The sequence below is a fragment of the Blautia intestinalis genome (assembly GCF_014297355.1).
Lineage (GTDB): Bacteria > Bacillota > Clostridia > Lachnospirales > Lachnospiraceae > Blautia_A > Blautia_A intestinalis.
Genome location: NZ_JACOQE010000005.1, coordinates 57,672 through 115,342, shown reverse-complemented (window position 1 = coordinate 115,342; position 57,671 = coordinate 57,672). Strand labels below are relative to the sequence as shown.

At 43.2% G+C, this 57,671-nt stretch carries 57 protein-coding genes and 1 pseudogene (2 of these 58 cut by a window edge); 46 read left to right on the top strand and 12 right to left on the bottom strand.

The features are described 5' to 3' along the window. From H8Z79_RS10195 to H8Z79_RS10160, 8 genes are all read left to right on the top strand, one after another. On the top strand, positions 1-476 hold the final stretch of the coding sequence (locus H8Z79_RS10195) for a DUF3794 and LysM peptidoglycan-binding domain-containing protein (protein WP_118039944.1). Its footprint begins 1,081 nt before the window's first position; 476 of the gene's 1,557 nt are visible here — the last part of the coding sequence; its start codon lies off the left edge, out of view; its stop codon occupies positions 474-476. A 97-nt stretch (positions 477-573) separates the two neighbouring features. Continuing rightward, positions 574-1,443 carry a 4-(cytidine 5'-diphospho)-2-C-methyl-D-erythritol kinase gene (gene ispE / locus H8Z79_RS10190; protein WP_118039946.1) on the top strand — a complete coding sequence of 290 codons (870 nt, stop codon included), beginning with the start codon at positions 574-576 and terminating at the stop codon, positions 1,441-1,443. A gap of 33 nt (positions 1,444-1,476) precedes the next feature. Then, complete coding sequence (locus H8Z79_RS10185; protein ID WP_118039948.1) at positions 1,477-2,172, top strand: GntR family transcriptional regulator; 696 nt, start codon at positions 1,477-1,479, stop codon at positions 2,170-2,172. Positions 2,173-2,281: 109 nt separating this feature from the next. Further along, positions 2,282-3,832 (top strand): spore germination protein, encoded by a 1,551-nt coding sequence (locus H8Z79_RS10180; RefSeq protein WP_118039950.1) that lies wholly within the window; start codon positions 2,282-2,284, stop codon positions 3,830-3,832. Beyond that, positions 3,813-5,486 carry a GerAB/ArcD/ProY family transporter gene (locus tag H8Z79_RS10175; RefSeq protein ID WP_118039952.1) on the top strand — a complete coding sequence of 558 codons (1,674 nt, stop codon included), beginning with the start codon at positions 3,813-3,815 and terminating at the stop codon, positions 5,484-5,486. Before H8Z79_RS10180 ends, H8Z79_RS10175 begins: the two co-directional genes overlap by 20 nt. Positions 5,487-5,554: 68 nt before the next feature. Beyond that, on the top strand, positions 5,555-5,830 hold the full coding sequence (locus tag H8Z79_RS10170) for a hypothetical protein (RefSeq protein WP_118039954.1): 276 nt from the start codon (positions 5,555-5,557) through the stop codon (positions 5,828-5,830). Positions 5,831-5,898: 68 nt separating this feature from the next. Further along, positions 5,899-6,717: a glutamate racemase gene (gene murI, locus H8Z79_RS10165; protein ID WP_118039956.1), complete on the top strand. Its 819-nt coding sequence runs from the start codon at positions 5,899-5,901 to the stop codon at positions 6,715-6,717. A gap of 9 nt (positions 6,718-6,726) precedes the next feature. Further along, positions 6,727-7,182 carry a DUF1934 domain-containing protein gene (locus H8Z79_RS10160; RefSeq protein WP_118039958.1) on the top strand — a complete coding sequence of 152 codons (456 nt, stop codon included), beginning with the start codon at positions 6,727-6,729 and terminating at the stop codon, positions 7,180-7,182. A 77-nt stretch (positions 7,183-7,259) separates the two neighbouring features. Here H8Z79_RS10160 and H8Z79_RS10155 read toward each other — a convergent pair whose 3' ends face one another. Continuing rightward, complete coding sequence (locus H8Z79_RS10155; RefSeq protein ID WP_118039960.1) at positions 7,260-7,703, bottom strand: hypothetical protein; 444 nt, start codon at positions 7,701-7,703, stop codon at positions 7,260-7,262. 257 nt (positions 7,704-7,960) lie between these two features. Between H8Z79_RS10155 and H8Z79_RS10150 the strand changes: the two genes are divergently transcribed. From H8Z79_RS10150 to H8Z79_RS10095, 12 genes are all read left to right on the top strand, one after another. Further along, positions 7,961-9,451 (top strand): polysaccharide deacetylase family protein, encoded by a 1,491-nt coding sequence (locus H8Z79_RS10150; protein WP_118039962.1) that lies wholly within the window; start codon positions 7,961-7,963, stop codon positions 9,449-9,451. A gap of 24 nt (positions 9,452-9,475) precedes the next feature. After that, complete coding sequence (locus H8Z79_RS10145) at positions 9,476-10,816, top strand: polysaccharide deacetylase family protein (protein ID WP_118039964.1); 1,341 nt, start codon at positions 9,476-9,478, stop codon at positions 10,814-10,816. Between the two features lie 23 nt (positions 10,817-10,839). Beyond that, positions 10,840-12,141: a trigger factor gene (gene tig / locus H8Z79_RS10140; RefSeq protein WP_118039966.1), complete on the top strand. Its 1,302-nt coding sequence runs from the start codon at positions 10,840-10,842 to the stop codon at positions 12,139-12,141. After that, the gene (gene nagA / locus H8Z79_RS10135) at positions 12,138-13,238 is read left to right on the top strand and encodes an N-acetylglucosamine-6-phosphate deacetylase (RefSeq protein ID WP_118039968.1); all 1,101 of its coding nucleotides are present in this window, start codon (positions 12,138-12,140) and stop codon (positions 13,236-13,238) included. Before tig ends, nagA begins: the two co-directional genes overlap by 4 nt. A 132-nt stretch (positions 13,239-13,370) precedes the next feature. Beyond that, positions 13,371-14,789 (top strand): polysaccharide deacetylase family protein, encoded by a 1,419-nt coding sequence (locus H8Z79_RS10130; protein WP_118039970.1) that lies wholly within the window; start codon positions 13,371-13,373, stop codon positions 14,787-14,789. Positions 14,790-15,044: 255 nt separating this feature from the next. Then, positions 15,045-16,931 carry a 1,4-alpha-glucan branching protein GlgB gene (gene glgB, locus H8Z79_RS10125; RefSeq protein WP_118039972.1) on the top strand — a complete coding sequence of 629 codons (1,887 nt, stop codon included), beginning with the start codon at positions 15,045-15,047 and terminating at the stop codon, positions 16,929-16,931. Between the two features lie 155 nt (positions 16,932-17,086). Further along, positions 17,087-17,320 (top strand): polya polymerase, encoded by a 234-nt coding sequence (locus H8Z79_RS10120; RefSeq protein ID WP_072522356.1) that lies wholly within the window; start codon positions 17,087-17,089, stop codon positions 17,318-17,320. Between the two features lie 169 nt (positions 17,321-17,489). After that, a complete protein-coding gene (locus tag H8Z79_RS10115) occupies positions 17,490-18,653 on the top strand; it encodes a CobW family GTP-binding protein (RefSeq protein WP_118039974.1) in 1,164 nt (387 codons plus the stop codon). A gap of 21 nt (positions 18,654-18,674) precedes the next feature. Further along, positions 18,675-19,628: a TIGR03943 family putative permease subunit gene (locus H8Z79_RS10110; RefSeq protein WP_118039976.1), complete on the top strand. Its 954-nt coding sequence runs from the start codon at positions 18,675-18,677 to the stop codon at positions 19,626-19,628. An 18-nt stretch (positions 19,629-19,646) separates the two neighbouring features. Next, on the top strand, positions 19,647-20,225 hold the full coding sequence (gene pth / locus H8Z79_RS10105; RefSeq protein WP_015541600.1) for an aminoacyl-tRNA hydrolase: 579 nt from the start codon (positions 19,647-19,649) through the stop codon (positions 20,223-20,225). Further along, the gene (mfd, locus tag H8Z79_RS10100; protein ID WP_118039978.1) at positions 20,222-23,548 is read left to right on the top strand and encodes a transcription-repair coupling factor; all 3,327 of its coding nucleotides are present in this window, start codon (positions 20,222-20,224) and stop codon (positions 23,546-23,548) included. The genes pth and mfd overlap by 4 nt, the downstream gene beginning before the upstream one ends. A gap of 132 nt (positions 23,549-23,680) precedes the next feature. Next, positions 23,681-25,177 carry an FKBP-type peptidyl-prolyl cis-trans isomerase gene (locus H8Z79_RS10095; RefSeq protein ID WP_118039980.1) on the top strand — a complete coding sequence of 499 codons (1,497 nt, stop codon included), beginning with the start codon at positions 23,681-23,683 and terminating at the stop codon, positions 25,175-25,177. Between the two features lie 66 nt (positions 25,178-25,243). Here H8Z79_RS10095 and H8Z79_RS10090 read toward each other — a convergent pair whose 3' ends face one another. Together H8Z79_RS10090 and H8Z79_RS10085 are read right to left on the bottom strand one after the other, a co-directional pair. After that, positions 25,244-26,404: a DUF4317 domain-containing protein gene (locus tag H8Z79_RS10090; RefSeq protein WP_015541603.1), complete on the bottom strand. Its 1,161-nt coding sequence runs from the start codon at positions 26,402-26,404 to the stop codon at positions 25,244-25,246. Positions 26,405-26,421: 17 nt separating this feature from the next. Beyond that, positions 26,422-26,808: a DUF6483 family protein gene (locus tag H8Z79_RS10085; protein ID WP_118039982.1), complete on the bottom strand. Its 387-nt coding sequence runs from the start codon at positions 26,806-26,808 to the stop codon at positions 26,422-26,424. 220 nt (positions 26,809-27,028) lie between these two features. Between H8Z79_RS10085 and H8Z79_RS10080 the strand changes: the two genes are divergently transcribed. Then, positions 27,029-28,045, top strand: a complete 1,017-nt coding sequence (locus tag H8Z79_RS10080; protein ID WP_118039984.1) for a LacI family DNA-binding transcriptional regulator — start codon at positions 27,029-27,031, stop codon at positions 28,043-28,045. Here H8Z79_RS10080 and H8Z79_RS10075 read toward each other — a convergent pair. Genes H8Z79_RS10075 through H8Z79_RS10065 form a run of 3 tightly spaced genes read right to left on the bottom strand, consistent with a single transcriptional unit; the run spans position 28,032 to position 30,920 of the window. Beyond that, a complete protein-coding gene (locus tag H8Z79_RS10075; RefSeq protein ID WP_118039986.1) occupies positions 28,032-28,949 on the bottom strand; it encodes an alpha/beta hydrolase fold domain-containing protein in 918 nt (305 codons plus the stop codon). The two genes, H8Z79_RS10080 and H8Z79_RS10075, sit on opposite strands and share 14 nt — an antisense overlap. A gap of 15 nt (positions 28,950-28,964) precedes the next feature. After that, positions 28,965-29,840 carry a polysaccharide deacetylase family protein gene (locus H8Z79_RS10070; protein WP_118039988.1) on the bottom strand — a complete coding sequence of 292 codons (876 nt, stop codon included), beginning with the start codon at positions 29,838-29,840 and terminating at the stop codon, positions 28,965-28,967. A 33-nt stretch (positions 29,841-29,873) separates the two neighbouring features. Beyond that, on the bottom strand, positions 29,874-30,920 hold the full coding sequence (locus H8Z79_RS10065) for a substrate-binding domain-containing protein (RefSeq protein WP_015541607.1): 1,047 nt from the start codon (positions 30,918-30,920) through the stop codon (positions 29,874-29,876). Between the two features lie 392 nt (positions 30,921-31,312). Here H8Z79_RS10065 and H8Z79_RS10060 point away from each other — a divergent pair, with 392 nt between their 5' ends. Together H8Z79_RS10060 and H8Z79_RS10055 are read left to right on the top strand one after the other, a co-directional pair. Then, entirely contained in the window at positions 31,313-33,445 is a 2,133-nt protein-coding gene (locus H8Z79_RS10060; RefSeq protein WP_187002832.1) for a diguanylate cyclase, read from the top strand. A gap of 39 nt (positions 33,446-33,484) precedes the next feature. Then, positions 33,485-33,832, top strand: coding sequence for an Hpt domain-containing protein (locus tag H8Z79_RS10055; RefSeq protein ID WP_015541609.1), 348 nt, complete (start codon positions 33,485-33,487; stop codon positions 33,830-33,832). Positions 33,833-33,917: 85 nt separating this feature from the next. Here H8Z79_RS10055 and H8Z79_RS10050 read toward each other — a convergent pair whose 3' ends face one another. From H8Z79_RS10050 to H8Z79_RS10040, 3 genes are read right to left on the bottom strand one after another with little or no spacing between them, the layout of a single operon-like run. Beyond that, entirely contained in the window at positions 33,918-34,856 is a 939-nt protein-coding gene (locus H8Z79_RS10050; RefSeq protein WP_015541610.1) for a DUF4097 family beta strand repeat-containing protein, read from the bottom strand. Next, positions 34,840-35,451 (bottom strand): DUF1700 domain-containing protein, encoded by a 612-nt coding sequence (locus tag H8Z79_RS10045; RefSeq protein WP_225876959.1) that lies wholly within the window; start codon positions 35,449-35,451, stop codon positions 34,840-34,842. Before H8Z79_RS10045 ends, H8Z79_RS10050 begins: the two co-directional genes overlap by 17 nt. Continuing rightward, positions 35,448-35,765 (bottom strand): PadR family transcriptional regulator, encoded by a 318-nt coding sequence (locus tag H8Z79_RS10040; RefSeq protein WP_015541611.1) that lies wholly within the window; start codon positions 35,763-35,765, stop codon positions 35,448-35,450. The genes H8Z79_RS10045 and H8Z79_RS10040 overlap by 4 nt, the downstream gene beginning before the upstream one ends. 101 nt (positions 35,766-35,866) lie before the next feature. On the opposite strand from H8Z79_RS10040, the gene H8Z79_RS10035 reads away from it, so the two are divergent. The 17 genes and pseudogenes from H8Z79_RS10035 (at position 35,867) to H8Z79_RS09955 (ending at position 48,816) form a co-directional block, all read left to right on the top strand. Next, complete coding sequence (locus H8Z79_RS10035) at positions 35,867-36,568, top strand: AzlC family ABC transporter permease (protein WP_118041107.1); 702 nt, start codon at positions 35,867-35,869, stop codon at positions 36,566-36,568. Between the two features lie 2 nt (positions 36,569-36,570). Next, positions 36,571-36,897: a branched-chain amino acid transporter permease gene (locus H8Z79_RS10030; RefSeq protein WP_118041201.1), complete on the top strand. Its 327-nt coding sequence runs from the start codon at positions 36,571-36,573 to the stop codon at positions 36,895-36,897. 126 nt (positions 36,898-37,023) lie between these two features. After that, positions 37,024-37,194 (top strand): annotated as a pseudogene (locus tag H8Z79_RS10025) (VOC family protein); the annotation flags it as partial. Positions 37,195-37,234: 40 nt separating this feature from the next. Further along, complete coding sequence (locus H8Z79_RS10020) at positions 37,235-38,233, top strand: asparaginase (protein WP_015541629.1); 999 nt, start codon at positions 37,235-37,237, stop codon at positions 38,231-38,233. A gap of 32 nt (positions 38,234-38,265) precedes the next feature. Continuing rightward, positions 38,266-39,132, top strand: a complete 867-nt coding sequence (locus H8Z79_RS10015) for a carbon-nitrogen hydrolase family protein (RefSeq protein WP_118041109.1) — start codon at positions 38,266-38,268, stop codon at positions 39,130-39,132. 818 nt (positions 39,133-39,950) lie between these two features. After that, positions 39,951-40,484 (top strand): TetR/AcrR family transcriptional regulator, encoded by a 534-nt coding sequence (locus tag H8Z79_RS10010; RefSeq protein WP_118041111.1) that lies wholly within the window; start codon positions 39,951-39,953, stop codon positions 40,482-40,484. A 39-nt stretch (positions 40,485-40,523) separates the two neighbouring features. Then, a complete protein-coding gene (locus H8Z79_RS10005) occupies positions 40,524-41,396 on the top strand; it encodes a DegV family protein (protein WP_118041113.1) in 873 nt (290 codons plus the stop codon). Between the two features lie 75 nt (positions 41,397-41,471). Continuing rightward, complete coding sequence (locus tag H8Z79_RS10000; protein WP_118041115.1) at positions 41,472-42,596, top strand: DUF362 domain-containing protein; 1,125 nt, start codon at positions 41,472-41,474, stop codon at positions 42,594-42,596. Between the two features lie 20 nt (positions 42,597-42,616). Continuing rightward, positions 42,617-43,990, top strand: a complete 1,374-nt coding sequence (locus H8Z79_RS09995; RefSeq protein WP_118041117.1) for a sodium-dependent transporter — start codon at positions 42,617-42,619, stop codon at positions 43,988-43,990. Between the two features lie 148 nt (positions 43,991-44,138). Beyond that, positions 44,139-44,696, top strand: a complete 558-nt coding sequence (locus tag H8Z79_RS09990) for a LytR/AlgR family response regulator transcription factor (RefSeq protein ID WP_147349004.1) — start codon at positions 44,139-44,141, stop codon at positions 44,694-44,696. Next, positions 44,693-44,968 (top strand): hypothetical protein, encoded by a 276-nt coding sequence (locus H8Z79_RS09985; protein WP_118041121.1) that lies wholly within the window; start codon positions 44,693-44,695, stop codon positions 44,966-44,968. The genes H8Z79_RS09990 and H8Z79_RS09985 overlap by 4 nt, the downstream gene beginning before the upstream one ends. After that, on the top strand, positions 44,920-45,294 hold the full coding sequence (locus H8Z79_RS09980) for a hypothetical protein (protein WP_147349005.1): 375 nt from the start codon (positions 44,920-44,922) through the stop codon (positions 45,292-45,294). The genes H8Z79_RS09985 and H8Z79_RS09980 overlap by 49 nt, the downstream gene beginning before the upstream one ends. Positions 45,295-45,311: 17 nt before the next feature. Further along, the gene (locus H8Z79_RS09975) at positions 45,312-45,575 is read left to right on the top strand and encodes a hypothetical protein (RefSeq protein WP_118041125.1); all 264 of its coding nucleotides are present in this window, start codon (positions 45,312-45,314) and stop codon (positions 45,573-45,575) included. A 49-nt stretch (positions 45,576-45,624) separates the two neighbouring features. Next, positions 45,625-46,128, top strand: coding sequence for a hypothetical protein (locus tag H8Z79_RS09970; RefSeq protein ID WP_118041127.1), 504 nt, complete (start codon positions 45,625-45,627; stop codon positions 46,126-46,128). Next, positions 46,098-46,229, top strand: coding sequence for an LPXTG cell wall anchor domain-containing protein (locus tag H8Z79_RS17435; RefSeq protein WP_118041203.1), 132 nt, complete (start codon positions 46,098-46,100; stop codon positions 46,227-46,229). Before H8Z79_RS09970 ends, H8Z79_RS17435 begins: the two co-directional genes overlap by 31 nt. Before the next feature lie 283 nt (positions 46,230-46,512). Then, positions 46,513-47,583 carry a PD-(D/E)XK nuclease family transposase gene (locus H8Z79_RS09960; protein ID WP_118041129.1) on the top strand — a complete coding sequence of 357 codons (1,071 nt, stop codon included), beginning with the start codon at positions 46,513-46,515 and terminating at the stop codon, positions 47,581-47,583. A 57-nt stretch (positions 47,584-47,640) separates the two neighbouring features. Then, positions 47,641-48,816 carry a prealbumin-like fold domain-containing protein gene (locus tag H8Z79_RS09955; protein ID WP_187002831.1) on the top strand — a complete coding sequence of 392 codons (1,176 nt, stop codon included), beginning with the start codon at positions 47,641-47,643 and terminating at the stop codon, positions 48,814-48,816. 97 nt (positions 48,817-48,913) lie between these two features. On the opposite strand, the gene H8Z79_RS09950 is transcribed toward H8Z79_RS09955, so the two are convergent. Both H8Z79_RS09950 and H8Z79_RS09945 read right to left on the bottom strand, forming a co-directional pair. Next, positions 48,914-49,768, bottom strand: coding sequence for a YitT family protein (locus H8Z79_RS09950; protein ID WP_118041133.1), 855 nt, complete (start codon positions 49,766-49,768; stop codon positions 48,914-48,916). Beyond that, positions 49,765-50,316 carry a prolyl-tRNA synthetase associated domain-containing protein gene (locus H8Z79_RS09945; protein ID WP_015541646.1) on the bottom strand — a complete coding sequence of 184 codons (552 nt, stop codon included), beginning with the start codon at positions 50,314-50,316 and terminating at the stop codon, positions 49,765-49,767. The genes H8Z79_RS09950 and H8Z79_RS09945 overlap by 4 nt, the downstream gene beginning before the upstream one ends. Before the next feature lie 278 nt (positions 50,317-50,594). Between H8Z79_RS09945 and rhaD the strand changes: the two genes are divergently transcribed. Then, on the top strand, positions 50,595-51,425 hold the full coding sequence (gene rhaD / locus H8Z79_RS09940) for a rhamnulose-1-phosphate aldolase (RefSeq protein WP_015541647.1): 831 nt from the start codon (positions 50,595-50,597) through the stop codon (positions 51,423-51,425). 51 nt (positions 51,426-51,476) lie between these two features. Here the strand turns inward: rhaD and H8Z79_RS09935 are convergent, their stop codons facing one another. Continuing rightward, positions 51,477-52,286, bottom strand: a complete 810-nt coding sequence (locus H8Z79_RS09935; protein WP_118041135.1) for a hypothetical protein — start codon at positions 52,284-52,286, stop codon at positions 51,477-51,479. Between the two features lie 174 nt (positions 52,287-52,460). Between H8Z79_RS09935 and H8Z79_RS09930 the strand changes: the two genes are divergently transcribed. From H8Z79_RS09930 to H8Z79_RS09910, 5 genes are all read left to right on the top strand, one after another. Further along, the gene (locus tag H8Z79_RS09930) at positions 52,461-54,203 is read left to right on the top strand and encodes a helix-turn-helix transcriptional regulator (RefSeq protein ID WP_147349006.1); all 1,743 of its coding nucleotides are present in this window, start codon (positions 52,461-52,463) and stop codon (positions 54,201-54,203) included. Between the two features lie 41 nt (positions 54,204-54,244). Beyond that, entirely contained in the window at positions 54,245-55,255 is a 1,011-nt protein-coding gene (locus H8Z79_RS09925; RefSeq protein WP_118041139.1) for a hypothetical protein, read from the top strand. 263 nt (positions 55,256-55,518) lie between these two features. Beyond that, positions 55,519-56,856: a TrkH family potassium uptake protein gene (locus H8Z79_RS09920; RefSeq protein ID WP_118041141.1), complete on the top strand. Its 1,338-nt coding sequence runs from the start codon at positions 55,519-55,521 to the stop codon at positions 56,854-56,856. Between the two features lie 12 nt (positions 56,857-56,868). Continuing rightward, the gene (locus H8Z79_RS09915; RefSeq protein WP_015541652.1) at positions 56,869-57,519 is read left to right on the top strand and encodes a potassium channel family protein; all 651 of its coding nucleotides are present in this window, start codon (positions 56,869-56,871) and stop codon (positions 57,517-57,519) included. Between the two features lie 12 nt (positions 57,520-57,531). Further along, positions 57,532-57,671: the 5' end (the start) of a DUF4118 domain-containing protein gene (locus H8Z79_RS09910; RefSeq protein WP_118041143.1), read on the top strand. It continues 1,633 nt past the right edge of the window; only the first 140 of its 1,773 coding nucleotides appear in the window; its start codon is at positions 57,532-57,534; the stop codon falls past the right edge of the window.

The following is a 57,671-nucleotide window of genomic DNA, read 5'->3' as shown; positions in this document are numbered from 1 at the left end:
GCGATGGGATTCAGGTGGACGGGATTCTGCGTCTGAAGGTTCTGTATATTGTGGGAAATGATGATATGCCGTTTTATTCTGCCGAAACTGTCATTCCGTTCAGTCATATCGTAGAGGCACGGGGAATCTCGAAAGACAGTGTTTATTATCTGCATAGTGAGCTGGAACAGTTGTCAACGACCATGGCAGACAGCAACGAGCTTGAGATCCGTGCAACGATCGGTGTCAATGTGCTGGTGTTACAGTGCAGTGAAGAATTTATCCTCGACAAGATGGAAGAAGCACCTCTTGATCAGGAAAAAATCCGCAGTTTGCCTGGAATTACCGTGTATATCGTTCAGCCGGAAGACACGCTCTGGGACATTGCAAAACGCTTTTATACGACCACGGAAGAAATCAGAAGTATGAATGAGCTGGAAAACGAAGAAATTTCCTCAGGAATGCCGCTTCTTCTGGTAAAAAAAGTCGAAGAATGATACTTGAAATTATCAAAAAAATCGGATAAAATAAAATACATAGATTGTATACAAAGTACAAAAAGAACGAAAAATACAAAGGACAGAGGGTGTGTTTATGCGTTTACGAGCTATGGCAAAAATCAATCTCGGACTCGATGTACTCCGCAAGCGTGAGGATGGATATCATGAAGTACGGATGATCATGCAGACGATCCAGATGTATGACCTTTTGGATATCCGTAAGAAATCAGAAACGGGAATTGTGTTGTCTACAAATCTTCCTTATGTTCCTTCTGATGAAAGGAATCTGGTATATAAGGCAGCCAAACTTCTTATGGATGAGTTTGATGTTAAAGAGGGCCTTTCTATGAAACTGACGAAATCCATTCCGGTTGCAGCAGGTATGGCGGGTGGCAGTTCAGATGCGGCGGCGGCTTTTGTCGGAGTGAACCGTCTGTTTCGTCTGGGCCTCAGCGAAGAGGAATTGATGAAACGTGCCGTACAGGTAGGCGCGGATGTTCCTTATTGTGTAATGAGAGGGACTGCCCTTGCAGAGGGAATCGGTGAGAAACTTACGAGTCTTCCGGGACTTCCACGCTGTTATGTACTTGTCGGCAAACCGGGAATTAATGTTTCAACGAAGCTGGCATATGACAATCTGAAGCTGGACAGCATTCAGAAGCATCCGGACATTGATGGAATGCTTCGGGATATTGAGAATCAGGATCTTAAAAGCCTGACATCTAAGATGGAAAATGTCTTTGAGCCGGGAATTATTCGTCAGTATCCGGTGATTCAGGAAATCAAAGATCTTATGGAAGCAAATGGCGCATTGAAAGCAATGATGAGTGGAAGCGGACCGACCGTATTTGGCATTTTTGATGACAGAGCGAAGATGCGTGAAGCAGCAGAAGTTCTGAAACAGAGCCATCTGGCCAAAACAGTATTTGCAACACAGATTTACAACCGAAAAGATCATGCATAGATCAGGATGTGTGCAGGAAAGGGGAAGCTACCTATGATGAATGATTTTTCTGTAGATATGAACGAATATCTGCCACTTCGGGATGTTGTGTTTAACACACTCCGTAAGGCAATTTTGAAAGGGGAACTCAAGCCGGGAGAACGACTGATGGAAATCGCGCTTGCAGAGCGTCTCGGTGTCAGCAGAACTCCGGTACGTGAGGCAATGCGTAAGCTGGAATTGGAAGGGCTTGTCGTGATGATTCCCCGGAGAGGTGCACAGGTTGCCAATATCACTGAGAAGGATCTGAACGATGTACTGGAAGTGCGTATTGCACTTGAAAATCTTTCCATTGAGAATGCGTGCATGCGAATGACCGAAGAACAGCTTGAAGAGCTTTGGAATGCAGCAAAGAATTTCGAGGCAACGATGGCAGAGGGAAATCTTGTAAAACTTGCAGAAGCAGATGTGGCTTTTCATGAAGTCATCTACAAATCTTCAGATAACCGCAGACTGAATCAGGTTTTAAACAACCTGCGTGAGCAGATTTACAGATACCGTGTGGAATATCTGAAAGATGAGGAGACAAGAAATCTTCTGGTCAAAGAGCATAAAGAGATTTATGAGGCAATCAAAAACCGTGATGTAAAGAGCGCGCAGGAAATTTCCTATCAGCATATTGAAAATCAGAGAGAGGCGATCATCCGCTCGATCCGTGAGGAGACACAGAATCGTCAGATACGTAAATAAAAAAATAAAATATGGTTATTCTAAGAGAGATGCATGTGATGTGTCTCTCTTTTTGTATGGCACATAGAGGAGGCGTCGGTGGCGCATCCGCCGGTTTGTGGAGGAAACCATGACAGATGTAAAAGAAAATGTGAAAAAAATTTCGGCGGATATTCGTGAGAATGAACGTTATATACAAGAACGCTGTGAAAACTGTGCGGATATTCTGGTTCGTCCGATGCGGCTCGGGGATGAGCGCAAAGTGGACTGCCTTATGGTTTATATAGAAGTGGCAGTTTCCAATATGATGTTGGATGATTCGGCAATCGGCAAGATGATCAATCATTTCTGGGAGATTCCGCCGGAAAAGATTCCGGAGTTTATGCAGAATAACAGCCTTGGAATTGCTGATGTACAGAAACTGAATGATATGAACGAAGTTTTGGGTGCGGTCCTTTCCGGAAACGCTGTTTTTTTTATTGATGGTTATGACAAAGCAATGAAAATCTCGAGCAGGGGATATCCGAATATGGGTGTGTCGGAGGCAGAGTCAGAAAAAGTGCTCCGCGGTTCCAGAGAGGGATTTTCAGATTCGGTAAAAACAAATTCCGCGCTTGTGCGAAAAAGACTTCGTGATACCAGAATGAAAGTGGAAGAATATCAGATGGGTGTGCGTTCCAATACGGTGCTGCAGATTCTGTATATAGATGATCTGGTTCATGAGGAACTTCTGGAGCAGATAAAGGAGCGTATCGAAGAATATGAGATAGATGGTGTCCTTGACAGTGGCATGCTTGAACAGCTTACGGAGGAATCGTGGTATTCTCCGTTTCCACAGTATCAGGTTACGGAGCGACCGGACCGTGCAGCGCTGGAACTTTTGAACGGAAAGGTTGTGCTGCTCTGTGACAATTCTCCGTCTGCGTTGATTTTGCCCGGCTCATTCAGTGGATTTATGGAAAGCAGCGAGGACTGGTATCACCATTTCGAGATGGCATCGTTTTTGAGGATTCTGCGCTATCTGGCACTTCTGACGGCAATGCTTCTGCCGGGACTTTATCTGGCGGTGATCCGTTTTCATACACAGATTCTTCCAGCGAATCTGCTTCTTTCCTTTGCAGAGGCAAGAGAGGGAGTACCATTTACAAGCGTGACGGAGCTGATTTTATTGGAACTGGCATTTGAACTGATTCGTGAGGCCGGGGTACGTGTGCCCGGTGCGCTTGGAAATGCAATCGGAATCGTGGGAGGTCTGATCATCGGAGATGCAGCAGTGAGTGCAAATCTTGTAAGTCCTATTGTTGTGATGATCGTAGCGCTGACCGCATTAGGTTCCATGGTGATTCCGGATGAGGAATTTGCGTCGGCATTTCGGCTTATGAAATATGGATTTCTGTTTCTGGGCGGATATCTCGGGATATACGGTATCGTACTGGGCATTTATCTGTTGATTTCGCATCTGTCCGGACTTTTGAGTTTTGGTGTGCCGTATCTTGTTCCCTTTGTCAGAAAACATTCGGTAAGCCGGGTAGGAGACGGCATCTGGCGGATTCCGTTTAAGAAGCGGCAGTATCGTCCGGTATATGCCAAAAAAGAGCAGAGTTTGCGACTGAAACATAAAGCACAGACGACAGATGCGGAGACAGAAAAGGAGGCGCAAAATGAAGTACGCAGAAAATAATCGGATCTCACACCGGCAGTTATACCGGCAGATTCTGCTGACGTTTCTGGCGCCTTTTCTGCTTTGTCTGAACGGGAAAGGCGGACTGTTGGGGTTGTCCGGTGCGGTGGGGATCATTCTGGCAGTGATTTTTCTTTTGCTGTATTCTTTTTTCTATCTTCGAAGCACGTATGGGTATGCGGATATGCTGCGTTCCTTCGGAAAAGTCAGAGCTGTGATCTTCGGAGACTTTTTTCTTATCTATCTTGTGATGGCGGGAGCATATCTTCTGAATCTGATTGGGCGTATCATTCCTGTATGGCTGATCTTTGGAATCTCTGAAAAATGGCTCCTGTTATTTGCAGTATCTGTCTGTGCCTGTGGAATGGAAAAAGGACTGCAGAAAAGAGGCAGGATGGCAGAAGTCACAGGAGGAAGTTTTCTAGGGGCGATCCTGCTTTTGCTTATACTGTGTGCGGGACAGGGAAAGGCAGAATATATCACGGAACTGTTTCGGGAAGAAGCGTTTTCCGTACAGACAAGTATCCGGTCTGCATACCGTTATCTGTGCTTTTTTTCGGGAATCAGTCTGCTTCCGTTTGTGATGAAAGATGTTGAAAAACGAGGCAGCGCAGGAAAGACTGTGATAGGGGGAATCCTGACAGTCAGTGGAATTATGATCTGTGTACTGGTACTTCTTCCGGCTGTGCTGGGATGGCGGAGAGTGCAGTCTGAAACATGGCCGGTTCTTTCTCTGCTGGCAGGTGCAGATCTGCCGGGGAATGTTCTGGCAAGGTTTGATGTGCTGTGGATGGGCTTTTTGCTTTATGGTCTGTTGTTTACAATCGGCAGTGTTTTTTATTATGGAGAACGGATCCTGACATCGGCACATATCGGCACCGGAAAATACTGGCTTCCGGTGGCGGTATATGCAGCAGCAATTATTGAGATTGATGGTGTGACAGTGGCGGATCTGTTTGAAATTTATCTTGCAAAAATTTTTGTGCCCGGTCTTCTTCTTATATTGATCTATCTGTTTTTACGCAGCCGTCAGAAACAGATAAAAAAAGTAGCAACGCTTGGCTGCATTTTTATGGCACTGGTACTGATATGCAGCGGTTGTGCGGGAATTGAACCGGAAAAGAGAATGTATCCGCTTGCGCTTGGCATTGATGTTTCAGGAGATGATTTCGTCATTTCATACGGAATGCCGGATCTGCCGGAGGCGACCGGACAGGGAAAAGAGGAAGAAAATACTGACCGTTCTGTACTGACACTGAGAGGACGCGATTTTGACGAAATCCAGCAGCTTTATGACAGAAGCCAGAACCGATATCTTGATATCGGTCACCTCGAGGTCATTATCATGGGAAATGAGATGCTTGAAAGCGGCAGATGGGAAATGTTTTTGAACTATCTGAAAGCGGAGCCGCTGGCAGGAGAAGATATTTATCTTTTCAGAACCGGGGATCCGGAGGCTGTCTTGAAATGGGACAGTGGCGGTGCCTCGATTGGAGATTATCTGACAGGGCTTCTTGAAAATCGGGTACCGGCACAGCAAAAAGAAGGAGTGACACTGCGACAGGTCTATCATCAGTGGTATCAGGGCGGAACGCTGCTTTCTCTTCCGAAAATTACGCTTGTTGACGGAGAACTGGAAGTGTTTCTGGAATAAAATACCGAAAATGGTCAATACTTCTGACAGAGTAATCAGAAATTATGTATGTACAGGAGGCATCTGACATGAAAGCGTGGCTGCAGAAGAACGAAAAAATAAATATATGGAAAACAGAGGCAGTAAAAATAAGAGATACTCTCAGAAACAGAAAATACAGGGTACAGGTGGCAATTGTTGCGGGACTGCTTGCAGTTTCGCTTTTCGGAAGTGCTGTTTCGGGACGAACTGCTCCCGGTGTAGTGGCATGGTGGGGAAGTCTGTATCCACAGTTTTGTTTTTCGCAGACAGATCAGAAGCCAAAGATTTCCTTCTGGCTTGCGAAAGCCATTGAGAGGTGGTAATATGATAAATAGTCCGGATGGTCGCAGGGCTTTCCGGGCTATATTATTTAAGAAATGGAGATACATATATGATAGATAAGAATGCGCCTGTCGGTGTGTTTGATTCCGGCGTGGGCGGTCTGACCGTAGCACGTGAGATCATGCGAAATCTTCCTTCAGAAAAAATTGTGTATTTTGGAGATACTGCAAGGGTTCCATATGGAAGCAAATCAAAAGATACCGTCATCCGCTATTCCAGTCAGATCGTTCATTTTCTGAGAGAGCAGAATGTCAAGGCGATCGTGATCGCCTGTAATACTGCGAGTGCGTTTGCGCTTGAGGCTGTACAGGATAAGCTTGATATACCGGTGCTTGGTGTGATTGAAGCAGGTGCCCGTGTGGCAGCAGAAGAGACTAAAAATAAAAGAGTCGGGGTGATCGGTACCGTGGGTACGGTTGGAAGTGGCATCCACGAATCTTACCTGAAAAGGCTGGATCCGGAGATTACGGTGATCGGGAAGGCATGCCCGCTTTTTGTACCGCTGGTAGAAGAAGGATGGCTGCATGATCCGGTTACGGTCGAAGTTGCATCCCGCTACCTGCAGGAGCTGAAGGATGAGCAGGTAGATACCCTGATCCTCGGATGTACACATTATCCGTTGATCCGTTCAACGATTCAGGAAGTGATGGGTGAGAAAGTCCGTCTGGTCAATCCGGCATATGAGACGGCACTGGAATTAAAGAGCCTTCTGACGAAAATGGACATTCTGAGTACCGGAGAGCAGCAGGCAGAGTTTCCATACCGCTTTTATGTCAGCGATCTTGCAGATGAATTCAAGGAATTTGCCAATTCCATTCTGCCTTATGATGTAACCATGACACGCAAAATCGACATTGAGAAGTATTAGGAGAAATAAATGAAAAAAGATGTACTTATTCGTGTACGGGGACTTCAGATGATGGATACGGAGGATGAGCAGGAACCGATTGAAATCGTTGTTCCCGGACAGTATTATTATCGAAACGGAAGTCACTATCTTCGGTATGAAGAAATGATGGATGATACGGCACAGCCGACAGTCAATTATATTAAGCTGTCTCCACAGGGTGTAGAAGTACGCAAACAGGGACAGGTAAATGTACATATGGTGTTTGAGCAGGGAAAGAAAAACATGACTCTTTATTCGACACCATTTGGAACACTTCAGATGGGAATTGCCGCAACAGGCCTTGAAATGATGGAAGATGAAGACTGCATTCAGATGAAAGTGGATTATGCACTGGATATGAATGATGAACATGTGGCAGATTGTTACCTGACGGTTCAGGCACAGTCCAAAGACCTCGGAGATTTTTCTTTTTACGAAAACTGAAGAACAGATATATCATTACAAAAATCAACACCCGGAGGAATGAACCTTCGGGTGTTTGCTTTATGATCCGTATGAAATTATTTATTACGTAATCTGGCGAAGAAGCCTTTTTTCTTAGGAGCCGGAGTTTCAAGGGAACCACGGATTCCTTTTACACCAACGATGTATAAACCGCTGACTTCTGCTTTGACTTCTTTCTTAACCGGAATCAGATCAAAAACTTTTTCGTCTGCGATCAGTATGGAAATCTTCGGTCCGACTTTTGCCTTAACGATCGGAAGCTTGGAACGACGCATAAGCTTCGGAGCCTGATCGATCACCATTTGTGGAAGACCGGATTCTTTTAACGGAAGCCGTTTCTTATCAATAATCAGCATAGATACGGTCTGTTTTGCTGCTTCAATCTGAGCCTGCTGTTCTTCTTGTTTCTTCTGAGCTTTCTTTCCAAAGAAATAAAGAGCAATCAGAGCACCGATCAGGATGATCAGGATTACAAGAAGGACGATGGTAAGTGTACTCATAAATACCCTCCTCAATATGTAGATTTACAAACTAATGTCATGCGAAATATATTCTAACATCATTTATTACAAAAGGCAAACAAATTCAGGAAAATTCCGTGAAGAACAGGAAAAGATATGGAAATACAGCAGATAAACAGGTATAATGGAAACATATTTCTTATATGTGGAACATGTAAAAATCAGCAGGCTGTAATAAAATACACCGATTTACGGGTATACTAGGAATTACAGAATAAACCATACAGGGAGTTAGTATGAAAGAGACAGAGAACAAAAATACAGATACAGACCGGGAGAGCGGATATACGGATATGACTGATGATATAGACCGTGAGCTGAGGGAGAGACGCCGTCAGCGCAGACTGAGACGCCAGAAGAGGGAACGCAGGAAAAAGCTTATGATCCTTGGGGCGACAGGTATTATTACGCTCGTGGTAGTAGCAGGGGCTGTGAATGGCATTGCTGGTTTTATCCGTCACGGCAGTACACAGTCAGCATCTTCCGCGAAAAAAGTACAGAAGAAAGAAGATTCACAGGAAGTCCCGGCAGAACAGCAGGGACCGGGAGCAATGGAGCAGGCGAAGCTTCTGGCCACGCAGTATGATTATCAGGGTGCGATCGATCTTCTTAAGAAACAGTCAGATTATGAAAGCAATACCGACATGCAGAATGCGGTAAAAGAATACGAATCAGACAGAGATTCCTGTACTTCATGGCCGCTGGAAGAAGTGACGCATGTTTTTTACCATACACTGATCAAAGATACGTCTAAAGCCTTTGACGGTGATTATAAAGAAGCGGATTACAATCAGGTCATGACAACGATCGATGAATTCAACAAGATCACGGAGACCATGTATGAAAAGGGTTATGTCATGGTCAGTATCTATGATATGGCTAAGGCGAACGATGACGGTACGATGACACCGGGCGAGATTCTTCTTCCGCCGGGTAAAATCCCGTTTGTATTATCGCAGGATGATGTCTGCTATTACCACTACATGGATGGTGACGGATTTGCAACGAAGCTTGTGGTAGATGATGAAGGCAAGGTCCGTAATGAGTATGTTGAAGATGACGGAAGTATTTCAATCGGGGATTATGATATGGTGCCGCTGATCGATCGTTTTGTTGAGAAACACCCTGATTTTTCCTACAGAGGAGCAAAGGGAATTGTGGCGCTCACCGGATACAATGGCATCCTTGGTTACCGTACAGATCAGAGCTATGAAACAAGACCCGATGACCTTGATCAGAACAAGGTTGACTGGCTTGACAGTCATCCGGATTTCAGTCTTGAGAAAGAACGGGAAGGTGCCAAAAAAGTCGCCGATGCCATGAAAGAAGAAGGCTGGTTGTTTGCAAGTCATACATGGGGACATCAGAATATCGGACAGATCTCACTGGAGACTTTGCAGGCAGATACGCAGAAATTTAAGGATAATGTGGATCCGCTGATCGGTGGAACGGATATCATTATTTTTGCGTTCGGAACGGATCTTACAGATGCAGAAGATTATTCCGGAGATAAGTTTGAATATCTGAAGAGTATGGGATATAACTATTATTGCAACGTAGATTCAAGCAAATATTTTGTACAGATACGAGACCGGTATTTCCGTCAGGGGAGAAGAAATTTAGACGGATACCGTATGTATTACAATCCGGAACTCCTGGAGGATCTCTTTGATGCAAAGAGTGTGTTTGATCCTGCCAGACCGACACCGGTGCCGCCAATGGGCTGATGATAAGTAAAGGGGAACAATGAGATGAAAAAAAGAGCAATGATACTGACGGCTGTTCTGACAGCGGCTGTTCTGGCAGGCGGAGGTCATTTCCCGACAGACATCGGAAACAGACTTACGCAGACTGTTTCAGCAGCCAAAAAGGATTCAGATAAGAAGGATGATACTTCAGAGAGTGAGGGCTCGGTGCTGGATCAGGCAACGCTGATGTACCAGCAGTACAATTATGATGAAGCAATCAAACTTCTGAAACAGCAGGATGATTTTGATACAAATAAAGATTATATGGATCTTGCAGCAAAATGCCAGATTGCCAAATCCACACTGGTGGAATATCCACTGGAGCAGATCACACATGTATTTTTTCACACGCTGATCGATGATACAGGCAGAGCTTTTGACGGTGATTCAAAATCAGGAAATTATAATCAGGTAATGACGACAGTCAGTGAGTTCAATAAAATCATTCAGATCATGTATGACAAGGGATATGTTCTGGTAAGTCCACATGATATGGCGACAGTGAATGATGATGGTACGATGAGCCGTGGCAAGATCATGGTGCCGGAAGGCAAGATTCCATTTGTTCTTTCACAGGATGATGTCAGCTATTATCACTACATGGATGGTGATGGCTGCGCATCGAAACTGGTTCTGGATGAGAACGGAGAAGTAAAGAACGAATACATCGAAGCAGACGGAAGCGTTTCCGTCGGTGATTATGATCTGGTGCCGCTTCTGGATACCTTTATCAGGGAACATCCGGATTTTTCATGGCACGGACGCAAGGGAATCCTTGCTATGACCGGATACAACGGAGTGCTTGGATACAGAACCGATATTGCCTACAAGACCGGTGAGAACTTACAGGATGACCAGAAGAAATTCCTGGAGGACAATCCGGATTTTGACTATGATCAGGATGTGGCGGATGCGACAGAAGTTGCAGATGCCATGAAGGCAGAAGGATGGGAATTTGCAAGCCACACATGGGGACATATGAATGCAACGGAACGTTCAGCAGAAGATCTTAAGACGGATGACCAGAAATGGAAATCCTATGTTGCACCGATTCTCGGAGACACTGATATGGTTATCTTTGCGTTTGGCGCCGACATCGGAGACTGGTCAGGATATTCTTCAGACAACCCGAAATTCCAGTATTACAAGAGCGCAGGATATGATTATTTCTGTAATGTAGATTCCAGCCAGTATTTTGTACAGATCACAGACCAGTATTTCCGTCAGGGAAGAAGAAATCTCGATGGATATCGCATGTATTACAATCCGGAAATGCTCAGTGACCTCTTTGATGTGGCTGATGTATGGGATTCTTCCAGACCGACACCGGTACCTCCGATGTAAGGATAAATGAAAGGAGTTTTATTATGAAGAAAAAAGCAGTAGCTGCAATGTTAATTATGTGTATGGCGGTTTCCGCGGCCGCATGCGGCAAATCATCTGATACAGAAAAAACGACCACAGAAACAACCGATACAAAGGACAGTGAAGATTCAGAGAAAGACAGCACCGATACAGATACAAAGGAGGCTGCTTCTTCTGAAGGAAAGAGACTGGTTTCTGTCAAAGATGTTTCCAAATATGTGACAATAGGTGAATATAAGGGACTGGAACTTACCCGTACTTCACAGACTGTCACAGATGACGATGTTCAGGCAGAGATCAATTATGATCTGGAAGATAATGGAACAGAAGTACAAGACGGTACTGTAGAAAACGGTGATACAGTAACGATCAATTTTACAGGAACCATTGACGGCAAAGAATTTGACGGTGGTTCTGCAGAAGATTATGAGCTTGTGGTTGGTGATGGTGAGATGATCGACGGATTTGAGGATGGCATTGTCGGAATGAAATCCGGTGAAACAAAAGAACTGGATCTGACTTTCCCGGACGATTATTATGAAGAATCCGTAGCAGGCAAAGCAGTTGTATTTAAAGTTACACTTCAGAAATTTACCCGTCCGGCAGAACTGACTGATGAATGGGTAGCTGAGAATACAGAGTATAAGACAGTAGATGAATACCGCGAGGCAGTTAAGAAACAGCTCGAAGACACAGCCGTGCAGACCGCAGATTATGGGCTTTACAGTGATGCATGGAATAAAGTACAGGCAGCTTCCGAAATCAAAGATTATCCGAAAGAAGATGTTGATGCAGCGAAGAAATCCTATCAGGAACTCAATGAAAAATATGTGAAAGATGCCGGTATGGAGATGGCTGATTTCCTGGAATCGCAGGGAATGTCAGAGGAAGATTATGAGTCAGAATGTCAGCAGTATGCAGAGTCCAAAGTAGAACAGAATCTGATCGTGCAGGGAATCATGGATGCAGAAGGACTCAGCATTGATGATGAAGAAACTCAGAACTTAAAAGATGACCTGATTGAGGAATATGGATTCACAAGCATTGACGAGATGATTGCGCTATATGGGGAGCAGGAAGTGAATGAATCACTGGCTCTTCTGCGTGTGGAGCGTTTTATCGTTGACAATGCAAATGTCACAGAAGTAGCAGGTGATGATGCGGATGCGGTAGACGAAGGTTATGATCTGAAAATGGAAGATGGAGCTGAGTACACGATCGAAGCAGGAGACGATGCTGAAGATAAAGCTGCTGCAGAGGATACGGATACAGCAGATGATACAGATGAGGTAGCCGAAGAATGATTATAAAAAGCGGAAAGGTCTTTCAGGAGGATGGAAGCTTTCTGGAACAGACACTTTATGTCAATGCCCATCGTCTGGTAGACAAAGCAGAATATCAGGACGACGGAGAAATCATAGATGCAGAAGGACTTCTTGTATTGCCGGGTCTTGTGGATATTCACAGTCATGGTGCGGCTGGAGAAGATTTTTCCGATGGAAATCCGGAAGGACTTAAGAAAATCCTCCGGTACGAAAGAAGCTGCGGAATTACTTCCTACTGCCCGACATCGATGACATTTCCCAAAGAACGACTCCGCCAGATCTTTGCTTCAATCAAAGGCGCACAGACAGAAGAAGGAGCCAAAGTTGTCGGTATCAATATGGAAGGTCCGTTTCTTGATCCAGCCAAAAAGGGCGCACATGTTGAGAAATGGATCGCAGCACCGGATGTGGCATTTGTAAGAGAACTGAATCAGGATGTCGATGGTCTGGTGCGTCTTGTTACACTTGCTCCGAATATGGACGGCGCAGAAGAATTTATAAAGGAAATGCACGAAGAAGTCTGCATTTCACTGGGACATACAGCAGCAGATTATGACTGCGCATCAAGAGCAATGAAGCTTGGTGCGCATCATGTTACGCATCTTTACAATGCGATGCAGCCTTTTGGACACAGAGCGCCGGGACTGATCGGTGCGGCAATGGATGATCCGGAGTGCATGGTTGAGATGATCTGCGACGGATATCACATTCATCCGTCTGCGATCCGCGCAGCATTTCGGATGTTCGGACCGGAGCGTGTGATCCTCATCAGCGATTCCATGCGTGCGGCAGGGATGGAAAATGGTACATACGAGCTTGGCGGACAGGAGGTAACCGTTAAGGATCGAAAAGCAGTTTTGAAAGATGGTACGCTTGCCGGTTCTGCGACGAATCTTTATGGATGTATGTGCAAAGCCGTAGAATTTGGAATTCCACTGGAACAGGCGATAATGGCGGCAACCGCAAATCCTGCCAGAAGTATTGGAATCTTTGACCGTGTTGGTTCTATTCGAATCGGAAAGCAGGCGGATTTACTGCTTGCAAGTGAAAATCTTGAATTAAAGAGAGTTATTTAATCACCTGTCAGTTAGTGACAATTCTGTGCAGGATTAGTGAAAGCAGATCAGGAATTGTCATTGTATTTCAGAATTAAATGCGTTATGATAATAAGAAGAGAAAAGATATAGAAAATACAGCAGGTGGAGTCAATGGATAAGAGGGTATTGCGCGAACGAATGCGCAAAAAGCAACAACAGATAAGACGGCGGCAGATGATGAAAAAGGGTGCATATGTCGTTGCAGTTATTTTGGTACTGATTTTTGTAATCCGCGGAATTATTCTTCCGGTCATTAACAGAGCCGGTGGCGGAAATACAGAGAAACCACAGCAGGTACAGGCAGAGACAGACAGCACGACTGCTGACAGCAGTTCGGACAGTACGGATACAGGAGATACGAGTACAGAAACAAACGCGGCGATACGCCAGCCGGTCAAAGGCCAGAGTGATCTGACGAAAGCGGCACAGCTTACAGCCGGATGGCATGACGACGAAAACGGCAAATGGTATCAGAACGCAGATGGTACATATTTCGCCGGCGGTATGCAGGAAATCGATGGTTCTACATATTACTTTGATGATAACGGTTACATAAAGACCGGATGGGTGGAAGTCGGTTTTGATGATTATTATTTCAACGATGATGGTACTTATGATCCGAGTCAGCATAAGACACGAATTGCACTTACTTTTGATGATGGTCCGGGAGAATACACTGATGAACTTCTTGACTGTCTGGAAGAAAACAATGCACATGCGACATTCTTCATGCTTGGACAGAATGTAGGAAGCTGGGAATCCACAGTACAGCGTATGGCGGATATCGGCTGTGAGATCGGCAGCCATTCCTGGGATCATCCGAATCTTTATGATCTGAGTATGGATTCTGTGGCGAAGGAGTTTTCCGATACAGATGCAGCACTGGAAAAAGCCTGTGGACAGAAAGCAAGTGTGGCACGTGCACCTTATGGCAACTGGAGTGATGATATCATTTCTACGGTAGGTAAACCGTTCTTCACATGGTCCCTGGATTCTCTGGACTGGAGTTATCTGGATGTAAACAAGGACTATGATGCAGTTATGAATGGTGACCTTACAGATGGTTCTATCATTCTGATGCATGATATTCATGAACCTTCTGTACAGGCAGCAATCAAGATGATTCCGGAACTTGTGCAGAAAGGATATAAGCTGATGACTGTCAGCGAGCTGGCAGCAGCGAAGGGAGTTACCTTACAGAATGCCAATTATTCTGATTTCTGGGACAGCTCTCTGCAGAAGGGAATTGTTGCAGGATACAGTGGAAATACCACAGATGCATCTGGTGATGAAAGCACAGATGGTACGGATACATCTACTGATGGAAGTTCAGATACATCGGATGGAAGTTCTGACGATGGTTCTTCCGATGATGAATCTTTAGATGACGGTTCTTACGATGATGGAAGTTCCGATGACGGAAGTTCTGACGATGGTTCTTCCGATGATGAATCTTTAGATGACGGTTCTTACGATGATGGAAGTTCCGATGACGGAAGTTCTGACGATGGCGATTATTCGGAGGAGTAATACGGAATAAAGCAGCTTACAAAAGAGGACATGAAAGGCAGAGATACATAAATTTTTTTCTGCCTGACAGGTTCTCTTTTTTTAACGTTTTCTGTGATTTTTTTCTTACAGACTTCTGGTTGTTTTAATTGACGGGAACTATATGGATTGGTATAATGTGTCTATAAAAACACAAAAGATCGGCGTTAATCATGTGCATAATGCCGATGAAGAATCAGAAAGTAGCAAATTAACAATTAAGGGAGGTACGTTTGAATGGGAGAGAAGTTGCAGTTTACAGAGCTGGATCAGTATCTGTTCGGACAGGGAACCCATTATGACATTTATAAAAAGCTCGGGGCGCATCCTACGATGCGAGGACGCAAAAAAGGTGTCTATTTTGCGGTGTGGGCACCGAATGCCAGATCTGTTTCTGTAGTGGGTGATTTTAATGAATGGGATATTCAGAAGAACCCGATGCAGAAGACAGGACCGATCGGAGTCTATGAGACCTTTATACCTGAGGCAAAAATCGGCGACCTTTATAAGTTTTATATTATTGGTTATCACGGTGAGGAAATTTACAAAGCTGATCCATATGGCAATGAAGCGGAGCTTCGTCCGGGAACAGCATCCAGAATTACAGATATTTCCAGTCATAAATGGAAAGATACTACCTGGATGAAACACCGTCCGGAATTTAATGAGAAAAAGAGTCCGATGGCAATTTATGAAGTTCATCCCGGCTCATGGAAGAAACATGAAGCAAAGGATGAGGACGATCCGGGCTTTTACAATTATCGCGAACTGGCACATGAGCTGGCTGCTTATGTGAAGAAGATGGGCTATACCCATGTCGAACTGATGGGAATCGCAGAGCATCCGTTTGACGGCTCCTGGGGCTATCAGGTAACCGGTTATTATGCACCGACCTCCCGCTACGGAACAGCAGAAGATTTCAAATATATGATTGACCATCTTCATCGTAATAAGATCGGTGTTATTCTTGACTGGGTTCCGGCACATTTCCCGAAGGATGCACACGGACTTGCAAACTTTGACGGAACGGCTGTTTATGAACATGAAGACCCGAGACAGGGAGAGCACCCGGACTGGGGAACGAAGATTTACAACTACGGTCGGCCGGAGGTCAAAAACTTCCTAATCGCCAATGCGCTTTTCTGGATAGAGGAGTGCCACGTAGACGGTCTGCGTGTCGATGCGGTTGCATCCATGCTGTATCTGGATTACGGCAAGAAGGACGGCGAATGGGTTGCCAATAAATATGGCGATAATAAAAATCTCGAAGCGATCGAATTTTTTAAACATCTGAATACAGTTGTGCTTGGCAGGAATCATGGTACTGTCATGATTGCAGAAGAATCGACTGCATGGCCAAAGGTTACAGGAAAGGCTGAAGATGGCGGCCTTGGATTTTCTCTGAAATGGAATATGGGCTGGATGAATGATTTCCTGGAATATATGAAACTGGATCCATACTTCCGTAAAGACAATCACAACAAGATGACCTTCTCCATGACGTATGCATACAGTGAAAATTATGTACTTGTTATTTCTCATGATGAAGTTGTACATCTGAAATGTTCAATGCTTAACAAAATGCCTGGATATCCGGACGATAAGTTCCGTAATCTGAAAGCTGCATATGCGTTTATGCTGTTCCATCCGGGCAAGAAACTTCTGTTTATGGGACAGGAGTTCGGCCAGCTCCGTGAATGGAGTGAGGAGAGAGAACTTGACTGGTATCTCCTCAAAGAAGAAAAGCATCAGGATCTTCAGAATTTTGTGAAGACACTTCTTCATATGTATACGAAGTACCCGGCACTGTATGCAGCCGACAATGATCCGGAAGGCTTTGAATGGATTAATGCGGATGATGCATACAGAAGCATTTTCAGCCTGATAAGAAAATCACCGACGAAGCGAAATAATCTTCTGTTTGTAGCAAACTACACACCGGTTGACAGACCGGATTATCGTGTAGGAGTTCCGAAGAAAAAACAGTACAAGCTGATCATGGATGAAAACGGACTCCTCGACAAGCCAAAGATCTTCAAAGCAGAAGAACAGGAATGCGATCACAGAGAATATTCGTTTAATTATTCTCTCCCGGGATATGGAGTTGCAGTATTTACTTATTAATCCTGTACAAAAGAGGGGTTGAAATCATTGGTTAATTGTATGTAAAAGCCATTGCTTTTTCTGTGAAGATAGGTTATACTGAACGCGACCGAAAGGTATGAGATAGCTAAGAAATATATAATTTAAATAATAAAATTCTGAAAGGAGAAACAAAAATGAAAGTATCAAATATTAAAGACATTGACAAATTTTTTGAAGTAGTAGATAGCTGTAAAGGCAAAGTAGAACTGGTAACAGGTGAAGGAGACAGACTGAACCTCAAATCCAAACTTTCCCAGTACGTATCTCTTGCAAATATCTTCTCCGGCGGAGAAATCCCGGAACTTGAGATCGTTGCATATGAGAAAGAAGATATCGACAAACTTCTCAGCTTCATGATCAACGGCTGATCTTAATGAATAATAAGAGTCTCTGTGGACACTATAGACCAGGGGGTATTTATGCCTCCTGGTTAAATTACGTTGCAAGTTAGTGATATAAAACAAATAACCGGGTTGCTGTGAACGGAGTAAACAGTAACCTGTTTTGTCTTCGGGCAGAAAGAGAGGAAATGCAATCATGGAAAAAACTAAAATTGACATTATTTCCGGATTCCTTGGAGCCGGTAAAACAACACTGATCAAAAAGCTTCTGAAAGACGCATTTCAGGGTGAGCAGGTTGTACTGATTGAAAACGAATTTGGTGAAATCGGTATTGATGGTGGTTTTCTGAAGGAAGCCGGAATCCAGATCCGTGAAATGAATTCAGGATGTATCTGCTGCTCACTGGTTGGTGACTTTGGTGCATCTCTGAAAGAAGTAATCAGCAAATATCATCCGGACCGAATCCTGATCGAGCCATCCGGTGTCGGCAAATTATCTGATGTTATCAAGGCTGTACAGGGTGTGGAAGAAGAGACAGGACTTGTACTGAACAGCTACACAACTGTTGTTGATGCAAAGAAATGCAAAATGTATATGAGAAACTTTGGTGAGTTTTTCAACAATCAGGTAGAATATGCCGGAGCAATCATCATGAGCCGTACAGATATCGTAGATGAAGCGAAAGCACAGGCATCTCTGGAACTTCTCCGTGAGATCAATGCGAAGGCAGCGATCATTACCACACCGATTGAAAAACTGGACGGAAAGAAACTTCTCGATGTTATGGAACATCCGGTATCCCTTGCGCAGGAACTGATGGAAGAAGAGGAAGTATGCCCGGAATGCGGTCATGTGCATGAACATGGTGAACATCACCATCATGACCACGATCACGAAGAACATGAGCATCATCACGACCATGAATGTGGATGCGGACATGACCACGATCACGAAGAACATGAGCATCATCACGACCATGAATGCGGATGCGGACATGACCACGATCACGAAGAACATGAGCACCATCACGACCATGAATGCGGATGTGGACATGATCATCATGACCATCACCATCATCATGCAGATGAAGTATTTACAAGCTGGGGCTGTGAGACAATTAAGAAATTTACAAGAGAAAATCTTGAAAAAATGCTCGAGGCACTTTCTGCATCAGACGAGTATGGTATCATCCTCCGTGCAAAAGGTATGCTCCCGGCAGAAGACGGAACATGGATCTACTTTGATATGGTTCCTGAAGAAACAGAGATCCGCGAAGGCGCACCGGAATACACAGGCCGTCTCTGCGTAATCGGATCCAAACTGAAAGAGGACAAACTGGCTGAACTTTTTGGCCTGTAAAGATGGAGGGTAATACAGATCATGAATGAGATCACAGTACCGATTTATTTAATGACCGGTTTTCTGGAGAGCGGTAAAACATCGTTCTTAAGCTTCACGATCCGGCAGGATTACTTTCACACAGATGGAAAAACACTTCTGATCCTATGTGAAGAAGGTGAAGAAGAATATGATCCGGCAATTCTGAAAGCAAACAATACGGTTGTGGAAGTCATCGAAAACGAAGAAGATTTTACAACAGACCGTCTTGTTGCAATGGATATTCTTCATCAGCCGGAGCGTGTCATCATAGAATATAATGGCATGTGGCTGGTAAGCAATTTTGAGAAGATGCAGCTTCCGAAAGGCTGGGGAGTCGAACAGCAGATCACATGTGTCGATGGCAGTACTTTCCAGATGTATATGGCAAACATGAAATCTATTTTTATGGATATGATCAAAAATACAGATATGGTTATCTTTAACCGCTGCAAGAAAGAAGATCCGCTTCCGACCTACCGTCGTGGAATCAAAGTTGCCAATCAGAGAGCCGAAGTCATTTTTGAGGATGAAGAAGGCGAGCTTGGCGATATTTTCCAGGATGAGATGCCGTTTGATATGGATGCACCGGTTATCGAGATCCTGCCTGAAGATTATGGTATCTGGTTTGTCGATGCGATGGATCATCCGGAAAATTACGATGGCAAAACCGTCAAATTCAAAGCAAGAGTCATGAAACCGCGCGGAATGGGAAGTAAATTCTTTGTTCCGGGGCGTACAGCAATGACCTGCTGTGCAGATGATACGACTTTTCTAGGTTATGTATGCAAGAGTGCTTATGCACCGAAGCTTACAGCCGGACAGTGGGTAGAAGTCACTGCAAAAGTCGGTATTGAGAAGCGTAACGAATATCAGGGCGAAGAGGGCATTGTTTTGGATGCAGAATACGTGGAGCCCTGTGAGCCGCTGGCAGATGAGATGGTTTACTTTAATTAACACAGTGAGGAAATAAGAATGTATCTGATTGTAGGTTTGGGAAATCCCGGAAGGCAGTATGAAGCGACACGCCACAATATGGGATTTGATGTAATAGACAAGCTTGTGGAAGAATATCAGGTTCCGCAGGCTGGCGTGAAATTTAATGCCATGTACGGAAAGGGAAGAATCGGCGGACAGCCGGTGATCCTGATGAAGCCGCTTTCCTATATGAACTTAAGCGGCGGACCGATCCGGGAGATGGCAAACTACTTCAAGATCGATCCGGAGACAGAAATGATCGTCGTTTATGATGATATTGATCTTGATCCGGGACAGCTTCGCATCCGCAAAAAAGGCAGTGCGGGCGGTCATAATGGAATCAAACATATCATACAGCAGCTTGGAACACAGAACTTTGTGCGCATCAAGGTTGGTGTCGGTGCAAAACCAAAGGGCTGGGATCTGGCTGACTATGTGTTGGGAAGATTTGATAAGGAAGACCGTGCCCTTATTGAAGAAGCGCAGGAAAGAGCGTGCAAAGCGGTCGAACTGATCCTGACGGACAGTGTGGATGCAGCCATGAACGAGTATAACAAGAAAACGGGGAATGTATGAAAACATTTTTGCAGCCTCTGCAGGGTCTTGCAGAGATCGAAGAAATTGAAAAACAGGCAAAAAAGAATCATGGAATTCTGGAAGTCAGTGGTTGTATAGAGTCCCAGAAAGCTCATCTTATGTATGGGCTTTCCGGGCTTTTTCCATCTCATCTGGTAATTGCGGCAGATGAAAAGACAGCAAAAGATCTTTACGAGGATTACCGCTTCTATGACAAGCGGGTCTATTATTATCCGGCAAAAGATCTGCTCTTCTTTCAGGCAGATATTCACGGAAACCTTCTGATCCGTCAGCGCATGCAGGTCATTCGTGCCCTTTTGGAACGTCAGGAGGAGATCACGGTCGTCACCAGTATTGACGGCTGTATGGATTACCTGCTTCCGCTGGAAAAGATTGAAAAGCAGCTCATCCATTTCCGTAATGACAGCAGTCTTGATATGGACAAACTGACAGCGGCACTGGTCCATATGGGTTATGAGCGCGTCGGTCAGGTCGAGATGCCGGGACAGTTTTCAATAAGAGGCGGTATCATTGATATTTATTCTCTTACTGAAGAAAATCCATGGCGAATCGAACTCTGGGGAGACGAGATTGATTCTATCCGAAGCTTTGATGCGCAGAGTCAGCGTTCTCTGGAAAATCTGGATGAGATCATGATCTATCCGGCAGCAGAGCAGCCGATCGAAAAAGGCGGAGTTACTTTTATCGACTATTTTAAAGACGGAGATTCGATGATCTTTCTGGATGAATTAAATCATCTGGAAGAAAATGCGAAGGCAGTCGAAGAAGAATTTCAGCAGAGCTGCCGGAACCGTCAGGAAAAAGGCGAGACGACACTTTCCGGTAACTGGATGTGTTCCTGGGAAGAACTGTGCAAAAAGCTCAACGGACGTAATTGTATCGGGCTTTCGCTTCTTGATCCGCGTAAATCCGGATGGAAAATTACAGGGCAGTTCAATCTGACCGTAAAATCCATGAATTCTTACCAGAGCAGTTTTGAGCTTCTGGTCAAGGATCTGAAACAGTATAAAAAAGAGGGATACCGGATTGTGCTTCTTTCCGGCTCGAGAACCCGTGCAGAGCGTCTTGCAAAAGATCTGCAGGATGAAGGCTTAAGTGCTTTTTACGGACAGGATTCAGAACGTATTCTGGAACCCGGTGAGATCATGGTTGTTTATGGCCATGCGCGAAAAGGATTTGAATATCCGATGGTCAAATTTGCCGTGATCACAGAGACGGACATCTTTGGCAAAGAACAGAAGAAACGCAAAAAGAAGAAAGAATACAACGGGAAGCGTATTCAGGACTTTTCCGAGCTGTCAATCGGTGATTTCGTTGTCCATGAAAAGCATGGACTCGGCATTTACCGTGGTATCGAAAAGGTTGCTGTCGACAAAGTCGCGAAGGATTATATCAAGATTGAATACCGAAACGGAAGCAATCTCTATATTCTTGCAACACAGCTTGATGCACTGCAGAAATACTCCGGGGCAGAGACTGCGAAGCCTCCGAAGCTGAACCGTCTTGGCGGTCAGGAATGGAAAAAGACCAAATCCAGGGTCAAAGGTGCGGTTCGCAACATTGCCCGTGAACTGGTCGAGCTTTATGCAGTCCGTCAGGAAAAAGAAGGCTATGTCTGTGGTCCTGACACGGTCTGGCAGCGGGAGTTTGAAGAAATGTTTCCGTATGAGGAAACGGAGGATCAGCTTGCTGCTATCGAAGATACGAAGCGGGACATGGAAAGCACAAAGATCATGGATCGTCTTGTGTGCGGGGATGTCGGCTACGGCAAGACAGAAGTTGCGCTTCGTGCCGCATTTAAAGCGGTGCAGGAGAGTCGTCAGGTAGTCTATCTTGTTCCTACAACGATTCTTGCACAGCAGATTTATAATACTTTTATTCAGCGAATGAAAGAGTTTCCGGTACGTGTGGAACTGCTCTGCCGTTTCCGTACACCTGCACAGCAGAAAAAGACCATCGAAGATCTTAAGAAAGGGCAGGTAGATATTGTTGTAGGCACGCACCGTGTACTTTCAAAGGATGTGGAATACAAGAACCTCGGTCTTCTGATCATTGATGAGGAACAGCGTTTCGGTGTGGCCCACAAAGAAAAAATCAAGCAGCTGAAAAAAGACATTGACGTACTGACACTGACGGCAACACCGATTCCGCGAACCCTTCATATGAGCATGATCGGTATCCGCGATATGAGTGTCCTTGAAGAGCCGCCGATGGATCGTGTACCGATCCAGACGTACGTTATGGAGTATGATGAAGAAACCGTCCGTGAGGCAATTAACCGTGAACTTCGAAGAGGCGGGCAGGTATATTATGTGTACAACCGTGTCAATGATATAGCAGATGTGGCTGCCAGAATTGCGAAACTTCTTCCGGATGCGAGAGTGGATTTTGCACACGGGCAGATGAGTGAGCGTGAACTTGAAGCTGTTATGTTTGCATTTATCAACGGAGATATCGATGTACTGGTTTCGACTACGATCATTGAAACAGGCCTGGATATTTCCAATGTAAATACCATGATCATCCATGATTCAGACCGCTATGGACTTTCACAGCTTTATCAGCTGCGAGGAAGAATCGGACGCTCAAACCGTACGGCATATGCGTTTCTGATGTACCGCAGAAATACCATGCTGAAAGAAACAGCAGAAAAACGACTGTCAGCAATTCGTGAATATACGGATCTCGGAAGCGGATTCAAAATTGCGATGCGTGATCTTGAGCTTCGAGGAGCGGGAAATCTTCTCGGCGCGGAACAGCATGGACATATGAATGCGGTCGGATATGACCTTTATTGCAAGATGCTCAGCGAGGCGGTCAAAGAGGCAAAAGGTATTCATACCATGGAGGACTTCGAGACAACAATCGATCTGAACATGGATGCATTTATCCCGGATTCTTATATCAGCAACGAATATCAGAAGCTGGATATTTACAAACGAATTGCCGGAATTGAGACGCAGCAGGATTATGATGATATGCTGGAAGAGCTTCTGGATCGTTTTGGTGAGATGCCGAAGGCAGTAATGAATCTGCTTTCTATCGCGAGGATGAAAGCACTTGCACACCGCTGCTATGTGACAGAAATCAAGCAGATTGGAAGAGATATGAAGATCACTTTGTATGAAAATGCAAAACTGAATCCGACCGGAATCCCTGCGCTGATGCAGAAATACAGACGCGGCCTGCAATTTAAAAACGAGCAGGAACCGAAGATTTTATTTACACCGGAGGGAAGCGGAAATGTGCTGACAGCCCTCACGGATCTTCTGACGGAGCTTGAACAGCTTGTAGAAGAATAAAACCGGCTGCATGGAGAGCATAAACTGTGAAATATCAGTGAAAATGACCGCTTTTTGTGATTTTCCTTGCCCTGTCGGTGAAAAAAGTTTATACTCTTATTTATATGAATTCATGCAGTGATGGAGGATAAGATGAAAACAATGACAAAGAAAACAGCAGTTGTAGCTCTTGCCGGTGTGATGGCAGCAGGAATGCTCACAGGCTGTGGTGAAAAAGCATTAGATGGAACAAAGACAGTTGCAACTGTAGATGGTACAGAAATCCCACTTGGTATGTTAAGCCTTTCTGTCAGAGAGGGTCAGGCGCAGGCAGAGGCCATGTACAAGAGCTTTATGGGCGGATCTGATTATTCTATCTGGGGTACAGAGGCAGAGAAAGGCAAGACTTATGGCGAGCAGGCAGTAGAGCAGGCACTGAAAGATATTGAGCTGATGTGTATCCTTAAGGAAAAAGCGGCTGATTATGATGTAGAGATCACAGAAGATGATGAGAAGGCAATTGCCGATGCGGCAGCAGCCTTTATGAGTGCAAATACAGAAGACACCCTGAAAACTCTGGCAGTTACAGAAGATCAGGTGAAGACATATCTGGAACTTGAGACATATAAGAGCAGAATGCATGATCCAATCATTGCTGATGTAGACAAGAACGTTTCTGATGAGGAAGCACAGCAGTCTTCTTTTAACTATGTAAGCATCAGCACTTCTGACCTGAGTGATGATGAGATCAAACAGAAAAAAGAAGATGCACAGAAAATTCTTGACGGACTGAATGCAGATCCGGACGGAGATTTCAGCGAAATTGCAAAATCCGTAGATGACTCTTATACAGTATTAAGCGGATCTTTTGATACAAATGAAGATGCGGCAGAAGAGGACTCTGATGACGAAGATGAGACTACAGCATCTTCCGGTAATTATCCGGATGAGGTAATGAAGGTTCTCCGTACACTGAAAGACGGCGAAGTCGGACCGGATGTTATTGAGACAGATTCCTCTTACTATGTAGTCAGACTTGACAAAGTAAACGATGAAGATGCGACAGCTACAAAGAAAGAATCCATTATCTCCACCAGAGAAAATGAGCTGTATACAGAGACTACAGACAAATGGATGGATGAAGCGGACATCAAAGTCGAGAAGAAAGTTCTGAAGACACTGAAAGTTACAGACAATCATAAATTCACAATTCAGACAGCAGCAGAAGACACTACTGACGAGGCCGCAGAAGTAACTGAAGCACCAGAGGTAACAGAGGCAGCAGATGCAACCGAGACACCGGAGGTAACAGAAGCAGCAGATGCAACTGAGACACCTGCTGTGACCGAATCACCTGCTTACAGCACAGATACTTCTCTTGAAGTCAAAGATGGCGATACAGTCAACATTGACTATGTAGGAAAGATTGATGATGTTGCATTTGACGGTGGAAGTACAGACGGAAACGGCACAGATCTGGTGATCGGTTCCGGTTCATACATTGATAACTTCGAAGAGCAGCTGATCGGTGCACATCCTGGAGATAAGGTAGAAGTTACAGTTACTTTCCCGGATGATTATCAGGCAACGGATCTTGCCGGCAAGGAAGCAGTATTTGATGTTACTGTAAATGGAATTTACGAAAAATAAAATAGCATAAGAAAAGGATGACAGGTTCAGAATCTGCCATCCTTTTTTAGTAAAACCAGATACAAATCAGAATTCTTCCGGCTCATCTTCAGAACTTCCGCCGTTTCCACCGGAAACGTGGATTCCGTTGATCTCGACATCTCCTTCCATCGGGATTACGATGCATTTGCGTCCGTCGATAACCTGTGTCTCGATCAGCATCGCACGGTCCGGGTCGACATGGATCACAACATCCGGTGTCTTGATCTCTGTACGGCGTGTATTGGTGATATTGGAGGCCATAAGGGAAGCGTTTTCGCCTGCAATTGCCTCGTAAGACTGGTCAAATGTTTCAAGCTTTTCATCTTCCACACCACATTCTTCGAAGAGACGTTTTACTTCCGGCCTGGTCAGAACAGCAGGATCCGGAGAATCCTTCTGAGCTTCCACCCATTCGTTGAGCTTTTCGTGGATGTTCATAACGGTATCGTAGGCACAGTCATCTCCGAGAGTTTCTTCTACGAGAGCATTAAAAGAATCTCTCTGCCCGCCTGCGGAGAGCGGGGTTGTACAGCCGAACATTTCATCTACGAAAGTGCTGCGAAGCTGCTCGGCATTTTTGGTATAATACAGAAGTCCGTGAATATCTGTACTGCGGTCGTTGAATACAGGGAAAAGGAAACCAAGATCCGGCATCTCCACGATCCAGTCACGGATACGGTCCTCGATATTATTTGTCTCTGCATTGTAGCACAGCCCTGCCTTGGAAAGGTTGACCGGACAGATGCTGCAGAGGATATGGTCGTAGATCTCATCGGAAGCATCAAACATTTCCTGACCGTCTGAGGACTTGCCCGGGATATCGTAGACAGCATGGATCAGGATAATGTAATAATTCTCGCCGTAATCATAGTTTTCGATAATCTTATCATAAAATTCTTCCAGAATGGCATTGTCCTGAAGTTTGCTGCCGCGGAGTTTCATAAGAAATTCCTGTGTGCCGCCCTCTTTTTCCTGGTCGAGAGGAAACTCCATGTTGATCAGGTTTTTGCCGACTGTGCCGGAAAGAGTTTTCTTGAATATTTCAAAGTATTTGAACATTTCTTCCTCGGAAAGAGAGAGAAATGCCTCTTTCAGTTCTGTTTTTTTATTCTTTTCACCGTCAACATAACAGCCGCAGATACGTGTGATCGCACAGTTGGCCGGTGAAAACTGCTTTTTGATTTCGGATATTTCTTTTTTGTTCATTATGTATCGCTCCTGATTTACAGAATTTCAGTACGGAAAGCCTCCGCAATTCCGCTTAAATTATAGCGTTCTGCGAGATCCTGAATTCCCATCATGATCTCCTCGCGGCTGAAGTTATTGGCCTCGAGAAATTCATCATCTTTTCCATTCAGTTCATAATAGAAAAGAAGGCCTATCTTCAGATTCTGACGGTCCCCGTCACAGGTTATCTCATATAATCTGTTTTCGGCTTCATCAATCTTACCATCATCGGCAAGTGAAGTCAGAGAATCCAGTATCTGTCTTGCATCTTTATCCTCAATGACTTCCGGAGTCAGCTCGGAAGCATTTACCTGAAATAACATTTTCATGACAGCGCGCACCATTTCGCGAATCTGGCGCAGTATATAATCATCCTGAAGCATTTTGTTCTCCCTTCTGAATCAAAAATTCTGAATCATAAATTATAAATATATAGTTTTAACTATGTAAATGTACCTACCTAGAGTACCACAAAAAAGAAGTTTCTTCCAGATGAAAAAAATATTAATATAAGGCAGATAGTGCACAAATCTGTTTGACGAGCGTGATGAGATTCAGTACAATAAAGTAAGTAGAAGAAACGTGGAACAGAAGGAAAAATCTATGAGTACAATTTTTGATGTGGCGAAAGCGGCAGGTGTTTCCAAGTCAACAGTTTCCAGAGTTCTGAATGGAGAAAGCGGAGTAAAGGAAGCAACCCGCGAAGCTGTAGAAAAGGCAATCCGGGAGCTAAAATATACACCGAGCTATCTGGCACAGGGAATCCGTACAGGCAAGACAAAGACGATTGCGATGGTTGTGCCGGAATATACAAATATCTTTTATAACGAACTTTTCAGAGGCGTGGAGGATATTGCGCTGAAGTACGGGTACATGGTGTTTGTCTGCAATACAGAAAGAAGCCGCCGTTCTGAAATTGAATATACAGAAGAAATTTTAAAGAGAAATGTCGATGGTATTATTTATAATACCTATTCAAACAGTGAAGAAATGCTGAATTATCTGCGGACACTTTCGCAGAAGCTTCCGGTCGTTTATACGAATCATCTGTTCCAGGAGGACGAACAGGTTTCTTATGTTTATACAGACGGATTTGAGAGTAACCGGGAGGCGGTACATTACCTTTATGAGAAGGGGCGTACAACAATCGGATACATTCGTAATACCACGGATATCAGTGTCATAGAAGACCGTTATGAGGGCTATCAGCAGGGCTTAAGAGACTGTGGAATCCCTTTCAGGGAAGAATATGTCTATCAGGCAAAACAGAGCACAGAACCGGATTATATTGCGCTTGGGGCGGAAGCGGCGAAGTACTATGAGGGACTTGACGAAACACCAAAAGCAGTGATCGCAGCGATAGATGCTCTGGCAATCGGATGTGTGCAGCAGTTTCAGAAGGACGGGGTTTGCATACCTGAACAGGTAAATGTGATCGGATTTGATAATATTTCACTCAGTTCGCTGATCCAGCCGCCTCTGACGACGATCAGCCAGCCAATCCGACTGATCGGACAGAAAGCAGCAGAGATCATTATTGCGAAACTGGATGGAAGGGAAATCGAAGATAAAGTAGTCTTTCCGGGCAATCTTATCCTGCGGGCAACTACAGATCTTTAATCTGCCTGGAAATCCAGCGGCAGATATGCTTCACCGATTTTTCAGCAAGTTCATGCTGTCTGCGGGTAATCTGCATTTTGGTGATGGATGGAATGTATTCATAATTAAAATGATTCTCAATAAAACCATGAAGAGCTTCCCGTACATAATAAAATGTTACGGGAACTTTTGCTTTGCGGAGAAGGAGACCATATTTTTTGCCACCCTCATTCAGATTGTCACGACCACACAGAAGAATAAAGGTTCGCGGCATATCTGTAAATGTCTCAGCAGGATAGAGAATCGGTGAGATCAGTACATTCCGAAGCTCGTCCGGTGATTTTGTATAATAGTGAGCAAAAGTATCCATCAGTTTACCGGACACAGAGTTCCTGATCGGCCTGCGCTCTGCAGAACTGCGATATGGATCCATATACGGATAATCCAGAATCTGCATACAGGGTGTGAACTGCTGGTTTTCTCTTGCCATATAGACGGTTCCGGCAGCCAGGTTAGCTCCGGCACTGTGTCCCCAGAGAATGATTCTGTCCGGCTGAGCTTTGAGTTCTTTCATAGAAAGAGCATGAAGCACACAGTCATAGACATCTTCCAGTCCGATTGGGAAAGGATGCTCCGGTGTAAGGCTGTAGTCGCATGCGATCACGGGAATTCCAAGAGTCTGGTGAATAAAGTGGCAGAAGTCGTCATCATCGGCTGCGGTATTGTACATGAAACCGCCACCGTGGACTTCTACGATCAGATATCCCGGATGAAGATTTTCTTTGTTGTAGATAAATGCATGCATGGAACCGTTTCTTGTCGGAACGGTTATTTTTTTTCCGTATAAATGCGGACGGCAGGCCCGATTTTGCATACGGGCCTGCTCTCTTTTGATAACCTCTTCATTATGAAACTGTTTTTTCAAAATCGATTCTCCTTATCAGTCATTAGTATGTTTCCAGGGGATAGAAACTGTTTTTCCGGAAGGAATCTGATATGGTCTGCCATCGATCATAAGCCATACATCTGTGCAGGTTGGATTAAAAATGTAATCTCCGGTAGAAGAATATACAAGACTTCTGACTGCAAGAATATACTGACAGATTTCTATGTTTGAAGCATACCAGATATCTTCTCTGTTTCCGAGCTTTTTGAAGAAGCTTTCGAGTCCCTCCCAGTCATGGTAGGCATCCAGCTGGTATGCATGTCCCCAGACATAAAAGAGGGAAGGTGAAAGATATTTTTCATCTGCGTTTTCCTCCAGAAATTTCTCTGCAAGCTCCATACGGTTGTCGGCACAGTAGTGACATGTAGGATGCCAGGTGAGAAAATTCTCAGGCAAACGGAAAGTATCAGTAGTAATGACTGTTCGGGAGTAAAGTATTCCGCAAATTCGCACCGTTTCCAAAACGGAATCGTTATAAGTTCCGAACGGATATGACATACCTGAAATGGGATGTCCGGTCAGAGCTTCCAGATCTCTCTTATTTTCGGATATTTCCCAGGCTGCCATGGAAGAAGGAACGGTAGTCAGGTCGGGATGTGTCATTGTATGGACTGCAATTTCAAATCCATCATAGACTTCCTTTATTTCATCTCTCCGGAGCTTGTAATGGCTGACATCGATACCCGGCTGTATCAGCCAGTCACGGTCACCCATCAGACCGGAATTCAGATGAAAAGTTCCTTTGATTCCATATTTACGCATCAGCTCAGTAAGACGTATATCCTGTGTGATTCCATCATCTGAACTTAATGTAAATGCTTTTTTGCGTCCGCCCGGAAAAAGCGTAATGTCCTGTCTTAATCTCAACATATTTACCGCCGCCTGTTTGAGTATAATCTGATTTTAATAAACATCTTTCCATTCGTCAATATTGGAAGGATCGAATTTGTATGGAGGTCCTAAGATGATTTCAGAACCACCGTCGGAGCATTCCTGAATTGTATATGGACTGTTTTCCATATCACCTGCATCAAAGGTATCACCAACGGCACCGGTGATCGTTCCGTCAACAAGTGCAATAGCTGTGTATGCAGAAAGCTTTCCTACATCTTCCGGATTCCAGAGGAACATGTATGGACATGGTGAACTGTCATCATCGCCGATATATGCAGACATTTCGGAAGGAAGTCCAAGACCTGTGAGTTTAACAGGGGATTCGCTGTCCTGAATAACTTTGGCTGCTGCGTTGATACCAACAGTAGTCGGGGAGCAGATAACCTTCAGATCCGGGTATTTGGACAGAAGAGCCTGTGTCTGGTCGGTAGATTTCTGTGGCTCATCATCACCGTAAGCAACTTCAACGAGATCCAGATCTTTGTATTTATCATCTTCCATAACAGCTTTCATAGCATCAATCCATGAATTCTGGTTTGCAGACTGGCTGCTTGCGGAAAGAATTGCGAATTCACCTGAACCACCGGAGATATCATATACTGCATCAGCGAGAGCCTGACCGATTTCGTTAACACCTGCCTGATTTACAAAAGTCTGGCGTGCTTCCGGAACAACGTTGGAATCAAGAGATAATACTTTGATACCTTCGTTCATGGCATCCTGAAGGCAGGCTGTCAGTGCGTTCACGTCATTACTTGCAATGGCAATGGCATCAACTTCCTGAGAGATCAGGGACTGAATCAGAGGAATCTGGGCATCAGCGGTTGCTTTTTCAGGGGATTTGATAATACATTCTCCTCCGGCTGCCTCAATAACCTGCCTGAAACCGTCGGCCTCTTTTTCAGCATATGGGTTTCCGGAATTTCGGATTACGATCGCAAAAGTTTTTCCGGAAAGATCGCCCTCAGAGTCCGCATTTACAATGAGAGCAGTGCCGCTTATAACAGAAGTTGCCATAGCAGCAGTAAGAAGGATAGAGAGTAATTTTTTCTTCATGAGATTTCTCCTTTCTTTTTAATGGGAACATTCCCAAAAAATAGTAAAAAAATATTTTCTTTTAAAATTCCGTACTTAAAATAAAGAAAATATTTAATTGGGAACATTCCCAAAAACATCTTAATTCATTTATACACTTGTTTACAGAAAAAAGCAAGCATATTTGAATAAAAAAAGAAAATTCGTACAAAAACGATAAAAATATCCATGATATTTTGTATATATTTAATATAACCTGCAAATAGAAATCAAATGTAATTTTTTACGTTAGTGTTGTGAAGATAAAACTTTACGCGGAAATCACGGAATGATATAATAGATATTATTATACAGTGAACGGAAAACGATTATAACAGGCAGATATCTGTCTGTTGCAGGAAGGATATGAATAGATGAATCAAAGTACTGCGATGACACAGCAGGAATCAGAAGTAATGATAAGGGAACTGAGTAAGGTATTTGACGTAGTACGTTTGCTCGATGAAGAAACTCTTGAAACGGGAAATATAAAGGATGTCACAGATGCAGAGGGATTTCCGTGTAAATGTTATTCTTTTTGGAAGAAGGGAGACAACTGTAAGAACTGTACTTCCAGAGACGCATTTCGTAAAAAAAATGAGCAGCTGAAACTTGAATATCTGGATTCCAATATATATCAGGTAATTTCGAAGTATGTAGAGATTGACGGGAAACCTTATGTCATGGAACTCATCAATCAGATGAATGCAGATGCGGTCATGGATGAGGATGGAAGGAATGAACTTATCAAACAGCTTTCCGGTTACAATCGTGAACTGTATACCGATGCACTGACAGGAATTTATAACAGACGTTATTACGAAGAGCGTATCCGAAATTCTAATATGTCTGCCGGTGTGGCAATGATCGATCTTGATGACTTCAAGATCTACAATGACACATTCGGCCATGATGCAGGTGACCTTGCACTTACAACGGTAGTTGGTATTATTAAGGATAACGTCCGACGGACAGATATGCTGATCCGTATGGGAGGGGATGAGTTTTTGCTTGTTATGCCGGATATCGGGGAACAGGCATTTGCAGACAAACTGAATCAGATACAGGGAAAGATCCATTCCTCCAAAGTACCGGGATATTCACAGCTTCGTTTATCGGTAAGTATCGGAGGCGTACTGTCCGGCAGCGGAAGCACGGTTGAGAAGGCAATCCGTAAGGCGGATCAGTTTATGTATCAGGCCAAAACCTGTAAAAACATGGTTGTCACCGAACATGATGAACAACTGAAGGAGCAACAGGAAAGTGCAAATAATAATGGATCAAAAGCATACAAATACCGGATTCTGGTCGTGGATGATTCCGAGATGAACCGGGAGATCCTGTCGGAGATTTTAAATGAGGAATACGATATTATAGAGGCTGACAGCGGAGACACATGTATTGATATGCTTCGTAAGTATGAAACAGGTATTTCACTTGTGCTTCTGGATATTGTTATGCCGGGCATGGATGGATTTGGTGTCCTGAATTATATGAATCATCACCATTATCTGGAAGATATCCCGGTTATTATGATTTCCAGTGAAGATTCGACAGAGACTGTTCGAAGAGCTTATGAAATGGGTGTTTCAGATTATATCAACCGTCCATTTGATGCAGGTGTTGTACACCGGAGAGTATATAATACAATCAAGCTTTATGCGAAACAAAGACGACTGATCGCACTGATCACCAATCAGGTATATGAGAAAGAAAAGAATAACCGTATGATGGTCGGTATTCTGAGTCAGATAGTTGAGTTCCGTAATGGAGAGAGTGGCAGTCATGTTTTAAATATCAATATATTTACAGGAATGCTTCTTGAAAGTCTGGTACAGCATACAGATAAATATGATCTCAGCTGGTCAGAACGTCTTCTGATCACGACGGCTTCGGCATTGCATGATATCGGTAAGATCGGTATTGATGACAAGATCCTCAATAAGCCTGGCAGGCTGACAGATGAAGAGTTCAAGATCATGCAGAATCATACGATTATTGGCGCATCAATTCTTGAAAACATGGGAAGTTATCAGGATGAAGAACTGATGAAAGTCGCTTACCAGATCTGCAGATGGCATCATGAGCGATATGATGGTAAGGGCTATCCGGATGGACTGAAAGGTGATGAGATCCCGATCTCTGCACAGGTAGTTTCTCTGGCAGATGTATATGATGCGCTTGTTAGTGAACGTGTATATAAGAAAGCATATTCACATGAAAAAGCGATAGAAATGATCACGAATGGAGAATGTGGATGTTTTAACCCGATTCTTCTGGAGTGTCTGCTTGATATTCAGGATCGAATCAAACGTAAGATGAAGACCGGCATACCGGAAGATAATCCGTTTAAGAAACGGGAAAAGAAGGCAGAACTCAAAGAGTTTGAGAATGTAAAAGAAGATTTTATGGATGTAGTATCAAAAAACATGGAAAAAGAATATTCCAATTTTGAAAATGATGAATTTGTCGATTTTTCAAGGGGGGGGGAAAAACCCAGATTCTGAGTGAAATGCGGAGAAAATATTTAGAATAGGAGAAGGATTATGACAATCAGAGAATGCTATGATGAATTAGGATTAGATTTTGATGCTGTGTTGAGCAGACTGGTAAATGAGAAACTTGTCCAGAAATTTGCACTGAAATTTCTGGATGATCCAAGTTTTCAGAATCTGAAAGATGCTTTAGATTCAAAAGATGTAGAGACCGCTTTCCGTGCGGCACATACCTTAAAAGGTGTCTGCCTGAATCTTGGATTTGACAATCTGTATCCGTCAAGTAAGGATCTGACCGAACTGCTCCGTGCCGGAAGCATGGATGGCTATGAAGATCTTTTTGCAGAAGTAGAAAAAGAATATAACAGAACCTGTGAGGCACTTCGTAAAGTTGCCTGAGAGAAGTCTGGAAATGATAGCTCCCTGTATTCTGTGGTGAAACAGAGTACAGGGAGATTTTATTTCCGGATATGTGAGAATGATACTAATATGCGGTGATTCGGATCTCACCGTCGGTGTTTTGCAGCTGCAGGGAATTCTGAGTTTTCTTCTCAGAGGTGACGAGCTGATTGTCATCTTCATCAGTCATAACGCTGCCAAACTTCTCCGGAATATCAATATCGCTTGCTTCAGCCTGTATGGAAAGTGAAGTGAGATTTTTTTCCGGAATACTGAGGGTAATATCCCCGAGACTACTGTTAAAGGTACTTTTTCCATTGAAAGAGACATTCTCGGCATTTACATCGCCATCCATCGTCTTTATCTGACTGTCAGTAAGGGCAGTGTCTTTGATATTCAGATTGCCAAGATCTGTGCTGAGTTCCAGATTTTCAAAGGAACATCCTGAAATTGTAACGTCGCCGTCGTCGTTTTGAATCACTGCCTTCTGAGCATTCACAGACTCTACATTCATATCACCGTATCCCATCTTGCAGGAAAAACTACTCAGGTCGGTTTTCTTCGGAATATAAACAGTTACTTTATTGGAGTTTTCAATTACATGGCTCTGACCGAGCATTTCCTGAAGAAAATTAATATCAATATGAATATAGGAATAGGATTCGTGGCCCTTTTTCTCAACAATATTTAATGCACCGTTCTGTACCTGATAAGAAAGCGGAAGCATTCCGTCATTTGTTTCAATATTATAAGAGATATAGAAGTTGTCGTCATCAGATGATTGAATGTCCAGATCAATATTTTTAAGATCAATGTTCAGAGAAGAAAAAGCATTGATTTCTGTTTTGCTTAAGATGGCATGGCTGTCGCTGGAATCCATCATTGCGGCTCCGCTGATACGGTTCAGGTCCGCCGTTTTTACGTAGTTTCTGCCGCCGGATGCAACACCGACACCAAAGAAAAGGATTCCGACAGCACAGAAAATACCACCGGCAGCCAGTAAACGTTTATTTGTTTTTTTCATGATTTTTACCTCTCTTTCTTGCCAGACACTGTGCCAGTTTTACCAGAAGAATACCCATCCATTTGCAGAGGTAGATGCCGAGGATATACAGAAGGAGTGAACAGCCGATTCCAAGTAAACCACATCCCGTGATCATCAAAGCTCCTGAGAGGGAATACGGGAAAGAAACTAACCCACGCAGTAACAATTTTCCGCCAATCAGTAACACACTGAGGGCAGCGATGAAATCAGAGATGATCACGCAGACCACGCAGATTGCAACAGCCAGCAGGACTGCAAGCATTGCAATAAAAAGCGGGACAGTCACAGGTGTGGACAGGATTGCAAGAACAGCAAGTAAAGTGATTCCTTTTTTGTTCTTTTTATTATCCTCATTGGTGGTATCTTGTTCCTGAATCTTGCGGTCAAGCAGATTGTACATCAGATCTGCGGCTGCTTCTTTCGGAGTGCCGAGTTCTTCCATCAGCTTTTGTTGTCCGGCTTCATCTGTATCACTGAAATATTCATTAAAATATTCAATCGCATCTTCATAATCCTGTTTGGGAAGTTTACGAAGATATTTTTTCAATTTTGCCATATATTCTTCTCTGGTCAATTTCGAATCCTCCCTTCGACGATTCCGTCAATGGTATTTCTGTACGAACTCCATTCTTCATGCAGATACAACAGTTGTTGTTTGCCGGAATCAGTGATAGAATAATATTTGCGTTTACGTCCCTGAAATTCCTGAGAGTATGTTGTCAGATAACCGTTCTTCTCGAGCTTTTTCAAAATGGGGTAGAGTGTTGATTCTTTGATGTCAGCTACGATTTTGACGGTCTGGCTGATCTCGTATCCGTAGGAATCCTGCGTATCGACCACGGACAGAATCAAAAACTCGATAAGTAATGCTGAGACGGGATAATACATCCGATCACCTCCATTAATAATATATAAAATAATTATATATAAAAATTTTATATATAAAATATATACACATACATATGAAATGTCAAGGAGTAATTTTGCAAATGAAGAAAAAAGCATTCAAAGCCGCATTTCCATATACGGTTCCTATAGGTATAGGATTCCTTTTTCTGGGTATGTCCTATGGATTTATGATGCAGAGTAAGGGTTTCTCCGTATGGTATCCGTTTTTTATGAGTATGTTTATCTTTGCGGGTTCTATGGAATTTGTAACATCGAATCTATTGCTGTCAGCCTTCAGTCCGGTCGCAGCATTCTTTCTGGCACTGATGGTCAATGCCAGACATTTATTTTATGGTCTTTCCATGCTGAACAAATATAAGAACACCGGCTGGAAGAAATTTTATCTGATTTTTGGTATGTGTGATGAATCGTTTACGGTTAACTGCACTGTGACGCCGCCGGATGATGTGGATCGTGGCTGGTTTATGTTTTTTGTCAATCTGTTAAACCAGATCTACTGGGTATTTGCCGCTACTGCAGGCGCACTGCTTGGATATGTGATCCATTTTGATACAACCGGAATTGAATTTGTTATGACGGCCCTTTTTGTCGTTATGTTTCTGAATCAGTGGGAAGAGACAAAGGATCACCGCCCGGCACTGGTGGGACTAATTTGTTCGGCAATCTGTCTGTTGATTTTTGGAAGCAGTAACTTCATTGTTCCGGCAATGGTATTTATCATCATCTGTTTTACCGCGGAACGCAAAGTCAGCAGGAAAACGATGGAGGCAGAGGCGAAATGACAATGACAACAACACAGGCAATCATTACGATCGCGGCAGTTGTTCTCGGAACGATGGCAACACGCTTTATACCGTTTATTATCTTTCCGGAAGGAAAAAATCCACCGGAGTTTGTTAAATATCTGGGGACGGTTCTTCCTTATGCGGCAATTGGTCTTCTTGTGATCTACTGCCTCAAGGATGTGCCGGCGAGCAGCACACATGGGCTGCCGGAGGCAATCGCGATTTTGTTTATCGTATGGATCCATAAATGGAAAAAGAACACACTTCTCAGTATCGGTGGGGGAACGGTGCTGTACATGATACTTGTACAAACTGTTTTTCATTAATGGTGTGATTGTGAAAGAGCATTGTCAGACTATTATTCATGAGTATATTGATAAACTGTATGATTTCAAAACAGTTGTCGAAACATTATTAAAAGAAGATAAATAAAAAGTATTATACAGGAGAATTATGATCCCGGTGATAACGAGATCCATCTTGCATTTACGACAGATGACATGGAAGCAGCTCATAAGAAGCATGAAGAAATGGGATGCATCTGCTTCGAAAATCCGGCAATGGGCATTTACTTTATCACAGATCCGGACGGATACTGGCTGGAAATCGTACCGGAGAAATAATACAGTTGGTTAAAATATGACAAATGATGGAGGTTCAGATATGCCAAAGAGAATTCTGATCATAAATACAGGAGGGACGCTTTCTTCTGTAAAGAGCTCCAAGGGGCTTGTTCCGGGAATGAGCAGTGGCGATATGCTGGAGGAACTGCGTATGGTTTCCAAAAATCTGGAGCTGGAAACAGAGGATTTCTGCTCACTTGACAGTTCCAATATCGGACCGGAAGACTGGACCGGACTTGCAACACTCATCGCAAGAAGAAGTTATGATTATCATGGGATTGTGGTGATTCATGGTACCGATACGTTGGCCTATACGTCTGCGATGCTGTCTTTTATGCTGCAGAATATTTCGATTCCGGTAGTTGTGACAGGAAGCCAGCTTTCTATCGCCAATCCGGTTGCAGATGCGTTGGAAAACTGTCGGTGTGGAATCCATATGGCAGCCAGCGGATATCCGGGAGTTTTTGTTGCATTCAACCGTAAGGTGATGCTCGGATGCCGTGCGTCCAAAGTCCGTACAATGAGCTTTGATGCGTTTGAAAGCATTAATTATCCATATGTCGGAGAAATCAGTTCACTGGGACTGCGCGTTTTTGAGAAAAATCTTGTAGAGAAAAAAGGAATCTTCAAACCACAGACAGCGTATTCAGACAAGGTTGCACTGCTGAAGCTTTATCCGGGAATCAGTCCGGAGATACTGGATATGTATTATGAAAAAGGATATAAAGCTGTCTATATTGAGGGATTCGGACTGGGAGGAATGCCTTTCCTGAAAAATGATTTCACAGGAAAGGTCGGCGAAGTTATCGAGAAAGGAATGCTGGTGCTTGCCGGAAGTCAGTGTCGTTATGAGGGCAGTAATCTGTCTGTATATGAAACCGGTCGCCTCGCACTGGAGAAGGGCGTGATTCAGGCATATGATATGACTACGGAAGCCGCCATGACAAAGCTTATGTGGGTACTTGGGCAGACCGGCGATCTCCGTGAGATGAAAGAATATTTTTCCATGGACATTGTCGGCGAGGTATGTATTGGATAGCGTGTGTAAAGTATTGAAAGTGGATATGTAAGATGAATAAATTTCGTGCAGCGGCGATTCAGATGCCGACAGTAGAAGATAAGATGGAAAATATAAAGGCAGTCAGACATTATCTGGAACAGATTAAAGCACAGAAAGTTGACTTTGTCGTGTTACCCGAGATGTTCTGCTGTCCGTACCAGACGGAAAAATTCCCGGAATACGCAGAAGAAGAGGGCGGTTCGGTGTGGAAAGCTCTTTCTGCATATGCGAAAGAATATAATATTTATCTGGTAGCAGGCTCCGTTCCGGAAAAAGACGACGAAGGCCGCGTATATAATACCTGCTATATTTTTGACCGGCAGGGTGTACAGATTGGAAAGCACAGAAAGACACATCTGTTTGATATTGATGTAAAAGGTGGGCAGAGTTTTAAAGAATCTGATACGCTGACTGCCGGAAACAGTGGAACTGTTTTCGAGACAGAGTTTGGCAGGATGGGTGTGATGATCTGTTTTGACATCCGTTTTCCGGAGTTTGCACGTATGATGGTAAATGACGGAGCGAAGATGATTTTTGTGCCGGCAGCATTCAATATGACGACCGGACCGGCACACTGGGAGCTTTCTTTCCGCGCCCGTGCACTGGACAACCAGATTTATATGCTGGGATGTGCACCGACCCGCGATCCGGCGGCTTCCTACATTTCATGGGGACATTCCATATTCACAGATCCATGGGGCAGAGTCGTGGACATGCTTGATGAAAAAGAGGGTATTCTGATCTGTGAAGCAGATCTTGATTACGAAAATGAAATCCGCGAACAGCTTCCGCTTCTGAAAGCGCGGAGAAATGATGTGTATGGGATAGAAAGGTCGAGCATGTTTAAAGATTGTGTTCACTCCGTTCGCAGTAACTAAAGATTCTCCCTGTATAAATTCAATTAAAGAATTGATTGAAAAAAATAAAGCAGTAGCATATAATATGTTTAACAAGGGAGCTGGAAGGTGAGTGCTGGTCACCCAATCCGGCGAAATAAGATTAGTAAAAAATAGCTGTCAATTCTCGCCAAAGATTAGGACGGCTATTTTTTATGGGCATATGTAAGTATAGCTACAATTAGATTAGAAATAGTTAAAATAATCATAAATGTCTCGTAATCGCTCATAAACTTCACCTCCTCCGTAAGGTGCTCGGATTAAGAGAAGAGCACGTCCCCCAGCTACCTGGGTAAATATATTAAATTATGGAAAGTATAGCACATACAGTTCTATATAATTGTCGAAAAAGGTCGAGCGATATTATTTAGGGAAGATTTCAGATACAGTGCGGCGCGGACAGGTTGGATGAATCGGGACATGGCAATTTTCAGGGATCCGATGCCAATTATTGTTGAAATCCAGTCAAGAAGCATCGGGTTTCTTAATGTCGATTATGAATCGATGCAAGTTACTGGGCAAATTATTACAAAATGGCATCGGAAACAGCAAGGGCACAGCTGAACCGATGCTTTTTCTTGTAAACATAAGAAATCCTGCTGAATGATTAATGTATATAATCATCCGGCAGGGTTTTGTTTTCCTGCAGATCTGCTAATTTATTGACAGTTCCTTTACATGGTGATACAATACAATTCTTTGATGAAACAAAATGTAACATATATGAAGCAGAATATACGATTATAGAAATTGTATAACTATATAAATAACCGGATGTTAAGTTCTGGGAAAGGCAGATCATGAACAAAAAAGAAAATCATTCCGCAAAAAGTGAGATAGAGCAGGCTTTGCTTCGTCTTATGACACAGAAATCCTATCTGGATATCACCGTGACAGACATTGTGCAGGAAGCGAAAGTAGCGAGGGTTTCTTTTTACAGAAATTTTGCATCTATTTCGGAGGTATTGGACAGTATCGCAGATGCGACTGCAGAGAAATTAAATATCGAGTTCCTGCCGATGCTTGACACGACAGACGAACGTAAACTGCGGAAATATCTGTTTAATTATTTTTATCAGATATCATTGAATTATAAAGAAATGTGGGCAATCCGCGGTCTGAATATGGATCTTTTTACGAAACGCCTCGGAGAAAAAATCCATGAAAAACGTAAAGCCGTCGAGTCCGCGGACCTGAATATGGCAGAGAAATATGGATGGGTTGTAAAACTCTGCGTGCTGGATGGCGTATCCAGGCGCTGGATCATGGATGAAATGAAAGAAACACCGGAAGAAATGATCGATTATGTAATGCCGATCATCAAGTCATTATAAGAAGTTTGAACAGTGGAAATACAAAGGAGCAGAAACAATATGAAAAAAACAGGAATCATGACAGACAGCCACAGCGGAATTTTACCGGAAGAAGCGGAACGACTCGGTATCAGAGTTCTTCCGATGCCTTTTTATATCGGAGAGAAACTTTATCGTGAAGGAGTAGATCTATCCCGGGAGGAATTTTATGATATGCTTCGAAAGGGCGTGGATGTGTCCACTTCACAGCCGTCCCCGGCAGAAGTTATTGATATGTGGAAAGAAATGCTGAAAGAATACGAGGAAATCGTCTATATTCCTCTCAGCAGCGCACTGAGTGGTTCCTGTATGGCAGCAGCGGCAATGGCAAATGATGATGCATTTGCCGGAAAGGTATTTGTCGTTGATAATGGCCGTGTGGCGACACCAATGCACCGTTCTGTCCTTGACGCAGTAGAGATGGTGGAAAAAGGATACAGCGCAGCCGAGATCAAGAAGATTTTGGAGGAAAGCAGAGAAAAAATGACCATCTACATCGGTCTCAGCACACTGGAATATTTGAAAAAAGGCGGAAGAATCAGTTCCGTAACCGCACTGGCGGCAAATGTCCTGAATATCAAACCTGTCATGCATTTCAGCACGGGAAAACTTGACACTTATCAGAAATGCCGTGGACTTAAAAAGTCACGTAAGGTCATGATCGATGCAATGAAGGAAGAACTGGAGACAAATTTTGCGAAAGAATATGCAGCAGGGGAAGTATACCTGATGGCGGCATCCAGCAGTAACGATGAAGTGACAGAAGAATGGGTAAACCAGATCCGGGAAAGTTTTCCGGGAATGGAAGTTATGTGCGACAAGCTTTCCTTCGGCCTGTCCTGCCATATCGGTCCGGATGGCCTCGGAATCGGATGCACCTGCAAGCCGGTATAAAAGCGCCTCTTGACTTTATGAAGTATAAAAGAGATAATCTTTTATAAACATATAAAACTCTCAGGAGGAATTAAAATGGAAAAACCTACAGTTTATTTTACGGATTTCCGCTGCCCGGTCGGAACCAGCCAGCTTGACAAACTGAAAAAACTCTGTATCGCAGCCGGCATCAAAGATATTGACATGGACGGAAAATTTGTAGCGATCAAAATGCATTTTGGCGAGCTGGGAAATATGGCGTTCCTTCGTCCGAACTATGCCAGAGTAGTAGCAGATCTGTGTAAAGAGCAGGGTGGTATGCCGTTTTTGACAGACTGCAATACACTGTATCCGGGAAGTAGAAAAAATGCACTGGAACATCTGGACTGTGCAAACCTCAATGGATTTAATACAATTACGACAGGCTGTCAGATTATCATTGGCGACGGACTCCGTGGAACTGATGAAGTAGAAGTTCCTGTTGTAAATGGAGAATATTGTAAGAGCGCATTTATCGGACATGCGATCATGGATGCAGATATTTTTATCAGTCTGACTCATTTTAAAGGACATGAAGCCACCGGGTTCGGCGGCGCACTTAAAAACATCGGTATGGGCTGCGGAAGCCGTGCAGGAAAGATGCAGCAGCATTCAAGCGGAAAACCAGCGATCAACGAAGAAGTCTGTCGTGGCTGCCGTCGCTGTGCAAAAGAATGCGGCAGTGATGCGATTACATATGTAAACAAAAAAGCAGTGATCGATTATGATAAATGCAAAGGCTGCGGCCGTTGTATCGGAGCCTGCAGTTTTGATGCAGTATACAATCCAAACAGCAGTGCAAACGAACTTCTTGACCGTAAGATGGCAGAATATGCACAGGCAGTCTGTCATGGACGTCCGCATTTCCATATTGCACTGGTTCAGGATATCAGTCCGAACTGCGACTGCCATGGAGAGAATGATGCACCAATTCTTCCGGATATCGGAATGTTTGCAAGTTTTGACCCGGTTGCACTGGATCAGGCATGTGCAGATGCCTGCTTGAAAGCAACACCGATTGCAGACAGTCAGCTTGGAGAACATCTGGCAGAGCCTGGATGGCATTGTCACCATGACCATTTCAAAGATTCCAATCCAAACATCGAATGGAAAGCAACTCTTGACCAGGCAGAAAAAGTCGGACTTGGAACCAGAGAATACGAATTAAAGAGAATCAAATAATCACAGGAGAGGGCTGATTTATGGAAAAACATCATCATGAGAGAAGCACGTTTTCCGGCAAACTTGGATTTGTACTATCCGCAGCCGGAGCTTCCGTCGGTCTGGGAAATATCTGGAGATTCCCGTACCTGGCGGCAAAATACGGAGGCGGTATTTTTTTACTGATCTACATTATTCTGGCACTGACATTTGGTTATTCAATGATCGTGGCGGAGACAGCGCTTGGACGAATGACGAAGAAAAGTCCGGTCGGTGCTTTTGCCAAATTCGGCAAATCTCAATGGCTGTCATTCGGCGGCTGGATCAACGCGATCATTCCGATTCTGATCGTGCCGTATTACTCAGTAATCGGCGGCTGGGTAATCAAATACCTGATTGAATATGTAAAGGGCAACAGCCAGAAGCTTGCGACAGACGGATATTTCTCAGAATTTATTTCCAACGGAGTATCTACGGAAATCTGTTTTCTGCTTTTTGCATTATTCACAGTAGCAATCATTTACGCAGGAGTACGTAACGGTGTTGAGCGTGTCTCGAAATTTATGATGCCGATTCTGGTATTTCTGTCCATTCTGATCGCAGTTTATTCTGTGACAAGACCGGGAGCACTGAAAGGTGTAAAATATTTCCTGATACCGAATATTGAGAATTTCTCATGGATGACCGTTGTGGCAGCAATGGGACAGATGTTCTATTCACTTTCAATCGCAATGGGTATTCTGGTAACATTTGGTTCCTACATGAAAAAAGACGTATCCATTGAAGGTTCCACAACAAACGTAGAAATCTTTGATACAGCGATCGCAATCATGGCAGGTCTGATGATCATTCCGGCAGTCTTTGCATTCTCAGGCGGAGATCCGGATACACTGCAGGCAGGACCGTCCCTGATGTTTATCACGATTCCGAAAGTCTTTGCAAGCATGGGACTGGGCACCCCGATCGGAATTTTATTCTTTGTGCTGGTACTCTGTGCGGCACTGACAAGTTCGATTGCTCTGACAGAAAGTGCTGTATCAACCTTTCAGGATGAGTTGAAATGGTGCAGACAGAAGTCCACACTGGTAGTCGGTGCGATCATGCTTGTTCTCGGAAGTCTTTCTTCCCTGGGATATGGACCGCTTGCCTGTGTAAAGATCATCGGAATGCAGTTCCTTGATTTCTTTGACTTCCTGACAAACTCTGTGATGATGCCGATCGCTGCATTTGCGACCTGTCTGCTGATCTCCAGAGTGATCGGTGTGAAGAAGATCGAGGAAGAAGTTCTGCATGGCGAAGGCACATTTAAGAGAAAGAAAGTCTTTAATTTTATGATCCGGTATCTCTGCCCGATCTTTGCGGTAATCATTCTTTTGAGTTCCGTGGCGAACGCATTTGGATGGATTTCCATGTAAAACAGATATAAATATAGAAGAACATCTTGTTGAAAGAGAGTTTCGTAGATTTTTCGTCTATTCTTTCACACAAGGTGTTCTTTTTTTAATAAAATGATGATACAAGGTTAAAGGGACCGAAACTATATAAGTCCGGATACCGGATATTGTGATGCCGAAGCGGGACGGAATCAGTCTGGCACGCGAAATCCGCAAAAAAGGCGACGAGACAATGGTCATATATACTTCGTCTACCACAGAATACGCAATGGATGCTTTTGGAATCCATGCACTGGGATATCTGCTAAAGCCGGTCGAGTATACAGAACTGAAAAAAACACTCGATATGACCAAGATTTTATATGATGCAAGACCACAGAAATATATACATATCATGGGTGATGAAGGTCCGCAGAAGATTCCGGTCATGGACATTACTTATGTAGAAAATATAGGAAGAAATGTAAGATACAACCTTCAAAGCGGACGGAAGATCGAAGCAGGCAGACGTAACGGAACTTTTGAGGAGGTGGTTGCACCGCTTGCAGATGAAAAGGAATTTGTGCAGACACATAAATCATTTTTTGTAAATCTGAAATACATAAAGAGCATAAGAGAAAATCATGTTCTGCTTGATAACGGGACAGAAATTCCGGTTGCGAAGCGCCGTAAGACGGAGCTGCAGAACAAATATATGGCTTATACGTTTGGAGATGAAATCATATGAACGAATTTTTAATCTATCGGTCATCTATGATTTTTCAGCTCGCTTTTTTGCTTCTGTTTCTTCCGCTGACGAAACAAAAATGGAAAGTGATAATGGGAACGGCAACGGCATTTATCCTGACGGGTATTGTGGATTATATGAATTTTGACCCGGCGGTGTATATGAACAGGTCGCTTAACATGTTGCTGTTGATTATTATTGTGCTGGCAGCAGCTCTGTTCCTTTGCAGATATTCAGACTGGCGGACAGGAAATGGAGCCGTATCTGTCTGATACCGGTTCTGTTTTATATGACGGTTTATGGAATGACTGTGTGGCCGGTTTCTATTGCAGAGGTGCCGAATATCTGTAGAGCACTTATATGTGTGTTTCTTCTGATGGGGTTTTATTATGTGTCACTGATCATCGGTATTGTACAATCCAGAAATGAGGCAGAGAAAATCAACGCATCGGCTCTTATGGAGAAATATACGGAGGGTATCCTGCATGAGGCAAGGACCGTGCGGAATCACCAGAAACTACTGGCTATTCAAAGACACGATCTCCGTCATCAGTATTTACGAACACATATGAGCATAAGCTTGGAAACGTTGAAGTAACAAAAGTATTTAGCGGAGTGAAAGGACTGCCGGACAGATTCCAGATTACAAACACCTACAACGGAGATGTATTCACACTGAAAAACGCAAGCGGAACAGGAACAGCAGATGATCCATATAGATGGACAATCGAAAATGTACCGGATAAGACAGAGATTATCTTTACCGAGAGCGATTATGATGTGACAGGTTACGATGTGACGATTAATGGACAGGCAACAACAGATGCTGAAGCTGGAACTGTAAAAGTAACAATAGCAGAAAACGAAACAGCAATATAAAGCACTTACATTTAAGAATTCCACTTCCGAAACAGTTACATTTGAGGGTGTGGAACCGAACAAGACCTATTATGTAGGTGAATGTACAAAAGACGGCGTTCGCTATCTGAGAGGTGTTGTTGCAGGAACAAAATATGTAGCACAGTTTACAGATGGAAACAGTGTTACAGTAGAAACTCCGAATGGAAGTAAGGCAGTTTACTTTGACAATCGCTTTATGAAATTCCCTGATGGTTTCTACAAAGAGGGTGTTCTGAGCATTACCAAACTGTTTAAAGACAGCACAGGTAAGGCAAAGAACAGCGACGAGACATTCTATGCAGGTATTTTTGATGATGAAGAATGTACAAAACTTTCAGAGAATGTGGCTCAGAATATTATTCCACTGAATCTGAATGGCAGTTCCAGTATGACAGCACAGATTAAAGTATCCATTGCACAGGGAACATCCAAGACTTTCTATGTGACAGAGGTTGATAAGGATGGAAAACCGATAAATGAAGAAACTTTCAAATATGATGTATCACTGGAGCAACATCCACAAAAGCAGTAAAAACAGGTGATAACACACCGATTGGAATTTTCGTAATTCTTCTTATTGCTGCAATTGTAGTGATTGGTGGAGGAATTTACCTCAAACGTCGCAAAAAATAATAAGAAACAATAAGTAACTACAAAGTCCGTCAGGATGGGAAACCATTCTGGCGGATTTTTCTGTAAATATGTAAAAAAGCATCGGAAGAGAGCCAGAGAAAGCAATCCCGATGCAGGTCATGTCATAATAGCAGATAAAATGTCGAGCGATTTTTCTTGCAATCAGGGAAAACAACATGCTACACTGTCTTTATCTTAAATCTTATATGCTCATTCGGGCATTCTATAAACCCAATTCAGAAACAAAATCCCATTAAAGACCGAAAGAAAGCGAGAACTGCCTATGACATCAAATCTGAGAGACTATTTCCCAATGATAAGGAGCCGGGAAGAGATTTTAAAAGAGATACAGGACAACATAAAATTCACAGAGAAATTTTACAGCTGGAGAGAATCGGAAAGGCAGGAGTTTCTCGATTTCTGCACAGGGATTCGTGGTGTAAAGATCCTGTATGATTCTTTTTTCAAGGAGATCATGAACCCGGAAACAGTGCCGGAGAGGCTGGAAGATTTCCTGAGTGTTTTGCTCCAGAGAAAGGTAAAAATCATCGATATACTGCCGGGAGATTCGAGTCGGATCGCAGATGAGCAGTCATTACTGATCATGGACATACTGGTGCGGTTTGAAGATGGCACTTATTGCAATGTGGAAGTGCAGAAAATCGGTTATGCATTTCCCGGCGAGCGAAGCGCCTGCTATTCATCTGATCTGTTGTTGCGTCAGTATAAAATGGCGCGCAGCCAGAAGAAGGAACATTTCACATATAAAGATGTAAAGGGAGTTTTTACGATCATCTTGATGGACAGAAGTCCGAAAATGTTCAGAGAGTTTTCTGATAAGTATGTACATATGTTTCAGCAGGAATCAGACACGGGAATAAAAATGAATCTTCTGCAAAATTATATTTTTATCCCACTTGACATCTTCCGCAAAAATGTACAATATAAAGGTATAAAGAACAAATTGGACGCATGGCTTACTTTCCTGAGTACAGATGAACCGGAGCAGATCATCGGACTGATCACGGAATATCCCGAATTCAAAGCCATGTATGAACATATGTACAATATGTGCCGGAATGTGGAGGATGTCATGGGAATATTTTCAGAGGAATTAAAAATACTTGACCGAAACACAGTAAAATATATGGTGGATGAAATGCAGGAAACAATAGACGAGCAGAAGAAGCAGCTAGAGACAAGTGCGGAAACGATAGACGAGCAGAAGAAGCAGCTAGAGACAAGTGCGGAAACAATAGACGAGCAGAAAAAACAGCTAAAGACAAAGCAGAGCAAAATAGATGAATTGCAGGAACAAATAGAACTTCTGCAGAAACAGTTAAAGGAGAAATAACCGCTTCCGTCAGGATAAGAAAAGTACTGAGCCAGACTGAATCAGAAGGCATAATACATGTTTTTTGACAAGAATGAAGATGGAAGTGCAAAAGCGCACAAAGTAAAACTGTCACCGGGAACATACCAGTTGGTAGAGGAAAGCGCTCCATTTGGCTATCTTACAGCAGACCCGATCACATTTACCGTTGGAGAAAACGGAAGTGTGAGCAGCGAAACAGAAGGAGCTGCTGTTGGACAGAAAGTCACAATGAAGGATGCAGCCAAGGAAAAATCGGTATCATCATCTATTTCTGTAACCAAGAGATTAAAAACGGTAGCAGGTGAAGATATTCTTGCAGCAGAAGAAACATTCTATGTTGCTCTTTATGCCGATGAAGGCTGTACACAGAGAGTGTCCGATGTGAAAGCGCTCACGTTCAAAATGGACTCTGTATCGACAGTAACATTTACAGATCTTGCAGTAGACACAACTTATTATATTGGTGAGTGTACAGTGGATGGTGTAAATTATCTGAAAGGACAGACAGCAGACGGAACGACATATGCGGCAATGTTCAGCAACGGAAACAGTGTCGAAATAGGTTCGAATGGTGGAAACAAAGCTGTCGAGTTTGAAAACAGATTTGTAAAATTCCCGGATGGTTTCTATAAAGAAGCACTTCTGAATCTTACAAAACAGCTGAAAAGCAGTGATGGTGAGGATAAGAACAGCGCTGAAACTTTCTATGCAGGAATTTTTGCAGACGAAGATTATACAAAACTTTCTGACCAGGTTTCTCAGAATATTGTTCCACTGAACCTGAATGTAAATTCATCAGCAGATGCACAGATAAAAGTTGCCATAGCAGACAGTGGTTCAACGACATTATATGTGACAGAAGTTGATGCAGACGGAAATCCAGTGGGGAATGCAGACAGCTTCGAATATGATTTGAGTGTGGACACGGAAAGCATTACATTTAATGAAAGCAATAAGGTGGCCAGTGTTACACTTGTAAATCAGGAGCGTGCGGAGGATGAAGATGAGGATACAGAAGAGGAAGAAATAAAAGAAAAAATCACGAAGAATACTCCGACTCCAACTTCATCAGTTACTCCAACGAAATCAACCCAGACAACAAACTCCGTAAAAACCGGTGATAACACACCGATTGGAATTTTTGTAGTTCTTCTTATTGCTGCGATTGCAGTGATCGGTGGAGGAATCTGCCTCAAACGCCGCAAAAAATAACAAATAACAAAACTCCGCCAGTTCGGGTACGTAACTACCTGTTCTGGCGGAGTTTTACATTTCCTGTCGAGGAGGCACCGGTGGCGCCTACGCTGATTTATACTTTAGGCTGATATCTCATATCAGATACATCGTACACAGTGATGAATGCCTGTGGGTCTTCATGATTGATATAATTCATCAGCTTCTGATATTCGGTTTTGTCTACGATCGTAATGATCTCATTTCGTTTCTGCATATTGTAAGCACCGTATGCTTCATAAACGGTGGCTCCGCTGTGCAGATCGTGAATAATGAAATTTCGCAGTTCTTCTTCTTTTTTTGTAATGATGCAGACGCGGCGTTTGATGTTGTGGTCAAAAATAAAATGGTCAAGCACAATTCCGTTAAAATATGTACCAAGAATACTCAGTACGACGGTCTTTTTGTCATAAACAAGTGCAGCGGACAGTGCGACACACATACCGGAGAGTGACATCGCTTTGCCCAGCTCCATATGCAGATATTTGTTCATGATCTTTGCTACGATATCAAGCCCACCGGACGAGGCATTTCTGTTAAAAAGAATGCTCAGGCCAATGCTGACAACAAGGATATAACACAGCACATCCAGCTCCTGACTGTTGCTCATAGAAGTAAAATTCGGAAAAACTTTTTCAAAAATTCCGAGAAAAACAGGAAGCATAATGCTGGTGTAAATGGTCTTTACTCCAAATTCTTTTCCGCAGGTAAAAAAGCCGATGATCAGAAGCACAACGTTCAGGATCATGGTGATTGCCGACAGCGGAAGCGGGACAAAATTAGAAAGAACGATTCCAAGACCGGAAATACTGCTGACAGAAGCATGGCTCGGTACGAGGAAAAAATAGACGGCGGCTGCAATGATTGCCACAGCACCGGTCAAAATGAGCGTTTCTAAAAGCAATTTTGCAAAATTCAATTCTTTTTTCATCGATAATTCTCCAGATTTACAATGATCGGTTCATGTTCAAGTGCAGGAATAATCTTTTCTGTAAAATCCTTTGTAGTAAATTTCAGACTGGATGTATTGATGCATGGATGACATCCGAAATAAGGATCCTTCAGAACATCTTCATCGATCAGAAGCTGAACTTTCTCTTCGTGGTCGTTCATCAGGCCAAGGACGCTGACAGAGCCCGGGGTGATGTCGAGATATTTTTCCATATATTCCGGTTTTGCAAAGGATAAACGAGCCGAGCCGATCTGAGCGGAAAGATCCTTTGTCTTAAAGGGTTTGTCGCCCGGCATCAGGAGCAGATAAAAGTTTGTTTCCTGACGGTTGCACAGAAACAGGTTCTTGCAGATAGCAGTATCATCACCGAGTGTGCGGTCAATTTCTTCACAGGCTTCCATGGTCATGGCGGCTTCGTGGTCAACACGCTGGTAAGTAACGCTGAGTTTATCTAAAAAGTCATAGACACGGATCTCCTTGTCCAGACGGTCATTTACATTTTCCGGTCTTCCATTCTGTAATTCCATTTTGTGGATCTCCTTTTCATTTTTACATATTTCATTGTAACGGTATTTAAGTGATGTGTAAACCCTTTATATGATTGTCAAATTACTAATTTGCGACAGAATCTGCACAGATGTGGTTTTTTGAATATTTTTTCAAAAAGGACTTTACAAACCACAAAAAACCATATATAATGCAAGCGAAAACAAAGAAAAACAACATAATTTGCAAAGAATAAACAACACAAAACCACAACACAACAAAACTGCCCATTTATGGACGAAATCGGAGGGATTTTATTATGAGAATCTTAGAATCAAAATTTGTACAGGGATTTATCAAGATGGCGAACGACGGTTATCTGCAGGGATGGCATGAGAGAAACGGCGGTAACTTAAGCTACCGTCTGAAAGCAGAGGAAGTCGAAATGATCCGTCCGCGTCTGAACGCACCGGGAGAATGGACACCGATCGGAACCGAAGTACCGGGACTGGCAGGTGAATTTTTCCTTGTGACAGGAAGTGGTAAATATTTCAGAAATATCATTGTTGACCCGGAAGTATGTCTTGCAATTATTGAACTGGATGAGACCGGATGCAACTACCGTATCCGTTGGGGACTGGTTGAGGGAGGAAGACCGACAAGCGAGCTTCCGACACATCTGATGAATCATGAAGTAAAGAAAAAACTTACTAATGGAAAGCATCGTGTTATTTACCATGCACATACCACAAATACGATTGCACTGACATTTGTGCTCCCGCTGGATGACAAAGTGTTTACCAGAGAACTCTGGGAATCCGCAACCGAGTGTCCGGTCGTATTTCCGGACGGTGTCGGAGTTGTCGGCTGGATGGTTCCGGGCGGAAGAGAAATTGCCGTAAAAACAGCGGAACTTATGAAAAAATATGATGTTGTAATCTGGGCACACCATGGAATGTTCTGTTCCGGAGAGGATTTTGACCTGACATTCGGACTGCTCCACACTGTTGAGAAATCAGCCGAGATCCTTGTAAAGATTCTCTCCATGACACCACATAAACTGCAGACGATCCAGCCGGATAATTTCCGTGCACTGGCAAAAGATTTCAAGGTAAGCCTGCCGGAAGAATTTCTGTATGAAAAAGAATAACAAACTAAAAGGAGAAGTCTTTTCGGACTTCTCCTTAATTTCAGTCAAACTTTATCTTATACGCTGTACCTGATAGTCTTTATAATATGAAGAATTAGAGCTTACCCGGAGGCGATATTTTCTTGAACCAATCTTAAAATATGTATTGATATAATATGTATAGATATTAGAATTGTCATATGCATTTACGTATGGATAAATCATTCCAAGACCGGCAACATAAATAATATAGTTTCCCTTTCCCTTGTGCAGAATACTGGTTTTCAGGTCTGTCTCGCCTGCGGCAGATGAAAGTGCTCCATGATAGTAAGCTTCATTTGTTAACGACTTTTCATATCTGCGCGTATTCTTGTTGTAAACATATATCGGAAAATCGGTCATTTTTCTGCCATTATTGCTGCATCCTATGAAAGCTGGTTTTTTCGATGCATAATTCCAGATTTCCAGAGCAAATACGCTGGTTCCGGCGCTCAGGAAAGAATTTCCTGTCTGTCGGAGTGAAATACGCCCTCCGATTGTATAAACCGACACTGCACTGCTGAATTTTCCTTTTTTCCTACCATTAACGGCACGTACCTTATACCAGAGTTCTCCCTTTTTTGTGTCCTGCCAGGAAAGTCCTTTGACTGTTTTTACTTTTTTAAATTTCTTACCGTTGGTTGAGCGGTAGATTTCATATTTTTTGGCTCTGGATGCTTTTTTCCATGTAAGTTTTGTTTTTCCTTTTGTGTAGACTGCCTTTATTCCTGTCACTTTTCCAACGGAAGCGGCCTGAACCGTCACATTTGTTGAAGGAATCAGTGTGACTGCTAACAGGAGTGCCATAACAAGACTTACTATTGTTTTCTTTAATTGTTTCATCGCTGTAACCTCCTTCTGAATATTAGTAAAATAAGTATAACAAAGTTTCTGCTGTCACTCAAAAGTATTGCCATATCTGTCATAGACAAAGGTGGTAATTTTTTGAGTATTTGCAGAAAATCCTTTATACTGTAAGCAGGAAATATGAGAATGAGCCGGAAGGGGATGGAGAAGATGAATTTTCAGGAATGTCTGAATAACTATATCATACAGATTCGCTGCAATGGAAAAGAACTGGCGCGTAACAGCGAAATATCCGAAACGGTTATCAGCCGGTATCGCAAAGGTGAGCGTGCACCTTCAGCTGACAGTGAATATTTGAAGAAATTGTCCGATGGAATCATCAAGACTGCAGCAGAAAAAGGCATCCGGGATTTTCAGGCGGACAAAGTCTGGCAGACGCTGCGTGAAAGTCTGGAGGATAACCGGGACGAACCGGTATTTAACAGTCAGAAACTCGACATTCTGCTGAGAGAACTGGATATCAATATTTCCAGAATTGCGGCATTTTTGCATTATGATCCGTCCTACCTGTCAAAGATAAGGACGGGCAAGCGCAATCCGGCACATCATCAGCAGTTTATCGAAAAAATCTGCGAGTATGTTGCATCTAATTATAAGGATGAGCAGGATCGGAAAAAGGTGGCATATCTTATTCAATGCAATGAGGACGAACTTGCAGACAGTTCTTTATATGGGAGAAAACTGCGGGAGTGGCTGAGTTCTTCAAAACCGGAAGACGTTGATTATGTATCAGCTTTTCTGCGTAAAGTGGATTCTTTTAATCTGGATGATTATATAAGAGCCATTCACTTTGACAGCTTTAAAGTGCCGAAAGTTCCGTTTCAGCTTCCGGTTTCAAGACATTATTACGGGCTGAAAGAAATGCGCGAGGGGGAACTGGATTTTCTGAAGCATACCGTGCTTTCAAAATCAATGAAGGCCTTGTATATATGCAGTGACATGCCGGTAGAAGATATGGCTGCAGACGAGGATTTTGCAAAAAAATACATGTTCGGTCTTGCAATGGTTCTCAAAAAGGGGCTGCATATCCATATCATCCACGATGTGGAACGTCCGATGAAAGATATGATGCTCGGTCTGGAAAATTGGGTGCCGCTTTATATGACCGGGCAGATTTCACCATATTATCTGAAAGGTGTACAGAATCGTATCTATTCTCATCTGCATTATTGTTCCGGGCAGGTGGCGATGACAGGTGACTGCATTAGCGGGCATCATGATCTGGCACATTATTATCTGACCAGCCGCAAAGAGGAAGTACTGATCAGTCAGAAAAATATGGAATTTCTTTTGAAAAAAGCACATCCACTGATGGATATTTACAGGGAAGAGCGCAAAAAAGAACTGTATGCTGCTCTGATTGAAAATGCCGGGAAAGAAGGCCGTCGGAGGCGTGTACTGGCGGTTCCGGATCTGGGAGTTCTGCCGGAAAAACTGCTGGAAGATATTTTGGAACGCAATCATGTTGTGCTGAATGAAAAAACCGTGATTTTGGAATGCTATAAAAGATCCGTAACATGTCTGGAGACGACTTTGAAACACAGTGTAGTGGAGGATGAGGTATCAGTGCTTTCTGAAGCGGAGTATGAAAAATATCCGCCGGTGCTTCCTCTGGCAGAGTGTTTTCTGGAAAAAGATATCCACCTGACCTATGAGGAATATCAGGCATGTATAAAGGCAGGCCGGGACTATGCAAAAGCAAATGAAAACTATCAGTTCAATCTGACAAAGATAAAAGGTTTTCACAATATCCAGATCACGTGTTTTGAAGGAAAATGGTGCATGATATCGAAGAACCGGACTCCGGCGATCCACTTTGTAATTCATCATCCAAAACTTCGGTATGCACTGGAAAATATGGTATTACCGATTCGTGATGACGAGATCGAATAAGGCATGATTTATAATGTGGGATGAAAAAGGAGGAAGAAATAATGAAAAAGAACTGGAAAAAAACACTGGCAGCAGCTGGTATGGGAATGGTGCTGATGACTGTTTCCCCGACTTCGACGACAGCTTTTGGGGCGGTTGATACACAGAATCTGCTGACTTTTGTAAATGATACAATGGATGATGGTTCGCAGATCTATTATTTTGAAGAGGTTGTCGTTACACTCCCGGCAGACTGGCAGGGAAAGGTAGCGGTGCAGGCACAGGACACCAGTGTTACTTTTTATCATAAGGCGAGCAAAGAAAAATGGCAGGAAAATTACGGGACAGTTGGCGGGAAGCTTTTTTCCTTATCGTATTCCGTAAACAGTGATTTTACAGAGCTGCCGTCCTATTATTATGTAGGATTCGGCGAGGAGTCTGTGATGAATTATTTTCTGACATTTCCGACAGATGTGCAGGGATATATGGAAGATGAAAGTATCAGCGAGGAATATCAGCAGCTTTTCTCGGAAATTGATTATGTAAAAGATCATGTATGCATGCGTCATGCGGAGCCGACAGATGAAGTAAGTTCTTTTGATGAAACGAAAGCCGGATACGATGGTATATGGACAAAGGTAGAAGATTTGTTTGAACTGTATCTTCCGACAGAATGGGATGCCTGCCAGCCGGACGAAGAAGACATTGCAGGTGGTGTGAAATATATTTCTGTATCTGAAGACAAAGCCTATATCTGTATGGCGATGGCAACGGAGCCTGACAATGAAGAGACAAGGAAAGAGATTGAGCAGGAGCTTGCCGATAATAACATGACAATGATGGATGTGTTGAAAGAACAGATCAACGAGCAGGGATTCAAACTGGAAAAAGAAGCAGAGATCAATGGAATTCCATGTGTTTTCTGCTCGACAGACAGCCTTTACGGAATCGTGTTTATTGACCAGAAAGATGCGACACAGATTGACATGGTGATCTTTGCAGGAGAAAACAGAGGGAACGATCAGGTTGTCGAAACCGTTCTGCGTTCCGTAAGGTGGCTGCCGGAAGAATAGTTGTGATGCTGTTTTCTTTATTGGTATAATCTTTTAAGACATAATTATAAAGGGAGAAGTTTGAAAATATCTTTCAGACTTCTCCTTTTGGGTACAGGTCAGTTTTGTCGTTTCACAATGTCGTCTATTTATTTTCTTTATAAAATCTTAATATTGATTCCGATAATTTTATACAATCTTTGAGGAGTTATATATATAATAAGACTGGAATAGAAAGATTAAAATCTGCATGTGCAAAATATTAAAAAAGGAGCCATACATTTATGCAGGAGAATTTTCACAGAAAAAAACATCTGACGTCATTTCAGATGATCATATTAGGGTTTGCAGGAGTGATTCTTTTGGGAACGCTTCTTCTGATGCTTCCGGTCTCGTCTGCAGATGGAATCGTAACTCCATTTGACGAAGCACTTTTTACTTCAACTTCTGCAGTTTGTGTGACGGGGCTTGTTGTACAGGACACAGGCAGCTACTGGTCCGGATTTGGTCAGACAGTTATTCTTATACTTATACAGACAGGTGGGCTGGGAGTAGTGACAGTTGCTGTCGCTGCATTTATGCTTTCCGGAAGAAAAATATCTCTTATGCAACGCAGCACTATGCAGAGCGCAATATCGGCACCGCAGGTAGGCGGAATTGTCCGGTTGACAAAATTCATACTGAGAGGAACTTTTTTGGTTGAGGCGATTGGAGCAATTTTACTTCTCCCGGTATTTTGCCATGATTTTGGGCGGAGGGGAATCTGGATGTCCGTATTTCATTCAGTATCTGCATTTTGCAATGCCGGGTTTGACATATTGGGAACAGAAGGGCACAGGTTTGTATCTCTTTCAGGATATGGCGATAATATATGGCTGAATATGGTGATCATGCTTTTGATTATAATCGGAGGTATCGGATTTCTTACCTGGGAAGACTTTTATAAAAATAAATTAAATTTCAGACGTTATCGTATGCAGAGCAAGGTGATTCTGATAACAACTGTTCTTCTTATTATATTGCCGGCAATTTTATTTTTTGCCAATGATTTTGGAGAGTTTCTGTTTAAAAAACGTCTGCTGTATTCAATATTTCAGTCAGTTACAACGAGAACAGCCGGGTTTAATACTGCAGATCTCCCGTTGATGACAGAAGCAGGAAAGTCGGTTATGATATTGCTGATGCTGATCGGAGGGTCACCAAGTTCCACAGCGGGAGGTATGAAGACAACGACTTTTGCAGTACTGATCCTGAATGCATTTGCTACATTCAGAAGCCGTGAAGATGCAGGCGTTTTTGGAAGAAGATTTGATGTTCAGGTGATAAAAAATGCGGCAACAATTGCTATGCTGTACCTGATGCTGTTCTTTGGAGGCGGAATCATAATCAGTGCTTATGAGGGATTACCTGTGCTGACCTGTTTTTATGAGGCAGCTTCAGCTATAGGAACGGTAGGACTGACTCTGGGTGTTACGCCCGATCTGCATATAATATCACGACTGATATTGATTGTACTTATGTATCTGGGGCGCGTAGGTGGACTGACACTGATCTATGCAGTATTTTCAGGAAAAAATAATAGTAATGCAAGAATGCCAATGGAAAAAATTACAGTGGGTTAAAGGAGCTTTTTTATGAAAAATATTTTAATTATCGGACTTGGAAGATTTGGAAAACACATTGCAATGCAGCTTAATCAGATGGGACATGAGATTATGGCGGTAGATCTGAATGAGGAAAGAGTAGAGAAAGTTCTTCCTTTTGTTACCAATGCTCAGATTGGAGACAGCACAGATGCTGAGTTTCTGAAATCTCTGGGAATCGGAAATTATGATATCTGTTTTGTAACGATTGGAGGCAGTTTTCAGAATTCGCTGGAGACGACTTCTTTACTAAAGGAGCTGGGAGCCAGACTGGTAATTTCCAGAGCGGAACGGGATGTCCATGAAAAATTCCTTTTGCGAAATGGTGCAGATAAGGTGATTTATCCTGAAAAACAGGTGGCAAAATGGGCATCCATTCGTTATGCGGATGATCGTATCCTTGATTATATGGAAGTCGATGCATCTCATGCAATCTTCGAAGTAGAAATACCGTATGAGTGGATTGGAAAAACCATAGGTAAACTTGACATAAGAAAGAAACATAATATAAATATTCTGGCAGTCAAAAATGAAGGCGGCGAAATCAGTGTGGCAATATCGGCTGATACAGTTCTGAACGATGGAAGTACACTTCTGGTACTGGGGGATTATAAAACAATTCAAAAATGTTTTCATATCTGAAGATAGTGGGTGATGATAATGGAAAAGGGAACTCTGATATTGAGTGTATGTGTAATATTTGGGCTGGGACTTTTTATGGCGTCAAAACTGGGAAGTTTAATTAAGGAAAGCCGAAAAGAAATTTTTGATGAACGTTCAAACCGGCAGTTATT

What these genes read in the sequence shown, in the direction of transcription:
- ispE (WP_118039946.1), top strand. Translation starts at nt 574, where the DNA reads ATGCGTTTACGAGCTATGGCAAAAATCAATCTCGGACTCGATGTACTC.
- H8Z79_RS10185 (WP_118039948.1), top strand. Translation starts at nt 1,477, where the DNA reads ATGATGAATGATTTTTCTGTAGATATGAACGAATATCTGCCACTTCGG.
- H8Z79_RS10180 (WP_118039950.1), top strand. Translation starts at nt 2,282, where the DNA reads ATGACAGATGTAAAAGAAAATGTGAAAAAAATTTCGGCGGATATTCGT.
- H8Z79_RS10175 (WP_118039952.1), top strand. Translation starts at nt 3,813, where the DNA reads ATGAAGTACGCAGAAAATAATCGGATCTCACACCGGCAGTTATACCGG.
- H8Z79_RS10170 (WP_118039954.1), top strand. Translation starts at nt 5,555, where the DNA reads ATGAAAGCGTGGCTGCAGAAGAACGAAAAAATAAATATATGGAAAACA.
- murI (WP_118039956.1), top strand. Translation starts at nt 5,899, where the DNA reads ATGATAGATAAGAATGCGCCTGTCGGTGTGTTTGATTCCGGCGTGGGC.
- H8Z79_RS10160 (WP_118039958.1), top strand. Translation starts at nt 6,727, where the DNA reads ATGAAAAAAGATGTACTTATTCGTGTACGGGGACTTCAGATGATGGAT.
- H8Z79_RS10155 (WP_118039960.1), bottom strand. Translation starts at nt 7,703, where the DNA reads ATGAGTACACTTACCATCGTCCTTCTTGTAATCCTGATCATCCTGATC.
- H8Z79_RS10150 (WP_118039962.1), top strand. Translation starts at nt 7,961, where the DNA reads ATGAAAGAGACAGAGAACAAAAATACAGATACAGACCGGGAGAGCGGA.
- H8Z79_RS10145 (WP_118039964.1), top strand. Translation starts at nt 9,476, where the DNA reads ATGAAAAAAAGAGCAATGATACTGACGGCTGTTCTGACAGCGGCTGTT.
- tig (WP_118039966.1), top strand. Translation starts at nt 10,840, where the DNA reads ATGAAGAAAAAAGCAGTAGCTGCAATGTTAATTATGTGTATGGCGGTT.
- nagA (WP_118039968.1), top strand. Translation starts at nt 12,138, where the DNA reads ATGATTATAAAAAGCGGAAAGGTCTTTCAGGAGGATGGAAGCTTTCTG.
- H8Z79_RS10130 (WP_118039970.1), top strand. Translation starts at nt 13,371, where the DNA reads ATGGATAAGAGGGTATTGCGCGAACGAATGCGCAAAAAGCAACAACAG.
- glgB (WP_118039972.1), top strand. Translation starts at nt 15,045, where the DNA reads ATGGGAGAGAAGTTGCAGTTTACAGAGCTGGATCAGTATCTGTTCGGA.
- H8Z79_RS10120 (WP_072522356.1), top strand. Translation starts at nt 17,087, where the DNA reads ATGAAAGTATCAAATATTAAAGACATTGACAAATTTTTTGAAGTAGTA.
- H8Z79_RS10115 (WP_118039974.1), top strand. Translation starts at nt 17,490, where the DNA reads ATGGAAAAAACTAAAATTGACATTATTTCCGGATTCCTTGGAGCCGGT.
- H8Z79_RS10110 (WP_118039976.1), top strand. Translation starts at nt 18,675, where the DNA reads ATGAATGAGATCACAGTACCGATTTATTTAATGACCGGTTTTCTGGAG.
- pth (WP_015541600.1), top strand. Translation starts at nt 19,647, where the DNA reads ATGTATCTGATTGTAGGTTTGGGAAATCCCGGAAGGCAGTATGAAGCG.
- mfd (WP_118039978.1), top strand. Translation starts at nt 20,222, where the DNA reads ATGAAAACATTTTTGCAGCCTCTGCAGGGTCTTGCAGAGATCGAAGAA.
- H8Z79_RS10095 (WP_118039980.1), top strand. Translation starts at nt 23,681, where the DNA reads ATGAAAACAATGACAAAGAAAACAGCAGTTGTAGCTCTTGCCGGTGTG.
- H8Z79_RS10090 (WP_015541603.1), bottom strand. Translation starts at nt 26,404, where the DNA reads ATGAACAAAAAAGAAATATCCGAAATCAAAAAGCAGTTTTCACCGGCC.
- H8Z79_RS10085 (WP_118039982.1), bottom strand. Translation starts at nt 26,808, where the DNA reads ATGCTTCAGGATGATTATATACTGCGCCAGATTCGCGAAATGGTGCGC.
- H8Z79_RS10080 (WP_118039984.1), top strand. Translation starts at nt 27,029, where the DNA reads ATGAGTACAATTTTTGATGTGGCGAAAGCGGCAGGTGTTTCCAAGTCA.
- H8Z79_RS10070 (WP_118039988.1), bottom strand. Translation starts at nt 29,840, where the DNA reads ATGTTGAGATTAAGACAGGACATTACGCTTTTTCCGGGCGGACGCAAA.
- H8Z79_RS10065 (WP_015541607.1), bottom strand. Translation starts at nt 30,920, where the DNA reads ATGAAGAAAAAATTACTCTCTATCCTTCTTACTGCTGCTATGGCAACT.
- H8Z79_RS10060 (WP_187002832.1), top strand. Translation starts at nt 31,313, where the DNA reads ATGAATCAAAGTACTGCGATGACACAGCAGGAATCAGAAGTAATGATA.
- H8Z79_RS10055 (WP_015541609.1), top strand. Translation starts at nt 33,485, where the DNA reads ATGACAATCAGAGAATGCTATGATGAATTAGGATTAGATTTTGATGCT.
- H8Z79_RS10050 (WP_015541610.1), bottom strand. Translation starts at nt 34,856, where the DNA reads ATGAAAAAAACAAATAAACGTTTACTGGCTGCCGGTGGTATTTTCTGT.
- H8Z79_RS10040 (WP_015541611.1), bottom strand. Translation starts at nt 35,765, where the DNA reads ATGTATTATCCCGTCTCAGCATTACTTATCGAGTTTTTGATTCTGTCC.
- H8Z79_RS10035 (WP_118041107.1), top strand. Translation starts at nt 35,867, where the DNA reads ATGAAGAAAAAAGCATTCAAAGCCGCATTTCCATATACGGTTCCTATA.
- H8Z79_RS10030 (WP_118041201.1), top strand. Translation starts at nt 36,571, where the DNA reads ATGACAACAACACAGGCAATCATTACGATCGCGGCAGTTGTTCTCGGA.
- H8Z79_RS10020 (WP_015541629.1), top strand. Translation starts at nt 37,235, where the DNA reads ATGCCAAAGAGAATTCTGATCATAAATACAGGAGGGACGCTTTCTTCT.
- H8Z79_RS10015 (WP_118041109.1), top strand. Translation starts at nt 38,266, where the DNA reads ATGAATAAATTTCGTGCAGCGGCGATTCAGATGCCGACAGTAGAAGAT.
- H8Z79_RS10010 (WP_118041111.1), top strand. Translation starts at nt 39,951, where the DNA reads ATGAACAAAAAAGAAAATCATTCCGCAAAAAGTGAGATAGAGCAGGCT.
- H8Z79_RS10005 (WP_118041113.1), top strand. Translation starts at nt 40,524, where the DNA reads ATGAAAAAAACAGGAATCATGACAGACAGCCACAGCGGAATTTTACCG.
- H8Z79_RS10000 (WP_118041115.1), top strand. Translation starts at nt 41,472, where the DNA reads ATGGAAAAACCTACAGTTTATTTTACGGATTTCCGCTGCCCGGTCGGA.
- H8Z79_RS09995 (WP_118041117.1), top strand. Translation starts at nt 42,617, where the DNA reads ATGGAAAAACATCATCATGAGAGAAGCACGTTTTCCGGCAAACTTGGA.
- H8Z79_RS09985 (WP_118041121.1), top strand. Translation starts at nt 44,693, where the DNA reads ATGAACGAATTTTTAATCTATCGGTCATCTATGATTTTTCAGCTCGCT.
- H8Z79_RS09960 (WP_118041129.1), top strand. Translation starts at nt 46,513, where the DNA reads ATGACATCAAATCTGAGAGACTATTTCCCAATGATAAGGAGCCGGGAA.
- H8Z79_RS09955 (WP_187002831.1), top strand. Translation starts at nt 47,641, where the DNA reads ATGTTTTTTGACAAGAATGAAGATGGAAGTGCAAAAGCGCACAAAGTA.
- H8Z79_RS09950 (WP_118041133.1), bottom strand. Translation starts at nt 49,768, where the DNA reads ATGAAAAAAGAATTGAATTTTGCAAAATTGCTTTTAGAAACGCTCATT.
- H8Z79_RS09945 (WP_015541646.1), bottom strand. Translation starts at nt 50,316, where the DNA reads ATGGAATTACAGAATGGAAGACCGGAAAATGTAAATGACCGTCTGGAC.
- rhaD (WP_015541647.1), top strand. Translation starts at nt 50,595, where the DNA reads ATGAGAATCTTAGAATCAAAATTTGTACAGGGATTTATCAAGATGGCG.
- H8Z79_RS09935 (WP_118041135.1), bottom strand. Translation starts at nt 52,286, where the DNA reads ATGAAACAATTAAAGAAAACAATAGTAAGTCTTGTTATGGCACTCCTG.
- H8Z79_RS09930 (WP_147349006.1), top strand. Translation starts at nt 52,461, where the DNA reads ATGAATTTTCAGGAATGTCTGAATAACTATATCATACAGATTCGCTGC.
- H8Z79_RS09925 (WP_118041139.1), top strand. Translation starts at nt 54,245, where the DNA reads ATGAAAAAGAACTGGAAAAAAACACTGGCAGCAGCTGGTATGGGAATG.
- H8Z79_RS09920 (WP_118041141.1), top strand. Translation starts at nt 55,519, where the DNA reads ATGCAGGAGAATTTTCACAGAAAAAAACATCTGACGTCATTTCAGATG.
- H8Z79_RS09915 (WP_015541652.1), top strand. Translation starts at nt 56,869, where the DNA reads ATGAAAAATATTTTAATTATCGGACTTGGAAGATTTGGAAAACACATT.